General features: G+C 42.1%; 51 protein-coding genes and 1 CRISPR repeat array (1 of these 52 running past the window's edge). Of the genes, 11 read left to right on the top strand and 40 right to left on the bottom strand.

Annotation, left to right across the window (positions count from 1 at the left end):
- Positions 1 to 1,292 carry the end of a bifunctional acetaldehyde-CoA/alcohol dehydrogenase gene (gene adhE / locus WMO37_RS05880; protein WP_436970267.1) on the top strand. Its footprint begins 1,297 nt before the window's first position, so only the last 1,292 of its 2,589 coding nucleotides appear in the window; its start codon lies off the left edge, out of view; its stop codon occupies positions 1,290 to 1,292.
- 59 nt (positions 1,293 to 1,351) lie between these two features.
- Complete coding sequence (locus tag WMO37_RS05875; protein ID WP_436970260.1) at positions 1,352 to 2,113, top strand: phosphotransferase family protein; 762 nt, start codon at positions 1,352 to 1,354, stop codon at positions 2,111 to 2,113.
- Positions 2,114 to 2,201: 88 nt separating this feature from the next.
- On the opposite strand, the gene WMO37_RS05870 is transcribed toward WMO37_RS05875, so the two are convergent.
- The 15 genes from WMO37_RS05870 to WMO37_RS05800 all read right to left on the bottom strand — a co-directional run bounded on the left by WMO37_RS05870 (position 2,202) and on the right by WMO37_RS05800 (position 15,500).
- A complete protein-coding gene (locus WMO37_RS05870) occupies positions 2,202 to 4,277 on the bottom strand; it encodes a heavy metal translocating P-type ATPase (RefSeq protein WP_022431413.1) in 2,076 nt (691 codons plus the stop codon).
- A gap of 42 nt (positions 4,278 to 4,319) precedes the next feature.
- Complete coding sequence (locus tag WMO37_RS05865; protein WP_022431412.1) at positions 4,320 to 4,637, bottom strand: DUF6110 family protein; 318 nt, start codon at positions 4,635 to 4,637, stop codon at positions 4,320 to 4,322.
- A 112-nt stretch (positions 4,638 to 4,749) separates the two neighbouring features.
- Positions 4,750 to 5,121: a heavy-metal-associated domain-containing protein gene (locus WMO37_RS05860; protein ID WP_022431411.1), complete on the bottom strand. Its 372-nt coding sequence runs from the start codon at positions 5,119 to 5,121 to the stop codon at positions 4,750 to 4,752.
- The gene (locus WMO37_RS05855) at positions 5,106 to 5,579 is read right to left on the bottom strand and encodes a transcriptional repressor (RefSeq protein WP_022431410.1); all 474 of its coding nucleotides are present in this window, start codon (positions 5,577 to 5,579) and stop codon (positions 5,106 to 5,108) included. The genes WMO37_RS05860 and WMO37_RS05855 overlap by 16 nt, the downstream gene beginning before the upstream one ends.
- An 82-nt stretch (positions 5,580 to 5,661) precedes the next feature.
- On the bottom strand, positions 5,662 to 6,300 hold the full coding sequence (locus WMO37_RS05850) for a GDSL-type esterase/lipase family protein (RefSeq protein ID WP_022431409.1): 639 nt from the start codon (positions 6,298 to 6,300) through the stop codon (positions 5,662 to 5,664).
- A 51-nt stretch (positions 6,301 to 6,351) separates the two neighbouring features.
- Positions 6,352 to 7,155: a tRNA threonylcarbamoyladenosine dehydratase gene (locus tag WMO37_RS05845; protein WP_349154551.1), complete on the bottom strand. Its 804-nt coding sequence runs from the start codon at positions 7,153 to 7,155 to the stop codon at positions 6,352 to 6,354.
- Positions 7,156 to 7,219: 64 nt separating this feature from the next.
- The gene (locus tag WMO37_RS05840; protein ID WP_349154550.1) at positions 7,220 to 8,878 is read right to left on the bottom strand and encodes an amino acid ABC transporter ATP-binding/permease protein; all 1,659 of its coding nucleotides are present in this window, start codon (positions 8,876 to 8,878) and stop codon (positions 7,220 to 7,222) included.
- Positions 8,879 to 10,609, bottom strand: coding sequence for an ABC transporter ATP-binding protein/permease (locus WMO37_RS05835; RefSeq protein ID WP_349154549.1), 1,731 nt, complete (start codon positions 10,607 to 10,609; stop codon positions 8,879 to 8,881).
- The gene (locus WMO37_RS05830; RefSeq protein ID WP_227090165.1) at positions 10,599 to 10,964 is read right to left on the bottom strand and encodes a nitrous oxide-stimulated promoter family protein; all 366 of its coding nucleotides are present in this window, start codon (positions 10,962 to 10,964) and stop codon (positions 10,599 to 10,601) included. The genes WMO37_RS05835 and WMO37_RS05830 overlap by 11 nt, the downstream gene beginning before the upstream one ends.
- Positions 10,951 to 11,355 (bottom strand): YbaN family protein, encoded by a 405-nt coding sequence (locus WMO37_RS05825; RefSeq protein ID WP_227090164.1) that lies wholly within the window; start codon positions 11,353 to 11,355, stop codon positions 10,951 to 10,953. Before WMO37_RS05825 ends, WMO37_RS05830 begins: the two co-directional genes overlap by 14 nt.
- A 28-nt stretch (positions 11,356 to 11,383) precedes the next feature.
- On the bottom strand, positions 11,384 to 11,518 hold the full coding sequence (locus WMO37_RS05820) for a FeoB-associated Cys-rich membrane protein (RefSeq protein WP_022431403.1): 135 nt from the start codon (positions 11,516 to 11,518) through the stop codon (positions 11,384 to 11,386).
- A gap of 101 nt (positions 11,519 to 11,619) precedes the next feature.
- Positions 11,620 to 14,124, bottom strand: coding sequence for a ferrous iron transport protein B (feoB, locus tag WMO37_RS05815; protein WP_349154548.1), 2,505 nt, complete (start codon positions 14,122 to 14,124; stop codon positions 11,620 to 11,622).
- Between the two features lie 89 nt (positions 14,125 to 14,213).
- Positions 14,214 to 14,438 (bottom strand): FeoA family protein, encoded by a 225-nt coding sequence (locus WMO37_RS05810; RefSeq protein ID WP_022431401.1) that lies wholly within the window; start codon positions 14,436 to 14,438, stop codon positions 14,214 to 14,216.
- Between the two features lie 47 nt (positions 14,439 to 14,485).
- Positions 14,486 to 14,698 carry a FeoA family protein gene (locus WMO37_RS05805; protein WP_022431400.1) on the bottom strand — a complete coding sequence of 71 codons (213 nt, stop codon included), beginning with the start codon at positions 14,696 to 14,698 and terminating at the stop codon, positions 14,486 to 14,488.
- Between the two features lie 208 nt (positions 14,699 to 14,906).
- The gene (locus tag WMO37_RS05800) at positions 14,907 to 15,500 is read right to left on the bottom strand and encodes a sugar diacid recognition domain-containing protein (protein WP_349154637.1); all 594 of its coding nucleotides are present in this window, start codon (positions 15,498 to 15,500) and stop codon (positions 14,907 to 14,909) included.
- A gap of 278 nt (positions 15,501 to 15,778) precedes the next feature.
- On the opposite strand from WMO37_RS05800, the gene WMO37_RS05795 reads away from it, so the two are divergent.
- Together WMO37_RS05795 and WMO37_RS05790 are read left to right on the top strand one after the other, a co-directional pair.
- Positions 15,779 to 16,924 carry a glycerate kinase family protein gene (locus tag WMO37_RS05795; protein ID WP_349154547.1) on the top strand — a complete coding sequence of 382 codons (1,146 nt, stop codon included), beginning with the start codon at positions 15,779 to 15,781 and terminating at the stop codon, positions 16,922 to 16,924.
- A gap of 27 nt (positions 16,925 to 16,951) precedes the next feature.
- Complete coding sequence (locus tag WMO37_RS05790) at positions 16,952 to 17,086, top strand: hypothetical protein (RefSeq protein WP_349154546.1); 135 nt, start codon at positions 16,952 to 16,954, stop codon at positions 17,084 to 17,086.
- 161 nt (positions 17,087 to 17,247) lie between these two features.
- On the opposite strand, the gene WMO37_RS05785 is transcribed toward WMO37_RS05790, so the two are convergent.
- From WMO37_RS05785 to WMO37_RS05775, 3 genes are all read right to left on the bottom strand, one after another.
- Positions 17,248 to 18,678, bottom strand: a complete 1,431-nt coding sequence (locus WMO37_RS05785; RefSeq protein WP_022431397.1) for a methyl-accepting chemotaxis protein — start codon at positions 18,676 to 18,678, stop codon at positions 17,248 to 17,250.
- A gap of 149 nt (positions 18,679 to 18,827) precedes the next feature.
- Positions 18,828 to 20,207, bottom strand: coding sequence for an MFS transporter (locus tag WMO37_RS05780; protein ID WP_022431396.1), 1,380 nt, complete (start codon positions 20,205 to 20,207; stop codon positions 18,828 to 18,830).
- Positions 20,208 to 20,335: 128 nt separating this feature from the next.
- Positions 20,336 to 21,550 (bottom strand): FAD-dependent thymidylate synthase, encoded by a 1,215-nt coding sequence (locus WMO37_RS05775; protein WP_022431395.1) that lies wholly within the window; start codon positions 21,548 to 21,550, stop codon positions 20,336 to 20,338.
- A 280-nt stretch (positions 21,551 to 21,830) separates the two neighbouring features.
- Here WMO37_RS05775 and WMO37_RS05770 point away from each other — a divergent pair, with 280 nt between their 5' ends.
- Entirely contained in the window at positions 21,831 to 23,009 is a 1,179-nt protein-coding gene (locus tag WMO37_RS05770) for an iron-containing alcohol dehydrogenase (protein ID WP_022431394.1), read from the top strand.
- 108 nt (positions 23,010 to 23,117) lie between these two features.
- Here WMO37_RS05770 and WMO37_RS05765 read toward each other — a convergent pair whose 3' ends face one another.
- The 3 genes from WMO37_RS05765 to WMO37_RS05755 all read right to left on the bottom strand — a co-directional run bounded on the left by WMO37_RS05765 (position 23,118) and on the right by WMO37_RS05755 (position 30,532).
- Positions 23,118 to 27,779: a fibronectin type III domain-containing protein gene (locus WMO37_RS05765; protein ID WP_349154545.1), complete on the bottom strand. Its 4,662-nt coding sequence runs from the start codon at positions 27,777 to 27,779 to the stop codon at positions 23,118 to 23,120.
- Positions 27,780 to 28,126: 347 nt separating this feature from the next.
- Positions 28,127 to 29,353, bottom strand: a complete 1,227-nt coding sequence (gene pepT / locus WMO37_RS05760) for a peptidase T (RefSeq protein WP_022431392.1) — start codon at positions 29,351 to 29,353, stop codon at positions 28,127 to 28,129.
- A gap of 30 nt (positions 29,354 to 29,383) precedes the next feature.
- Positions 29,384 to 30,532 carry a DUF4317 domain-containing protein gene (locus tag WMO37_RS05755; RefSeq protein ID WP_022431391.1) on the bottom strand — a complete coding sequence of 383 codons (1,149 nt, stop codon included), beginning with the start codon at positions 30,530 to 30,532 and terminating at the stop codon, positions 29,384 to 29,386.
- A 337-nt stretch (positions 30,533 to 30,869) separates the two neighbouring features.
- Here WMO37_RS05755 and WMO37_RS05750 point away from each other — a divergent pair, with 337 nt between their 5' ends.
- Positions 30,870 to 31,121 (top strand): hypothetical protein, encoded by a 252-nt coding sequence (locus tag WMO37_RS05750; protein WP_022431385.1) that lies wholly within the window; start codon positions 30,870 to 30,872, stop codon positions 31,119 to 31,121.
- A 57-nt stretch (positions 31,122 to 31,178) separates the two neighbouring features.
- Here the strand turns inward: WMO37_RS05750 and WMO37_RS05745 are convergent, their stop codons facing one another.
- Positions 31,179 to 31,523: a hypothetical protein gene (locus WMO37_RS05745; RefSeq protein ID WP_349154544.1), complete on the bottom strand. Its 345-nt coding sequence runs from the start codon at positions 31,521 to 31,523 to the stop codon at positions 31,179 to 31,181.
- Between the two features lie 269 nt (positions 31,524 to 31,792).
- On the opposite strand from WMO37_RS05745, the gene WMO37_RS05740 reads away from it, so the two are divergent.
- Positions 31,793 to 32,086, top strand: coding sequence for a DUF3892 domain-containing protein (locus WMO37_RS05740; RefSeq protein ID WP_349154543.1), 294 nt, complete (start codon positions 31,793 to 31,795; stop codon positions 32,084 to 32,086).
- Positions 32,087 to 32,121: 35 nt separating this feature from the next.
- Here the strand turns inward: WMO37_RS05740 and WMO37_RS05735 are convergent, their stop codons facing one another.
- The 5 genes from WMO37_RS05735 to WMO37_RS05715 all read right to left on the bottom strand — a co-directional run bounded on the left by WMO37_RS05735 (position 32,122) and on the right by WMO37_RS05715 (position 38,658).
- Complete coding sequence (locus tag WMO37_RS05735) at positions 32,122 to 32,760, bottom strand: hypothetical protein (RefSeq protein WP_349154542.1); 639 nt, start codon at positions 32,758 to 32,760, stop codon at positions 32,122 to 32,124.
- Positions 32,744 to 33,898 (bottom strand): PP-loop family protein, encoded by a 1,155-nt coding sequence (locus WMO37_RS05730; protein WP_022431381.1) that lies wholly within the window; start codon positions 33,896 to 33,898, stop codon positions 32,744 to 32,746. Before WMO37_RS05730 ends, WMO37_RS05735 begins: the two co-directional genes overlap by 17 nt.
- A 62-nt stretch (positions 33,899 to 33,960) precedes the next feature.
- A complete protein-coding gene (locus WMO37_RS05725) occupies positions 33,961 to 36,501 on the bottom strand; it encodes a heavy metal translocating P-type ATPase (protein WP_349154541.1) in 2,541 nt (846 codons plus the stop codon).
- A gap of 103 nt (positions 36,502 to 36,604) precedes the next feature.
- Complete coding sequence (locus WMO37_RS05720; protein WP_022431379.1) at positions 36,605 to 36,910, bottom strand: metal-sensing transcriptional repressor; 306 nt, start codon at positions 36,908 to 36,910, stop codon at positions 36,605 to 36,607.
- Positions 36,911 to 37,077: 167 nt separating this feature from the next.
- Positions 37,078 to 38,658 carry an AAA family ATPase gene (locus WMO37_RS05715; RefSeq protein ID WP_349154540.1) on the bottom strand — a complete coding sequence of 527 codons (1,581 nt, stop codon included), beginning with the start codon at positions 38,656 to 38,658 and terminating at the stop codon, positions 37,078 to 37,080.
- Positions 38,659 to 38,978: 320 nt separating this feature from the next.
- Here WMO37_RS05715 and thiS point away from each other — a divergent pair, with 320 nt between their 5' ends.
- The 3 genes from thiS (at position 38,979) to thiH (ending at position 41,314) form a co-directional block, all read left to right on the top strand.
- Positions 38,979 to 39,176, top strand: coding sequence for a sulfur carrier protein ThiS (gene thiS, locus WMO37_RS05710; protein WP_022431378.1), 198 nt, complete (start codon positions 38,979 to 38,981; stop codon positions 39,174 to 39,176).
- A 74-nt stretch (positions 39,177 to 39,250) separates the two neighbouring features.
- Complete coding sequence (locus tag WMO37_RS05705) at positions 39,251 to 40,024, top strand: thiazole synthase (RefSeq protein ID WP_022431377.1); 774 nt, start codon at positions 39,251 to 39,253, stop codon at positions 40,022 to 40,024.
- A gap of 24 nt (positions 40,025 to 40,048) precedes the next feature.
- Positions 40,049 to 41,314 (top strand): 2-iminoacetate synthase ThiH, encoded by a 1,266-nt coding sequence (gene thiH / locus WMO37_RS05700; protein ID WP_022431376.1) that lies wholly within the window; start codon positions 40,049 to 40,051, stop codon positions 41,312 to 41,314.
- Here thiH and WMO37_RS05695 read toward each other — a convergent pair.
- Positions 41,265 to 42,077, bottom strand: coding sequence for a hypothetical protein (locus tag WMO37_RS05695; RefSeq protein ID WP_349154539.1), 813 nt, complete (start codon positions 42,075 to 42,077; stop codon positions 41,265 to 41,267). The two genes, thiH and WMO37_RS05695, sit on opposite strands and share 50 nt — an antisense overlap.
- Positions 42,078 to 42,223: 146 nt before the next feature.
- On the opposite strand from WMO37_RS05695, the gene WMO37_RS05690 reads away from it, so the two are divergent.
- Positions 42,224 to 43,522 carry a M18 family aminopeptidase gene (locus WMO37_RS05690; protein WP_349154538.1) on the top strand — a complete coding sequence of 433 codons (1,299 nt, stop codon included), beginning with the start codon at positions 42,224 to 42,226 and terminating at the stop codon, positions 43,520 to 43,522.
- Between the two features lie 185 nt (positions 43,523 to 43,707).
- Here the strand turns inward: WMO37_RS05690 and WMO37_RS05685 are convergent, their stop codons facing one another.
- From WMO37_RS05685 to cas6, 12 genes are all read right to left on the bottom strand, one after another.
- The gene (locus tag WMO37_RS05685; protein ID WP_227090138.1) at positions 43,708 to 44,499 is read right to left on the bottom strand and encodes an ABC transporter ATP-binding protein; all 792 of its coding nucleotides are present in this window, start codon (positions 44,497 to 44,499) and stop codon (positions 43,708 to 43,710) included.
- Positions 44,489 to 45,478, bottom strand: a complete 990-nt coding sequence (locus WMO37_RS05680) for a FecCD family ABC transporter permease (RefSeq protein ID WP_349154537.1) — start codon at positions 45,476 to 45,478, stop codon at positions 44,489 to 44,491. The genes WMO37_RS05685 and WMO37_RS05680 overlap by 11 nt, the downstream gene beginning before the upstream one ends.
- A 34-nt stretch (positions 45,479 to 45,512) precedes the next feature.
- Positions 45,513 to 46,352 (bottom strand): MarR family transcriptional regulator, encoded by an 840-nt coding sequence (locus tag WMO37_RS05675; protein ID WP_227090136.1) that lies wholly within the window; start codon positions 46,350 to 46,352, stop codon positions 45,513 to 45,515.
- A gap of 459 nt (positions 46,353 to 46,811) precedes the next feature.
- The gene (locus WMO37_RS05670; RefSeq protein WP_022431370.1) at positions 46,812 to 47,201 is read right to left on the bottom strand and encodes a bacteriohemerythrin; all 390 of its coding nucleotides are present in this window, start codon (positions 47,199 to 47,201) and stop codon (positions 46,812 to 46,814) included.
- Between the two features lie 214 nt (positions 47,202 to 47,415).
- A CRISPR array of direct repeats spans positions 47,416 to 48,355; the repeat unit is 30 nt; unit sequence ATTTCAAAACATCCCATGTTAAAGTTAATC.
- A 185-nt stretch (positions 48,356 to 48,540) separates the two neighbouring features.
- Positions 48,541 to 48,831 carry a CRISPR-associated endonuclease Cas2 gene (gene cas2 / locus WMO37_RS05665; RefSeq protein ID WP_022431369.1) on the bottom strand — a complete coding sequence of 97 codons (291 nt, stop codon included), beginning with the start codon at positions 48,829 to 48,831 and terminating at the stop codon, positions 48,541 to 48,543.
- A gap of 13 nt (positions 48,832 to 48,844) precedes the next feature.
- Positions 48,845 to 49,843: a type I-B CRISPR-associated endonuclease Cas1b gene (gene cas1b / locus WMO37_RS05660; protein WP_349154536.1), complete on the bottom strand. Its 999-nt coding sequence runs from the start codon at positions 49,841 to 49,843 to the stop codon at positions 48,845 to 48,847.
- A 23-nt stretch (positions 49,844 to 49,866) separates the two neighbouring features.
- A complete protein-coding gene (gene cas4, locus WMO37_RS05655) occupies positions 49,867 to 50,361 on the bottom strand; it encodes a CRISPR-associated protein Cas4 (RefSeq protein ID WP_349154535.1) in 495 nt (164 codons plus the stop codon).
- A gap of 45 nt (positions 50,362 to 50,406) precedes the next feature.
- The gene (cas3, locus tag WMO37_RS05650; RefSeq protein WP_349154534.1) at positions 50,407 to 52,971 is read right to left on the bottom strand and encodes a CRISPR-associated helicase Cas3'; all 2,565 of its coding nucleotides are present in this window, start codon (positions 52,969 to 52,971) and stop codon (positions 50,407 to 50,409) included.
- A 94-nt stretch (positions 52,972 to 53,065) separates the two neighbouring features.
- Positions 53,066 to 53,848 (bottom strand): type I-B CRISPR-associated protein Cas5b, encoded by a 783-nt coding sequence (gene cas5b / locus WMO37_RS05645; protein WP_349154533.1) that lies wholly within the window; start codon positions 53,846 to 53,848, stop codon positions 53,066 to 53,068.
- Positions 53,835 to 54,806 carry a type I CRISPR-associated protein Cas7 gene (locus tag WMO37_RS05640; protein ID WP_349154532.1) on the bottom strand — a complete coding sequence of 324 codons (972 nt, stop codon included), beginning with the start codon at positions 54,804 to 54,806 and terminating at the stop codon, positions 53,835 to 53,837. Before WMO37_RS05640 ends, cas5b begins: the two co-directional genes overlap by 14 nt.
- 21 nt (positions 54,807 to 54,827) lie before the next feature.
- Positions 54,828 to 56,597: a hypothetical protein gene (locus tag WMO37_RS05635; RefSeq protein ID WP_349154531.1), complete on the bottom strand. Its 1,770-nt coding sequence runs from the start codon at positions 56,595 to 56,597 to the stop codon at positions 54,828 to 54,830.
- 12 nt (positions 56,598 to 56,609) lie between these two features.
- On the bottom strand, positions 56,610 to 57,335 hold the full coding sequence (gene cas6, locus WMO37_RS05630) for a CRISPR-associated endoribonuclease Cas6 (protein ID WP_349154530.1): 726 nt from the start codon (positions 57,333 to 57,335) through the stop codon (positions 56,610 to 56,612).
- Positions 57,336 to 57,671 lie beyond the last annotated feature (336 nt).

Here is a 57,671-nt window from a genome sequence, read left to right as displayed (position 1 = left end):
TAAAGCATCTGATTAACGTAAAAACCGTTGCTGAAAGGAGAGAAAATATGCTTTGGTTCCGTGCCCCTGAAAAGGTGTATTTTAAGAAGGGCTGTCTGCCTGTTGCTTTAAATGAATTAAAAACGGTTATGGGAAAGAAACGCGTCTTTATCGTAACCGACCAGTTCTTATATAAAAACGGCTATACAAAATGTGTCACAGATAAACTCGATGAAATGGGTATTGTGCATACCACATTTTACGATGTAGCCCCGGATCCGACACTTGCCTGCGCACAAGAGGGTGCAAAAGCCATGCGTCTGTTTGAGCCGGACTGCATTATCGCTATCGGCGGCGGTTCTGCTATGGATGCCGGTAAGATTATGTGGGTAATGTATGAACATCCGGAAGCTGATTTCATGGATATGGCAATGCGCTTTATGGATATCCGCAAACGTATTTACACCTTCCCGAAAATGGGCGAAAAGGCTTATTTTATCGCCGTTCCGACATCTTCCGGTACAGGTTCCGAGGTAACACCGTTTGCCGTTATTACAGACCAGGATTCCGGTATCAAATATCCACTTGCAGACTATGAGCTGCTTCCTAAAATGGCAATTATTGATGCCGACATGATGATGAATCAGCCGAAGGGCTTAACTGCCGCTTCCGGTATTGATGCCTTAACACATGCACTGGAAGCTTACGCTTCTATCATGGCAACCGACTACACAGACGGTCTTGCTTTAAAGGCAATGAAAAATATTTTCACTTATCTGCCTGCGGCTTATGAAAACGGTCCGCATGATGCCAAAGCCCGTGAACAGATGGCAACCGCATCTACGATGGCTGGTATGGCATTTGCCAATGCATTTTTAGGGGTATGCCACTCTATGGCACATAAACTGGGTGCTTTCCACCACCTGCCGCACGGTATTGCCAATGCCATTTTAATTACCGATGTCATGCGTTTTAATGCCGCAGAAGTACCGGCAAAAATGGGTACATTTTCACAGTATGCATATCCGCACTGCAAGGAGCGTTACTTAGAATGTGCAAACTTCCTTGGTATTCAGGGCAAGAATGACGATGAAAAATTTGAAAACTTCCTTACCGCTATCGAAGAATTAAAAGCAAAGGTCGGTATTAAAAAGACAATTAAAGATTACGGCGTAGATGAAAAATATTTCTTAGATACATTAGATGACATGGTAGAACAGGCCTTTGATGACCAGTGTACCGGTGCAAATCCTCGTTATCCGCTCATGCGTGAAATCAAGGAAATGTATTTAAAAGCTTACTACGGTAAATAAATCTGCTGCTGATTTGTGATTTGTGACATTATGATATTTGCCGGTATGGCAGAAAGGATATGAATATGAACAACTGCATTTCTAAAAAAGATACCAAAGCCGTTTACAAAGACGGCAATACAGTCCGCAAGGTTTTTGCCCCGGACTACAGCAAAACCGATGTTTTGTATGAAGCGTTAAATACAGCCCGTGTTGAAGACACTGGGCTGGATATTCCAAAGATTTTAAGCATTTCCGTAGAAGACGGTCAGTGGGTTATCACCAGTGAATATGCAAAAGGGGTAACACTGACACAATTAATCAAGGAACACCCTGAAAATATTGACAGCTACGTGCATGCCATGGTAGATTATCAGATTGCTTTTAATAAGCGCTCCAACCCACTGCTGTTAAAGTTAAAGGATAAGCTGGTGCGCCAGATTAATGCGCTGGAACTGGATTCTAACATTAAATATGAGCTGTCTACCCGGCTGGAATCGCTGCCAAAGCACAACAAGCTCTGCCACGGCGACTACTGCCCGGACAATATCCTTGTTGAAACGGACGATGCCGGAAAGATTACCGCTATCACTGCCGTTGACTGGGTTCATGCCACACAGGGCAATGCCAGTGCCGATGTTGCCAACACATATTTAATGTTAAAGCTGGTAGATGAAAGCTTTGCGGAAAAATATCTTGTTGATTTCTGCAAAAAGACCCATACCGACCGCCGCTACGTCCATTCATGGCTTCCAATCGTAGCTGCCGCCCGTATGACAAAACATATTCCTGAAGAAAAAGAACTGTTAGAATCGATGATTGATGTGTGTGATTATCAATAATAACGTGCAGCTACCATAAATGGTGCGCCAAGGCAGGCGCACCGCAAAAAAGCGGTATTCCAAATGCTGGTGGAATACCGCTTTTTTCTTATGAAAGCACATTTTCCATGCTCTTTAAGCTGATTAAAAGCGTTGATGTATTATGTAACATTGCTGATGTTGTCGGCGCAAGCACACCTGCAACACCCAGCACTATCAGACCCGAATTAAAGCCTACTATCGTTCTGTAGTTCTTATGAATCCGTTTCATCAGTCCGTTACTGATTGCCTTTAATGTCACGATTTCATACAGATTATCCGCACCTACCGTTACATCGGCAATCTCCCTTGCAAGCTCTGCACCGTCGCTGATTGCAATCCCTACATCTGCTGCTGACAATGCCGGTGAATCGTTGATACCGTCACCAATCATGACAACCTTCCGTCCTGCCTTCTTTTCCTTTTCTATAAAGGAAGCCTTATCCTCCGGCAGAACTTCTGAATAATATTCATCCACACCGACACGCTTTGCAATCGCACTTGCGGTACGCTCGCTGTCACCGGTCATCATAACAACCTTTGAAATGCCTGCACATTTCAAAGAATTGACAACGGCTGCGGCTTCTTCACGCAGTGGGTCTTCAATGCAGATTACAGCCTCTAAGACGCCTTCAATCGCAAGATAGAGGTGTGAATATTCTGACGGCAGTTCTTCAAAGCGCTGTTCCATTCCTGCCGGAATAATACACTTTTCATCTTCAAAAACAAAGTGATAGCTGCCGATCACTGCCTTTTTATCATTAATGGTTGTAGAAATGCCGTGTGCGACAATATACTGCACCTTAGAGTGCATTTCTTCATGTACCAGATTCTTTTTACGTGCCGCATCAACCACTGCTTTTGCCATAGAATGCGGAAAATGCTCCTCAAGGCATGCCGCAATCCGGAGCAGCTCGTCCGGTGTTTTTCCGTTAAAGGAAACTACATCCACAACAGTCGGCTGTGCTTTAGTAAGCGTACCGGTCTTATCAAAGACAATCGTATCCGCTTCTGCCATTGCTTCCAGATATTTTCCGCCTTTAACGGTAATATCGTAGACACTTGCCTCACGGATTGCAGACAATACGGATATCGGCATAGCAAGCTTTAACGCACATGAAAAGTCTACCATTAAGACAGACAACGCCTTTGTCACATTTCTTGTAAACAGATAAGTGAGTGCCGTTCCGCCGAGTGTATAAGGCACAAGTCTGTCGGCAAGGTGTTCTGCCTTGCTTTCGAGTGAAGATTTTAACTTCTCGGATTCTTCAATCATCGTTACAATCTTTTCAAACTTGCTTGAACCATTGACCTGTTTTACCTGAATCGTCAGCCCGCCTTCCTCAACAACCGTTCCAGCATAAACAGATGCCTGTTCTGCCTTGCGTACCGGCAGGGATTCCCCTGTAAGGGACGCCTGATTGACCATGGCTTCACCACTGCTTACAATACCGTCAAATGGAATGACATTGCCCATATGGACAACCACTTTATCCCCTGCCTGAATATTTTCAGCCGGTACTAAAACTTCCTGTCCGTCACTGACAAGCCATACTTTGCCGATATTTAAAGACATACTTCTTGCAAGGTCTCCCACTGACTTTTTATGTGTCCATTCTTCCAGAATCTCACCGATTCCAAGCAGGAACATCACAGAACCCGCTGTGTCGAAATCGCCGCGGAATATAGACACGCCGATTGCCGTTCCGTCCAGTACCGGCACTTCGATTTTACCGTGTGCCAGACACTTGATGCCTTCCCAGATATAACGGACAGACTTTATCGTGGCAGCCACTGCCCGCACCGGATACGGTAAAAACAGCTTGCTTCCACAGCGGAGTACCACTTTGTTGACAAGCTTGTCCCAGTATTCCTGATTGAGTTCCCTGCCGGAATTCTGTATAAAAACGTCCGGCACATCGACTTTACTGTACGCAAACCGCTGGAATGCCTTAATAATTTCCGCGCGGCCGCCTACATATGTTACCGCAACATCACACGTCCGCTGATATACTTTTACAGATGTAATATACTTGTTCGTACTCAGATAGTATTGCAGCGTATCTGCTTCCTCAAACGTCATGCGTTTTTGTATCAGATGAACATGCAGTCTGCCGCGGATTTCATGTTTGATGACAAACTTCATACTTTTCTCCATTCCGCAGGCATTTTTATTGCCTTCTAAAAATTATTCTGCATCCTCGGCTTCTGCTGCTTCTTCTGTGTCCTCTACGAAATCTGATTCGTCATCAATAACAGCTTCCTTTGCGGCTCTGTCTTCGTTAATCTGCTGTGCTTCCGCATAGATGTCCTCTGCGTGTTCCTGAATGTTTGTAGCAGTCTTCATGACACATTCCTTGGCACGAAGTACGGCTGCTGTACAGTTTGCATACAGTTTTCTTGCATCTTCACTTGCTAAAATCTTAATTCCCGCAGTACCGAATAATACACCTGCTGCAAATAATCCTGTGTGCTTTGTGTCAATTTTCTTGAAGTTCTTTAACATAATAAAATCCTCCTGTTTTGCCGTTTTTTGTTTACCAGCTATTTTAATGCCGTTAAGATAAAATTTCCACTACTTTTTGCCTTATTGAGAAATCTTATCATTATCTCATTCATCAAGCCTCCATCTGCTCAATGCCGGCAACTGTAAATCCGGCTCTTGCTACGGCAGTTCTTAAATCTGTATCCTCAACCGGTCTGTCCAACTGCACAACCGCAATATTCTTTTTCAAATTCACCTGTGCCGATGCACCATCAATCTGATTGATATACTTTTCTACGGTATTTTTACAGTTTTCACAGTGCATGCCTTCAATACTGATAATCTTGGTAGCAATGACTTCACCGGCCAGCTTTTTCTTTTTTTGCTTTGGCTCACTGCCGCCACCGCCACAACAGCCGCCTTCGCCCTTAAAGTGTGCAAAGCTTCCGCGAAATGCAAATAAAACAAGTACCACCAGTACTGCAATAATTATAATTGTTCCCATCTTTTTTCTTCCTCTCTGTCATCCGGCTGACCGGCTACTACACATTTTACTTTCTGTCCCTGTGTATAGCCGCATGCTTCCAGCCCGCACTGGACAATCTGATTCCACGTTGCCATCGACACGGTAATGGTGCTGTTATCTTCTAATTCCACCAGACATACCCCGTCCTGCGCCGGAAGTCCTGACACCTTGTACGTTCCGCGCCGACTGACAGCACCGATTTCCTCAAGCATATTCATCATGCGGTAAACGGTTGCCATTCCGATTTTACTGTCGCGCCGGGCTGCTTTGTAATAAATCTCCTTACAACAGGAACATTCCTCTTTTAAAATAACATCCAGCAGAATCTGCCGCTGCTTTGTAATCCGGCAGCCGCGCTCCCGCAGCTTTTCAATAATATTTTCTTTCCTCATCTGTGTCCGCTGATAGCGTTCCAGACTGTTCTGATTACTCTCCATAAATACCAGCCCTCTTATTGATAATTTTTTTCAATCCTCTATGGGTTAGTATACTCTTATTTGTGTTAGTTGTTAATAACTTTTATTGATTTTTTTTATCAATAATGTTCTTTATTTCGTGCAGTACCGCCTCTGCAAGCCGCTGATGTCCTTCCTCGTCCAAATGCTCTCTGTCGGCGGCTCCCGGCTGTGCATAATCCGCGGCATTTAAAAATGCCAGCCCGTATTTTTCACTGACTTTACGATACTCCTCTGCCAGTCCCTTTGAGACGGCAACAGAATTTTCATTAAACTCCGTATCAAAGCCTTTTTCCCAGACACCCTCTCCCAGATGAATCGGTGAAATCAGTAAAATGGGCGTATCTTTTGCAAACCGCTGTGCCTGCTCTATCAGTTTTTCAACACCTTTTGCTATCACACCGGCAGATGCGCCGTAAACTGTCTTGCAGTCATTTGTGCCGAGCATAATCACAATGCAGTCCAGCAGACGATGGGTTTCAAGCAGTGTCGGAAACAACTGTGTTCCCCGTCTGCCTTCACGGAACGGGTCGTCAAATACCGTTGTCCTGCCGCAAAGTCCTTCCTCTATCACACGGTATTCCTGCAATCCCAGTTTTTCATTTATAATGCTTGTCCAGCGCACACCCCAGCCGTAGCGGTCTGTTGTCGCCGGAACCAGTCCATACGTATTTGAATCTCCAAAACATAAAATCTGCTTCATCGCGCCACCTCTCTTTCCTGCATTTCTCCTGCACTTTTTTTGCCGCATGTCTTATGTAAAACCGGTTCGTTCCCATTTTCCGGAAAATGTTGTCCTGTCACTGCCTGCACACAGGTCTTTGACAACTTCGCCTGCAATAATCAGTCCCGCAACGGACGGAACAAATGCTACACTTCCCGGAATGTCCCTGCGCTCCGTACATTTATGTTTTGCCCCCGGCGGGCAGATACAGTTTGTACGGCAGCTGATGGACATATCTTCAATCGGCCTTGTCGGTTTTTCTTCTGAATAGACAACTTTAAGCTTTTTTACACCACGCTTTTTTAACTCGCGGCGCATGACTTTTGCCAGCGGACAGACCTTTGTCTTATAAATATCTGCCACTTTAAACTGGCTGCCGTCTAACTTGTTGCCCGCACCCATGCTGCTGATAATCGGAATTTGCATTTCCTGTGCCTTCATTACAAGCGCGATTTTTGCCGTCACCGTATCCACGGCATCGACAATGTAATCATATTCATCAAACGGAAATTCCTCTGCATTTTCAGGCAGGAAAAAACACTTGTGAATTCTTACGTCCGCCTGCGGATTAATCTCTGCGATTCTTTCTGCCATCACTTCTGCCTTATATTTTCCGACTGTTTTTCTGGTTGCTATAATCTGTCTGTTTAAATTCGTCAGGCATACTTTATCATCATCAATCAGGTCAAATGCACCGACACCACTTCGTACAAGTGCTTCGACCACATAACCGCCTACGCCTCCGACACCAAACACAGCAACCCGTGACTGTGCCAGCCGCTCCATTGCTTCTTTTCCAAGCAAAAGCTCTGTTCTTGAAAATTGCGTGAGCATCTGTTTATTCTCCTTTATCCTAGTAATCCGATAGGATAAATTCTATAACAGTTTTCCGCTTTTGTCAATTCATTTCAATAACCGTATCGGCAATCGCCATGGTTGACTTTCTGTGGGACACCAAAAGAATCTGCTTTCCCTTCTTTTCCGTGTGCAGACTCTTTAAAATAATGCTTTCGTTCAGACTGTCAATATTGCTGGTTGGCTCGTCTAAGAAGATGACCGGACAGTCATGTAAGAACGCGCGTGCAATGCCGATTCGCTGGCGTTCCCCGCCGGAGAGTGAATCGCCAAGTTCTGAAAGCTTTGTGTCATACCCGTTTGGCAGAGATTCGATAAATTCGTGAATTGCTGCCTTTTTCGCCGCCGCACACACTTCCTCCCTTGTCGCATCTGCCTTTGCCACTTTGATATTATTTTCAATTGTATCCTGAAATAAAAACGTTTCCTGTGTGACATAGGAAATGTGTCTGCGCAGTGCTTCCGTATTGATTTCATTGACATTTTTACCGCCATACGTAATTGCACCGCCGTCTGTTTCGTAAAAACGCATCATCAGCTTTAACAGGGTGGACTTTCCACAGCCGCTCTTTCCTAAAATACCGTAAATACGGTCCGGCTTAAATTCTGCCGAAAAATCCGAAAAGACATGGCGTGTACTGCCGTCCGTTTCGCTGTAAGTAAAGTCGAGATGCTCTGCCGCAATCACACCGTCTGCCGCAGCCGCACCGTCGGTCACATCTTCCACAACCGGTTCTTCCTCTAAAAGATTTAATACACGGTTTCCGCTTGCAAGTGTCTGTGTCAGATTGTTTGAAAGTGCGGATAATGCCGATACCGGTCCGAATGAACCAAGCATTGCAACCGTACAAATCAGTACCGCGTTAAAGGACACTGTTCCGTCCCAGTAAAGGTTCATACTGACTGCAAGCATAGACGCTCCCGCAAGTAAAATCACGGCATCGGTTACAATCCGCTGTACCGCTTCGTTGCTCTTTAAACGGCTGTTGACCTTTTCAAGAGAATCAGTATAGCCCTCAATATTTTTCAGACGTTTTTCCTTTGCCTGATACTGGATAATTTCTTCCATGCCGTAGAGATTGTCAAGCACCGCCGTATTTAATCCGCCATACTGCTTCCGGTACTGTCCGCCCAGCGCACTGCCGAGTTTTCCGTTTACCAGCGGGATACCCGCACCCACGATAACATAAAATACAAAAGCAAGAAGTCCAAGCCGCACGTCAAATCGTCCGATAAAAATGCTCATAAACAGCGATGTAATAATTGCTATCGCAATAGGAGAAATTGTATGCGCATAAAATACTTCAAGTAACTCGATATCGGTTGTGATAATGGAAATCAGATTCCCCTTGTCACTGCCGTCTAACTTTGCCGGTGCGAGCTTTCGCAGTGCCGCAAATACCTGATGACGGATTTCTGCAAGCAGTTTAAATGCAATGTAGTGGTTGCTTGCCTGCTCCGCATACCGCAGGATACCGCGCAGTACCGAAAATACCGCAAGGAGTGTAAATATCACCGAAAGCTTTAATCCGCCGGTTAGTCCAAGCAGTGTTGTCAGTCCGTATGCACCCAAGACGGTAATAAATGTTGCCATCAGATTACCCACACAGCCCATTAATACTGCGAGGCACATTTTAGAAAGCAGGGGACGGATCATGCCAATCAGTCCTGCCATTACCTGTATACCGCTTCTTGATTTCATTTATACCGCCTCCTCTCTGAAATGCTCTAATTCCTGCTGTTTGTTAAACAGCGCCGCATAGGCTTTATTCTGTGCCATAAGCTGTTCGTGGGTTCCGCTTTCTGCGATTTTTCCCTGTTCCATATATAAAATTTTATCTGCTGCGGTCACATTTGCCAGTCTGTGTGAAATCAGAATAACAGACTTTTCACGTGCCAGATCCTGTACAATTTCCATGATTTTATTTTCGCTTTCCACATCGACGTTGGAAGTGGCTTCATCAAAAATGTAAACCGGACTGTCATGCAGTAAAGCGCGGGCCAGTGCCAGACGCTGTTTCTGTCCGCCGGAAAGATTCGCACCCTTTTCCAGAATTTCCATATCCAGTCCGCCGTTTTCTTCAACAAAGCCAAGCAGGTCGACCTGTCCGAGTGCTTCCCGCATTTCCGGTTCGGAAGCAGTTTCACAGCCCATTGCCAGATTTTCGCGCACCGTGCCTTTAAAAATATAGCTGTCATGCGTGATTCTTGTAATCTTTTTCATCAGCCCTTCTGTCGTAAAATCAGACAGCACTTCGCCGCCTAAGGTAATCATGCCGGACTGCGGTCTGTTTTCCTTCATTAACAGGGATGTAATTGTACTTTTTCCACAGCCGGAAGTACCGACCAGTGCCGTTATCCCCCGTTCTTTGGTTGAAAAGCTGACTTCCTTTAATACCTGTTTTTCCGGTGTATATGAAAAACTGATATTTTCAAAACAAATGGTCTGTCCTTCTGTTTCTTTAATACTGCCTTCTTCCGGTTCTTTGGTATCGAGTAGTTTAAAAATCTTATCCGCCGCCGCATTGCCATTCATCGCAATATGGAAAAATGAACCGAGCATACGAAGCGGCAGGAAAAATTCTGCCGAAATCATAATGATAAAGAAACACTCCGTCAGTGTAACTGCACCGTTTTTTAATTTCAAAAGGCTGAGTGCAATACCGAGTGCCGCACCGCCGTATGCCACCAAATCCATGATACTGATGGAATTCAACTGCATAATCAGCACACGCATTGTCACTTTTCTGAACTTTTCGGCTTCCTCATCCATTTTTTTCGCATAGCGTTCATCGGCACTGTATATTTTTAAGGTTGTCAGTCCCTGAAGGCTTTCCAAAAAGGAGTCACCAAGCTCTGTGTATGTTCCCCAGTATTTTGCCAGCATTTTCTTTGCAAATTTCTGCACGGCAATAATGGATACCGGTATCAGCGGTACACAGATTAATAAAACCACCGCAACCGTCCAGTTCATCATGCCGACAATGACAAAAAGTGTCAGCGGCGCTAACATACTGTAGAAAAACTGCGGCACATATTTCCCGAAATAAATCTCTAACTGTTCTACGCCCTCCGTACTAATCTGTACCGCTTCCGCACTGGAGAGATGTTCTCTGTATGAACCCGAAAAACGCATAAGTTTTTCATAGACCATTTTACGGATTCTGGATTTTACATTGCAGGAAGCCGCAAATGAAAGTCTGCTATTGACATAGGTGCTTACCGCACGCACTGCAATAACACATGCCAGCACAATAAAAATCTTCTGCAAATCTGCTGTCTTTGCCGTGCCGTCTGCCGCACTGCTGATGAATCCGGCAAGCGTATACATAAAAAATACATTTGCAATCAGCATGAGCCACTGTGTTGCAACCATACCCGCAACGTATTTCATGTTATCACGAAATTCCTGCATGAGCCGTTTATGAAACATTTTTCTTTTTCCTCTTTTCTTTTATGGTCGTCCGTATGTGCTTTAATGCAAGTACCGGGTGAGAAAATATCATCCGCGGTCCTGCATAACGCATGACTGCACGAATCTGTTCCCGCTGTTCTTTTGCATAACAGTGAACCTTACAGGCACTGCAAAAAGTCTTTGTTTCCATAAATGGGCATTTTTCTGTCCTGAAAAGCGCATATTCCTCCAGTTTTTTGCAGGAATCGCACAATTCTTTTTTATTCCCATCATTGCCGCCGTGATTACCACGGCAGTATATTCCTATCATAACGGACAAAAGCTTTTTTTCTTCTGCCCGTTTCTTTTCCACATCTATTTTATTCGCACTCATTTTCAAGCTCCATGCTATCCTGTTCGTCTACTGTTTTAATCCGGAACAGGAAGTAGTAAAAGTGTCCCGCCGCTACAATCAAAATAATTATTTTTGCAAACAGCGGCGAAAAGTATAAACCAATGGCAAAAATAATCCCCAGTGTTACCAGCAGATTCCGCTTTGCTTTTTTTGTCATCTGCTTTTTATGTACCGCATCCCCGATATACCGCTGATACAGCTTTGTGGACAGCAGCCATGTGTGAAAGCGTTCCGAGCTTTTTGCAAACAGCGCTGCCGAAAGAATTAAAAACGGCGTTGTGGGCAGTACCGGAAGAACTGCACCAACAATGCCGAGTGCAAGGGATAAAAATCCCAGACAAATACAGATTCCATTTACTATTTTTTTCATCTAAGCCTCTTTTCTTTTTAGTTTTCGTTTAATGACAGTGTCCGCCACAACGGCTGCAATCCCCGCCGCACTGCGATTTTCCGTTTTTCTTGTCACGGTGCAGGCTGTATGCCGCACCGCCTGCGATTGCAAGTACAATGATTCCAACAATAACTGTTCCCATAATACACCAATCCTTTCTAATACAAATATAAATTTTTCCATTTGACAAAAAGGGTCTGCATCAGCAGATTGTTGATACAGACCCTTTTCCCTATTCATACATTATTTTGCAAATGCTTTCTTTTTCATATCGACTTTTAATGTATCGCTTTCCTTGTAAGGTCTTACTAACAGATAGATAAAACCGGCTACAAAAAGAAGTGCGATAATCAATCCAACTACGTGGATATTTCCCGTAAATACAGAACCAATCTGATAGATACAGAATGCTACAATATATGCAAGAACTGTCTGATATCCGATTGCAAACCAGAACCACTTTGTGTTGTTCATTTCTCTCTTAATCGCACCCATTGCTGCGAAGCAAGGAGCACAAAGAAGATTGAATACTAAGAAACCGTAAGCGGCAATCGGTACGATACTTGCACCGAGCTGTCCCCAGATTTCTGCACCGTCTTCTGCAACTTCTGCAAAACCAAAGAGGATACCAAATGTTGCTACTACATTTTCCTTTGCAATCAGACCTGTAATAGCTGCTACTGCCATCTTCCAGTTGCCCCATCCAAGTGGTGCAAAGATTGGTGCAATAACACTACCGATTGCTGCAAGGATACTGCTGTCAAGCTGTTCAGCTTCAAGCATACCGAATGAGCCGTCTGCCCATCCAAAGTTCATTAAGAACCATAACACGATTGTTGAAAGAAGAATAATTGTACCTGCCTTCTTGATGAATGACCAGCCTCTTTCCCACATGCTGCGCAGTACATTTTCAACAGTTGGCATATGATATGCCGGTAATTCCATAACGAATGGTGCCGGATCTCCTGCAAACATCTTCGTCTTCTTTAAAATGATACCTGAGCAGATGATTGCGGCAATACCTACAAAGTAAGCGCTCCATGCTACCCAGCCTGCATTGTCAAAGAACGCACCTGCAATTAAAGCAATGATTGGAAGCTTTGCACCGCAAGGAATAAATGTTGTTGTCATAATGGTCATCTTACGGTCTCTGTCGTTTTCAATAGTTCTTGAAGCCATGACACCCGGAACACCGCAGCCGCTGCCGATTAACATTGGAATGAAGGACTTTCCTGAAAGACCAAACTTACGGAAAATTCTATCCATGATAAAGGCAACACGTGCCATATAGCCGCATGATTCCAGAAATGCAAGGAAAATAAATAATACAAGCATCTGTGGTACGAAACCTAATACCGCACCGACACCGGCTACAATACCGTCAAGGATTAATCCTGAAAGCCAGTCAGCACAGCCGATTGCATCCAGTCCGTTACCGATTAATACCGGAATACCAGGTACCCATACACCATAGTCAGCCGGGTCCGGTTCTTCCTGCTCCAAAGCTGTTTCAAATGTTGCTACATTCACATTTACGAGTTCTTCGTCCTCGTCTTCTCCTGCAATGTTAACCTCTGTTGTAAGAGATTTGATTGCACTGTTTGATGTAAATGCCTTGATTGCTGCATCGACATCTGCTTCCTGCGCATCTTCGTCATCATAAACTTCTGTAAATTCTTTTGTGACATCCGGTGCTTTTTCTTCTGCTGCTTCTAAGAAGCCCTTGATTTCAGCATCGTATGGAGCATATTCATCAGCTGCATCGTTGTAAGCAGATGTACCGATTCCGAATAAATGCCAGCCATCGCCGAACACACCGTCATTTGCCCAGTCTGTAGCCCATGAACCGACTGTTGTTACAGAAATATAGTAAACAAGGAACATTACCGCTGCAAAGATTGGAAGGGCTGCCCATCTGTTTGTTACAACCTTATCAATCTTATCGGATACAGAGCCGCCTTCTGATTTCTTGCTCTTTGTACAGCAGTCATGAATGATGGATGAAATGTACTGGTATCTTTCATTGGTAATGATACTTTCCGTATCATCATCAAATTCATCCTCTAACTTCTGTACCTCTGCGGATACATCCGGTACGGACTTCATCATATCTTTAATCTTATCATCTTTTTCGATTAACTTAATGGCAAAGAAACGCTTCTGTTCGTCTGCCACATCGCTTCCGATTTTTGCTTCCACTGCTGAAATCACTGCTTCTACGCTGTCTGCAAATGAATGTGCAATTGTTACAGTTGCTGCTTTCTTTGCTAAATCAACAGCTTTGTCTGCTGCTTCCTTAATGCCTGTTCCCTTTAACGCTGAAATTGCTACAACCGGGCAGCCAAGCTTTTCTGAAAGCTTATCTAAATGAATCTTATCCCCGTTCTTTTCAAGAATATCCATCATGTTGACAGCCATGATGACCGGGATTCCCAGTTCCATTAACTGTGTGGAAAGATACAGGTTTCTTTCAATATTCGTACCATCTACGATATTTAAGATGGCATCCGGTCTTTCCCCAACCAGATAATTTCTTGCCACAACTTCTTCCAGTGTGTATGGAGATAATGAGTAAATACCCGGTAAATCCATGATGGTTACATCGCTGTGTCCCTTTAGTTTTCCTTCTTTTTTCTCTACTGTAACACCAGGCCAGTTACCTACAAACTGATTCGAACCGGTCAGTGCATTAAACAGTGTCGTCTTACCGCAGTTTGGGTTACCTGCAAGTGCAATTTTAATCGACATTTCAATGCTTCCTTTCATATAACTTATTTTTGTTAGCGTTTTCTAACCCCTATGTAAAAAAAATTTCTGTCTATCACCCCGCAAGAAAATTATGCTTCCACTTCAATCATTTCCGCATCGGCTTTTCTTAACGATAGCTCATATCCTCTTACTGTTACTTCTACAGGATCTCCTAAAGGTGCAACCTTGCGTACATACACATCGACACCTTTTGTAATGCCCATATCCATAATCCGTCTTTTTACAGGGCCTTCACCGTGAAGTCTTTTTACCTTCACCGTCTGGCCGCAAGCTGTTTCCTTCAGCGTTTTCATAACTCTGTTCCTTCTTTCCTCATGAAATGTTTTCTATATAAGCATGACTAAACCATAATTTTGTTCGCCATGTCCTTACCGATTGCAACTCTGGAATCTTTTACATTGACTATCATATTGCCATTTATCTCAGATACTACAGTAACTTCCCCACCGGTCACAAATCCAAGATTTTCCAAAAACTTGCGGACTTCTTCCTTTCCGCCAATCTTTCTGATAATATTTGTTTCCCCCGCTTTAACCATTGATAACGGCATCATTGCAGCTCCTTTCTTGTGTATCATAAATAACTTTTGATAGTTCTTTCCTACTTTCGTTAGTATATGCTAACGTTCATTAGAAGTCAAGAACTTTTTGAGAAATTTTCTTAATTACTTGTCCATCGTTTTTATGATTCCGGGATATCTTCCAGCCGCACAGCACTGTATAAGACGACGGCATCGGTAAATTTACGCGGATTGTAGCCGGTCAGCCATACGATGCCGCTCCTGCCATGACCGTGCTGACACTGCCGACACCGATACACAATACCTTTTCATATGTATCTGCCAGTCTTTTTAAAATATGCCTGTTTTTCTCCAGCCGTTCCTTTTCAATAATTAAAATATACTCATTGGGATAATTGTATCTGTAAAAGCTGCAGTTCATCTGTGCAAATGCCTGTGTAATCGCCGACTGTATCATAAACAGATTATTCGGATTGTAGCGCACATTCAGGCGTACAATTACCACCCGGCACAGCGTATCCTCTGATAAGCCGTTTTCTTTAAGCGTATCCGACAAATAGGCTGTATTCATATTTTCCCGGTTTATTAAACAGCGGATTACATAATTCAAACGGTTTTTCTTCTGCGCTCCCAGCGATTCCAGTTCCCGCTCTTTAAGCAAAATATCCGTGATTTTCTGTGCCAGATAGGCATACTTTCTCACTTCCTCAACGGCTCCGCTGATTCCGATAACCGCAATGATTTTTCCGTTATATGTAATCGGGATATTGATGCCCCTTTTTGTGCCGAAAAAACTGTCATCATCTGTTACTTCGATGGTTTCTCCGGCTTTTATATAACCGGTATTGGTCCGTCTGATTTTTCTAATTTTTTACAAATGCAGTGATTCCTAGTCACATTTTAAATGCAGAATTTTTTTATATTCTCTTTAATATTGTTTAACATAACATAAATTTATATTATTTTATACTTCTTTTTGTTCTGTATAACATATCATTTTAAAAAATGCCCTGTTATAATAACATCATCAAAAACACGCGTGATACAAAACACTATGAACAGATGATTCCAAACCAAATGATAAATAAGTTGAAAGATTGTGAGGTTGATTTTATGAAAGCAGTAATTGCAATTGATTCTTTTAAAGGAAGCTTATCTTCCTTTGAAGCGGGAAACAGCGCCGCAGAAGGTATCCGGCGCGTCTATCCCGATGCGCAGATTGAAGTCCGTCCGCTCGCAGACGGCGGCGAGGGAACGGTTGAAGCACTGACACTCGGCTGTGCCGGACAGCTTACAACCGTTACCGTCACCGGACCGCTCGGCAAGCCGGTATCCTGCCAGTACGGCATTGTTGACAGCACTAGGACTGCCATTATTGAAATGTCCGGTGCTGCCGGTATTACACTTGTTCCCGACACGGAGCGCAACCCGCTCTATACAACGACCTACGGTGTCGGCGAAGTCATCCGCGATGCGATTACAAAAGGCTGCCGCCACTTTATTGTGGGTATCGGCGGCAGTGCCACCAATGACGGCGGTGCCGGTATGTTACAGGCCCTCGGTTTCGGACTGCTTGACAAAACCGGCAATCCGGTTCCTTTCGGCGCTATGGGTCTTGAAGTCCTTGATAAAATTACCACCGACAATGTCCTGCCGGAATTAAAAGACTGTACGTTCCGTATTGCCTGTGATGTAACCAATACTCTGTGCGGCGAACAGGGTTGCAGTGCTATTTTCGGTCCGCAGAAAGGCGCTACGCCGGCCATGATTCTGCAAATGGATAAATGGCTGGCTTACTATGCCACACTGGCACGGGAAATTTTCCCGCACGCCAATCCGAAAGCGGCAGGAAGCGGTGCCGCAGGCGGTCTCGGTTTTGCCTTTATGACCTTTTTAAACGGCACGCTTGAATCCGGGATTAAGATTGTTCTTGAAGAAACCCGGTTAAGTGATTATATCAAAGATGCAGATATTGTCGTAACCGGAGAAGGCAGGTTAGACGGTCAGACGGTTATGGGAAAAGCCCCGATTGGTGTCGCAAAGATTGCCAAGCAGTTTGACAAACCGGTACTTGCGTTCTCAGGCTGTGTCACAAAAGATGCCACTGCCTGCAACCGCGAGGGCATTGATGCCTTTTTCCCGGTTTTAAGAAATGTTGTTTCTTTAGAAGATGCCATGAATCCTGCCAACGCCCGTCAGAATATGGCGGACACCGCAGAGCAGGTATTCCGCACAATACGGACATTTTCATCATTATAGAGAAAAATTGGAGCTTTGATTGGGCTCGTGATTGCAATTATTTTAATTATTAAAAAAGTTCACCTTGCATATAGTCTTATTCTCGGTGCGTTAATCGGCGGATTCATCGGCGGCGGCGGACTGACAAGTACGGTTGTATCTATTCTTGTTTACATTTTATAGTTGTAATAAGCACAACACTATGGGCTTCCGTTCAAGCCCCCGCATAAAGATAGCTGAAATACCAAAAGCCGCAGAAGCATATGCCCCTGCGGCTTTCATCTATACAGAACTGTTTATTCTGTCTATACTTTTGCGCCAGATAATTTACTAAATCTGTATTTTTATTCATTAAAATGTTCTTCCAGCTTCTTAGAAGACTCCTTTAAACTGTCAATTGAACCGGAAAGCTTCATGACATAATCCGTCTGATTGACAATATTATTGCCGATTTCCGCAACCATTGAGGCATTTTCTTCTGAAGTTGCAGCTACGGTATCCAGTTCTTCCTGAATATCGTCAAACTGTCTTTTGACCTCACCGATAACATCGTATTCTTCTTTGACAACTACTGTTGCAGATTCTGCGGAGTTGTTAACCGTATCGAGCTTACCGATTAAATCTTCAATCTGTACGGAACTGTTCTTTGCCGCATCAGCACCTGCTGAAATCTTGTCTACCACACCATTGACGGTTTCTGTCAGTGTCAGAATAATTTCTTTGATACTGTCTGCCGATTTTCTACTGTCTTCTGAAAGAACACGGATCTGGTCTGCAACCACCGCAAATCCTTTTCCATGTTCACCGGCTCTGGCGGCTTCGATTGAAGCATTTAAGGACAGGAGATTTGTCTGTCCGGCAATTGCATTAATATCATTTAAAATGCCTGTAATCGTATTCATCTGTTCTAACAACCCTGCCGTGGCATCACTTGCCTGACCGACCGTTTCAGACATTTCAAGCATAGATTTCTGAACTGTCTTTGCTTCTTTATTACCGTCATTTACTGCCTGTGTCACTTCTGCAAAGCTCTGCTCCAGCTGCTGTGCATAGTCATAATTTTTATCAATCTGTTCTTTGGCTGTATTGAGTTTCTCACTAACTGTCTGAATCGCACGGCTTGATTCATCCACAACCTGCTCCATCTGTTCTGCGGATGTCTTAACAGACTGTGCATGGGAAGTCACTTCTTCTACCTGTGTGCCACATTCAACAATTTCCCTGTTCAGATTAAAAGCAATCCGGTTGGCAACTGCTGTATTTTCCTGCACCTGGCAGAGTGCCGCTTCTGCCTGCCTTGTCTTTTTCTCCCCAAATTTTGTCCCAAGATATAAAAGCACTGCACTTGCTGCAAATAAACAAATTTTTGAAATTGCACCAACAAATGCCTCATCAATAATCTTAACATTAATAAACAGACATACAACACATGTCGCCGTAAACGGAATCGCATAATACTTGATAATTTTCTTATCAAAATACCGCGCTGCCATACTTAATGTGATAAAATTTGCCAGAAATGCAATTCTATTACCATTCACCAAGCCTGAATAAATTAATACTGCATAAGACGGGCATAAAACAATGACCAATGCTTTGGCAAAATCGCTGATTTTCAAAAAATTCGCAACAGCTACAATGACCAGCGTTGCTACCAACACACCACAGCCCTTAATAGACTTTGCCGACATTCCATAAGACATAATCGTTGTTACTGACAATGCTAAAACACATGCCAGAATCACCAGCAGATTCGCCTTGTGTACTCTTTCCATAACCTTCTCCTACCTTTTGTATTTTAATTTTCAATTTTAATCCGGTCACACTATTTAAGTAATTCTGATTATACCACATTACCGTGTAAAAGTAAATAATATCAGCAATTGTTCCTGTTTTTATACCAAAACAACGGACTGCCAGTCCCTTACATTCCGCTTCTGTCTCTTCGTTCTTTTAAAATTCGTGCATTCTCTTCCACCTTAGTCTTTCCAAGCGGATATAAAAACCATAAGGACAGTGCAAGTAAAACAAATCCTGCTGCCGGTACAATACACGTAATCGTATAAATGCCGTTTACAACCTTTTCGTCATATGCCGTTGCCGTATTATAGCCAATCACTGACAGCAAAACACCGACAAGCCCTGATGATGCCGCCTGTCCCAACTTTCTTGCAAAGGAGTACACCGCATAAATTGTTCCGTCCTGGCGCTGTCCGGTACGCACCTGTGTATCGTCAATGACATCTGTAATCATCGCCCAGCACACCAGATTAAACATTGCCAGTCCGATATAGGAAATGCCGTAAAAAATAAGCCACACATACACATTTTTTGTATGCACAAAATATACCGCTATCAATGCCGCCGCACCGATAATCGATCCGGCCGCCGACATTTCCCTTTTCCCGACCCGCTCAGCCAGCCGCACCGTAAAGGCAGACAGCACCAGCGTGACCGCTGTTCCGATCAGTGAAGCCAGCGAAAGTCCTTTGACATCACCGAAATAATTCGGATAAATGTATGCACCCATATTGGATAACGACAACTGGGAAAGCAGTAACAGCAATGCACTTACCACAATTCCGATGAGCGCACGATTCTGAATCAGACTGCCAATCAGTCCCATAAATGAGAATTTCTGCTTTGTTGTTTCTGCTTTTACGCGCTCCGTTACCATAAAATAACACAACAGATAACAGATAACTGAACCTACAGAACACCAGAACGCTGCAATGCTCATACGCGTACCGGAAAGCACGGCATTCCCGTTTTCATCGGTGTAATAAACCACTAACGGCAGTACAACACCAATAACCGTTGCCGCAAGCGTAGCGCCGATTGTCCTCCAGTTCGATAGCGCCGTTCTGTCTTTTGGCTCTGCCGAAATTGCCGATGCCATCGAACCATATGGAATATTAATTGCCGTATAAAACACACTGCCCCAGAGCAGATACGTAAAAAACATCCAGATAATCTTAAATGTCATCGGCATTTCTGCAAACCACGAAGCATACATTAAAAATGAAGATACTGCCACCGGTCCGCACATTCTTAATAGCCACGGTGCAAATTTGCCTTTTTTATTTCCGCGGCTTCTATCCGCAATCTGCCCCATCGTCACATCCGTGAACGCATCAAGCAGCCGCGCTGCCATCATCATCGTACCAACGACTACCGCCGATACGCCCATCACATCCGTATAAAATTTTAACAAAAACATAGACGATAATATAAATGCAAAGTCATTGCCAAAATCGCCAAACATATACCCAAGCTTATCCGCCATACCAAATTTTCTTTTCATAAAGCTCCTCCATTTTAACATCACAATTTCAGTATGGCGGATTCTTAAAAAAATATACAAAAAAGCTGTCAGAGAAAATGTTTTACATTTCTGTATCTGACAGCTTTCTATTCTATATTTTTGTATTCCTAAATTGTGCGTGTTAGTGCGCCGTTTTTGCCCCATTTGCAGCCTTCCGTACAGGTAAAGTCCGCAAATCCACAGCGGGCGCATGGTTTCCCGCTTTCTGTGATGTCTTTTAAACGTTTCTTATTGGCAGTGGACAGATTATCTGCATTCTCAACAAATTTCTGTGTGAGCTGTTCTGTAATGCGCATAATTTCAAGCTGCGCCCTGCCGCACATTCTCTCTTTGCTTTTTAATACAAAATCTTCAAACAAGCCCTGTTCCGTAACGGATACAAGTGTTCCCTGCGGATATATTTCCTTAATGCTTCGCATATCCGAAAGCCACTGTTCCTCTAACGGTGTTCCCCGAAGAATTTCCGGTACGTAAAAACCATATTCTTCTGCATCGTCCCCGCTGAAATGAATTTTTACGCGCAGAGTTCTGTGGCGCTGTTCCTGTGCTACCTGTGCAAAGGAAGCAAGGAATTTTGCCGTATAGACATCACCAAAATATTCACGGTTGTCGTTATCGTCCTCCCCGTAAGCCTGTACCGGCATAAAGCGGAAGGCTTCATTTTTATTGTCATGGAAATTCTGTTTTCCGCCGACAACTAAAAGTAACTGCTCCTCTAAGGATTCCAGTTCGTCATGCAGTCTTTTATTAAAGCCGCCGGATAATTTCTCCAGATTTTTCTTCATCTGCTCTGTCCAGTCCAGCACATAGAAAATGTTACGGAACGGCAGGGAATAGACCATTGCAGTCGGACAAAAAACAGAAATCATATATCTTGCATTTTCATAGGCAAGCTTGTCCACTTCCTTTTCATCAAATTTTCCCGGATACACCTCACAAATCCGTTCTAATACCAGTGTATGCCACTTTTCATAGAACTCCCGTTCTTTTTCGGTCTGCGGCTGCATTTTGGTGTATCTTGCACTTTTTTCTGATGTATTGGATACACCGATAGAATTTAACAACATGGCAATGATTTTCGGACATTGGATTTCCATTGTCACCATGCAGTGCTGGAATACCGAATGATGTCCGCGTTCCGCCGTGCCTTCTGCTCTCTTTACCGCACGTTCCACCGGCTGGGTACGAATCGTCTGGTACCCTTCCTTTGCATAGCACGTACCGGCAAACTTGCCGCTTAAAATTGTCAGTTCTGTATTCATCTGCTCAGGAATTACATCATTACATTCCGTCGTTGCAGCAATCGTCTGAATTGTTGTCATATTTTTCTCCTTTTCTTGCGCCCTTTTATCGCAATCCAGCGATGAGCAATTCGCACGGGCGATTTCTCATCTGAATTCATTCAGTTCTGCGATAAAAGCATTTTGTGATGCCCGCAGCACAAAATGCCATGTGAAGCGCCTTAAATTTAAGGGTGCTTCACATTGCTCCATTCTTGAAATTTAAAAAATCTTTCTCTATAATAATACTGAAATCATTCTCATCTGTCATGTATTTTTTATAAATACATACTTATTTTAAAATATTTGGAGGCAGTTATCTATGGAAAATTTTACTTATTATACACCGACAAAGGTTGTTTTCGGCAAAGGCACTGAAAATCAGACCGGTGCGCTGGTTAAAGAACAGCACTGCAAAAAGGTTTTAATTCACTACGGAAGCGGCAGTGTTGTCCGCTCCGGTCTGCTCGACCGCATTAAGACATCCCTTGACGAAGCAGCGGTTTCTTACGTAGAACTGGGCGGCGTTGTTCCAAATCCGCGCCTTTCCCTTGTTTATGAAGGTATTGAACTCTGTAAAAAAGAAAATGTAGATTTTATTCTTGCTGTCGGCGGCGGCAGTGTCATTGACTCTGCGAAAGCCATCGGTTACGGTGTCTACAACGGCGGCGATGTCTGGGATTTTTATGATTTTAAACGTCAGGCAGAAGGCTGTCTTCCAATCGGCGCAGTGCTTACCATTGCTGCTGCCGGAAGTGAAATGAGCGGTTCTTCTGTTATCACCAAAGAAGACGGTCAGATTAAACGCGGCTACAGCAGTAATTTCAGCCGTGCCCGCTTTGCCGTTATGAATCCGGAGCTGACCATGACACTCCCGCCATATCAGACGGCAAGTGGCTGTGTTGACATTTTAATGCACACCATGGAACGCTATTTTAACCAGTGTGACAATATGGAACTGACAGACGGTATCAGTGAATCTTTAATGCGCACCGTTATGAAAAATGCAAAGATTTTAAAAGACGAACCTGCTAATTATGATGCGCGTGCAGAAGTCATGTGGGCCGGCAGTCTTTCCCACAACGGACTGACCGGCTGCGGCACGGACGGCGGTGACTGGGCAACCCATAAAATGGAGCATGAAATCGGCGGTCTGTTTGACGTGGCACACGGTGCCGGACTCGCCGCTTTGTGGGGCAGCTGGGCAAGATTTGTACTGGATGCCCGTCCTGCCCGCTTTGCGCAGTTTGCCACACATGTCTTAGGCGTAACCGCCGGTGCAGATGATACAGAAACCGCTTTGAAGGGCATAGAAGCCATGGAAGACTTTTATCACTCCATCAATATGCCGGTTTCTTTATCCGAACTCGGCGTTACCCCGACACCGGAGCAGATTCGCACTATGGCTGAAAAATGTGACATTTCCACCCACCACAATGCCGGAAAAGTAAAACACCTGTCTGTTGAAGACATGGTTGCTATTTATACAACCGCTTTATAATGCTGTCGGGGCAAAGCCCACAGCTATAAGTTTTAACATCATACAGCAAAAGGCAGGAACACAAGCTATGCGGTGTCCCTGCCTTTTAATTATACAATTTTCTGCTCTTTATTTTTCAAGTTTCTTTTTCTTCATAACAAGGCATCCTGCAAAACCTGCTGCAGCTGCCATCAGAATTACATAGAACCACATTGCAAAAGAATCTCCTGTCTTTACGCCTGTATCTGTATGATCTGATACTGCTCCGCCATTCTGGCTGTTATTCTGATTATTGCTGTTCTGGTCTGCGTTATTCTGTCCACCATTATTCTGGTTATCACCGCTCTGGTTTCCGTTATTCTGTCCACCGTTGTTCTGATTGCCACCATTCTGGTTTCCGTTATTCTGTCCACCGTTGTTCTGATTGCCACCGTTCTGGTTTCCGTTATTCTGTCCACCATTATTCTGGTTGTCATCACCAGTGTTTGAATTGTCATTATCCTTGACTACTGTTTCATCCACAATTACATAATTGCTAAAATGAGCCACTGTAAATGTCATTTTACCATCTGCATAAACTGCATTTACATCTTCCATGCTTCCATCCTCTGCAACATAGAATACTTTTGTTTTTGCAGAGTCATAACCATTTGGAACTGAAATCGTAACTGTAACTGTTCCATCCGGCTGAATGACATTTCCTTCTGTATCCAGCAGTCTGATATCCAGCAGTGAGAACTTCTTATTGTCAAAAGATTTCTTTACTGCATCATATGCATTTCCTTCTCCCAATGCTGTTACTTTCAGCTGGCTTCCTGATGGAATTACACCTGCATCTGCCTTTACTGCAACCGCTATATTTGCACCGGAAGCATCTGTTACAGCAGAATCCGACTCATATCTGGCACTCAGTGTTGTGCTGATGCCCTCTACGGTCCAGTTAAAGCCTGCCATCTTATCATATGTTCCCATAGTCTGTGCGGCTTTCCACCATGTATCGCCTGCCTGAATTGTAAATGTATGGTCTTTTGTTAAATCAAGACCTGTTACTGTATAAGTTGTTTCAGCCGTTGTATAATCGCCGTTTACCGGATTGAAGTCCTTACCTTCCGGTACAACCGGTGTTCCGTCAACATATACACGGTATCCGCCGACTGCGGTGTCATCTGTTGCTGCTGTCCATGTAAGAACAACATCGTTATCCTTTACTTCTGCCGTTACTTTTGCATTTTCTGCGAATACCGGCGCTTTGTAATCATAGCTGCCAAGTGTTGTAATCTGTGCCTGTGGGTACTTGTATTCAACCCCTGCATCTGTAAATGCAACGATTTCAACGGTATTTTCTGTACCCGGTGTCAGTCTGCCAATCTGCTTTGATACGGTTTCTGCCGTTGCAAATTTCGGAATCTGATAGTTATAAACTGTATTGACAAGCTTTCCGTTTGCGTAAATCTTATAACCTCTGATTCTTGCATCACTTGAACTGATTGCTGTCCATGTTCCCTGTGCATGTGTATAAACTGCACTTGCAAGTTCTGATGTCACATTTTCCGGTGCTTCAATATCTGCTGTATCTTTTTCACCGTCTACAGTAACAGTTACTTCGCCGAGTAATGTTTTATTCTGTCCTGTAACACTCATGCTGTTTGCATTGTCACCTTTTTCACTTACATATACTTTAAATGTATAAGTTACACCGGATGATAATCTGTCCATAATGGTTTCTGTTCCTGTAATACCATCTGTAATATCAACCTTTTCACCATCTACATAAGTATCTACACCGTAGAATACTTCTTCTGCTCCATTCTCAACCGCATTCCATGAAAGCTTTACCTGACGTCCGTCAGAAGCCTTGGCGGTCTGTGCCTGTACTGCTGTCTGCGCTGCTGTACCGGCTGTCTTTGTAGCAAATGTAATCTTTAAAATATTTGCTGTTGCGCCGTTTGCATAAATGTAATAGGTCTTTCCAGCCTGTACCTGTGCAGTTAATGTTTCATATTTTGCTGCTGTATCCTTTGCATTGGTATTCTGATAGTCTACAACAACTTTACCATCTGAATCCACTACATAAAATCTCTTGGTTGCAAGCGTCTTCTGGTCAATGCTTAATACGCCGTCTTCTGCAGCTTCATATGTAAGGAAGCATCCTGATACCGGAATGGTTCCCTTAGACTGTGTTTTACCGTCTGAATCCATTGCCTTCGTCTTACCGGACACGACATATTCTGTTCCGACCGGCCATACAGCACCTTCACCTGTTGTATCGGCTTCTGCTACTGTTGCAGTCTTCCAGCCGCCATTTGCATCATTGGCATCTGCATGTGCTGTCAGTCCGTTGGCAGTTGTTGTAGCTGCTGCAATTGCCGCTGCATCCCATGCTGCCTTAACGGTTGTTTCTTCACCTTCTCCACCCGTAGAACCTGAATCCGGTTCTGTAACAGCCGGAACAACTTCTGCCTTTACGGTTGAATCCTTTACAGTAATACCTGACATCATGTTCTGCATCTTATCGGTGCAGTTGTTGACTGAATCCCATGTTGTACCCTGGAATACAATGTCTTTGCAATACTGCATATTATTCCATGTCTTATCCGTCTTTTTATCTACTGCCTTCTTTGCATAAGATACGGTCTTAAAGTTATAGAATACTGAATTTTCACAGCCGATTAATGATTCCCAGCCGTTCTTATTCTTAAAGCCGCCATTTGTTCCGACATTACCAAAGGTAATATCCTGGAAGTATAAGTGGCTGTGTGTATGCCATGGTTTCTGTGGATTGCTGACCGGATCAACATCTGCAAGTACCTGTACGGTATTATACTGTACGCCGTATACGGACACATTGTACGATGCAAAGTTGTAGAATTTTCCGATTTCTGCAAATTCTGTTGTAGATGCACTGTTTGGGTCACTGTAGCTTGTTGTGAGTACCCATGCCTGCTGTGTATCTGCAACTGCGCAGTCACGCATTGTAATGTTGGCAATAAAACCACCGTTCGTCGGTGCAGATTTGAAACGGAATGCCATATCAATGTGGTTCATGACGGTATCTTCAAATAATACGTCCTGAATACCGTTTCCTGTGTGTGAACCTGCTGCCAGACCGCCGTGACCTTCACGAAGGAAGTTATTAAACATCCAGATTTCTGAATTGGTCTGAATATCGCTGTCTCTTGCGCCTTCACCAACAGATGCACCGAAACCTAAGTTATCATCACCTGTATCTGTAAAGTTGTTCCAGCAGATTACATTCTGTGAACAGCCAAATCCAAGTCCGTCACCGTTGTTGCCGTCATAAGAGAATACCTTGACATTTTCTGTTGAAATATTTCTGGAATCCAGAATATTAACAGAGTGGTTTGCCGGATTTTCAACGGTAATGTCACCTACATAAACGTTGCTGACATTTCTCATAATTAACAGGCTGGAACGTGTCGCATAAGCATTGGTAATATCTGCCTTTTCAATACCTGCATTATTTCCCGTTTCTACGTCGATAAATTTATCCTTTCCGTTTTTATCAACCTTACCGTTATCTGCCAGATCTTTTTCAATATAGCCTGACAGCGAATTAATCAGTTCATCGGAATACTTTCTTGAACCGTCTTCGTTTGTGAGGTTGGCAAGATATTTCTTTGCAGAATCGGCAGCCTGGATACCATAGTAATAAACCTTTGTATTACTGCCGCCCATGTATCTTGGCAGACCATAGTTTTCTGTATCTGACGGATCACCTGCCTGCGTATTTACACCGGTATTGGAGGTGTAACCGTCTTCATACATTTTATCGCCTACACCATACTTCCAGCCGTTGCCGTAAAGTGTACCGTTACCGGTAATACGGATATTCTCAAGCGGAGCATTTTCATCGGCACTTGTGGCATTCAGTAAGCCCCAGCCTCTTGTATCGGTGTAGAACGGATACATTAAGAAACCGATTTCAAAATGGTCACTGTTTGGTGATGCCCAGAGTGTACCGTCTAATTCTACTGTAATGTCACTCTTTAACCAAAGTGCACCGGATACAAAGACCTTTCCGTCCTCAGCCTGCGGAATCACAACCTTTCCGCCCGGTGTACAAGCATCAATTGCTGCCTGGATTGCTTTTGTATTCTTTTCTACGAGTGCATTGACTTCATCATTATAAGAAGTGTAACCTTCTGTTGCCACTGCACCATAATCTAAAATGTTAAACTCCTCCGGCTTAACTGTCGTTTTCTGACTGATTTCCTTTGCCGTTCCGAGTTCTTTTCCGTCCTTATCAACTGCAACAACCTTAAAGGTATACTCTGTGTCAGGTGTAAGACCTGTTGCACGATAAGAATGAATATCCACATTTACCATATCTACGTCACTATTGGTTTCATAATATTCATAGAAGGATTTCATATATGTATCTGCCCATTTGGCATTTTCTTCATAATTCTTTCTTGCTGTTCCATCAAGTGTGCCGTTGACGTAAACGTTATAATCTGCTACATTATCATATTTTTCCGGCTTATCCCATACAAGTGCGATGCTTGTATCGTCATATGCCAGTGTTGGAACCTGTAAATTACTGATGTCACTGCTTCCCGTTGTCTTGTCAAATAAAGGGTTCTCCAATTCCTTTGTACCAAAACTATCATCAGAAATCACATTAAAGACTTCACTGTTGACATATTTGTTATGTCCGTCGGTTGTCGGCAGTCCCGCTGCATTTGCTGACAACCCCTGAAAACTGATGGAACCGACTGTCATCGCAGTCGTAAGTCCGACAGCCATCATTTTCTTCAAGCTTCTTCTCATAGCACTCCTTTCTTATCTGCGCCCAGCCACAGATAATCCCAATACATTCTATATTCCACTTAAAAAAATGCTTATGCAAAACCTACATTACAATATTTTCAGGAGTTTTTTGAAATACTTTTGCATAAACATTTTATCTAAGTTCTTTATTAAAGTAACATTTTACAGGCATTTAGTCAATGATACTTTGGTATCGTCTTTTATTTTTGTGTATTTTTGATAAGTTTATGTTCATTTTGTTAAGTTTTCGACATTTTTTTGTGCATTTCGTATGCCAAAACCCGACAAATAAAAAAAAGCAGACAGATTCTTTTCAAATCTGCCTGCGGGCTTTTGGTTCTAAATTCCTATTTTTGTGCCAGCAATATAAGAAGCTGCGTGATTTTTTCCATAGATTCTACACAACAGTATTCATACCGTCCGTGAAAATTGTGACCGCCTGCGCACAGATTCGGACACGGAATGCCCATAAAGGAAAGTCTTGCGCCGTCTGTTCCGCCCCGTATCGGCTGGATATGCGGTTCAATGTCCAGCTTTTTCATACATGTCTTTACATTTTCTATTAAAAACAGATACGGTTCAATTTTTTCTTTCATATTGTAATACTGGTCCGTGATTTCTGCCGCAAAAAACGCTCCACCATGTCTTTCATTCAGTTTACTGCAAATGCTTTCCACCAGCTGCTTTTTCTTTTCAAACTTTTCACGGTCATGGTCACGGATAATATACGATAACTGTGCCGCTTCCACACTGCCGTGCATGTCGGTCAGATGGAAAAAGCCCTCATAGCCGCTTGTACGTTCAGGACATGCCTGCTTTGGCAGTTCACTGTGAAATTCCATTGCCATAACTGCGGCATTTTTCATCTTATCCTTGGCATCTCCCGGATGAACGCTTCTTCCGGTTACATGAATCACTGCCTTCGCCGCATTGAAGTTCTCATATTCCAGCTCGCCGAGTGCCCCGCCGTCAACAGTATAGGCATAGTCTGCACCGAACCGCCCCACATCAAAATGGTCCATGCCGCCGCCCACTTCTTCATCGGGGGTAAATGCAATGGCAATATCCCCGTGTACGATCTCCGGATGGCTGCACAGCTGTTCTGCCATCGTCATAATCTCTGCCACACCGGCTTTATCGTCTGCGCCAAGCAGTGTTGTACCGTCTGTCGTAATCAGCGTTTGTCCGGTATACTGCACAAGCTCCGGAAATTCTTCCACCGATAAGACAATATTTTTGTCTTTATTTAACACGATGTCTTTGCCGTCATACTGACGGATAATCTGCGGTTTTACATCCGCTCCCGATACTTCGGGAGAAGTATCCATATGTGCAATAAATCCAAGCACCGGCACTTTTTCTCCATCTGGCCTGTTGGATAAAATCTTTGCATAGACATAACCGTACTGTTCGTCAATTTCTACCTGCGGCACGCCCATCCGGCGTAATTCCTCCACTAGCATTTTTGCAAGTACCTTCTGCTTTTCTGTACTCGGAAACGTGTCTGAAGCCTCATCGGACTGCGTATCTACTGCCACATATTTTAAAAAACGCTGCGTAACCCGCTCTTTCATTGCTGTATCTGCCCCTTTCTGTCTTTTATATTATTCGTTATACTGCACCTCTCCTGTTTCGGGATTGACTGAAATCCCATTGACTTCCAGATGCTCGTCAATCTGAATGACCAGGTACTGCTTTCCTTCGATTTCCATGGTTTCAACCAGGTCGGTTCTTTCAGGATTGACCTTTACCACAACATCGGGTGTCTTTACCTCAAACTTGCGTGTTTCCGCAATGTTTGCTGCCATCAGCCGTGTATTTTCTCCTATCGCCTGCTCAAAATGTTCCTCAAAATCCTGTAAACGTTCTTCTTTTACACCGCTTTTTTCCAGCAAATCCCGCATCTCGGTCTTATCAATTGTCACCGGTTCAGGATTTCCTTTCTGTTCCTGAATCATCTCATTAAGATTCTCATGAATATTTTTAATTGTTTCATAATTACATTCTTCGCCCAGTGTTTCTTCTACCAGCACCTGAAAATTCTCCTTCTGGCTGCCTGCAGAAAGCGGCACTTCACAGTTTAAAACCTGTGCCAGAAACAGCTGTTCAAACGCATTGGCATCCTTTGAATAATATAACACGCCTTCCCCGTCTTCACTCCTGTTATTAAATGCCGGAAATAAAAATCCGATATCCGGCAAATCCACCATGTGATTTTGCTGCTGGTCATGAAAGGCATGGTCTTCTTCAAAATATCCCAGTCCCGGTTTTGAAAGCGATACATGACAGATACTGCACAGCAGATAACTGTACACCTCATCTGATGCATCTTCCATGTCAATGCCGTCACTGGTCCGTCCCGGCACGTCATACACCTGATTAATCAGCAGAATCAGATAATTTCCCGGATGACTGTATGATTCAATGACTTTATCATAAAATTTTTCAAGCAGGGCATCATCTTTTAATTCGCTGTCGCGCAGCTGATATAAAAAGGTTCTCGCGCCGCCGTCTGCATAGGAATCCATGGTAAAACGCATATCCAAAAGATTCTTGCCCGGTGTTCCCGACAATGTCTTTCTAAAAATATCGAAGTATTTATGTTTTTCTTCCTCCGGCAGATTTAAAAACGTCTGGTTAAACCGTGCCACTTTTTCCTTGTCACCGTTGACATAACAGCCACACAGTCTTAAAATACCACACTCTTCCAATGTATATTGTGATTTAATTTCATTAATCTCTTTTTTAATCATTTTGTACTCCATTCCGATGTATTCTTTTTTACATTTTTTTTAATAATCTCCATTCCACAGGCATTTTAATGCCTGCGGAATCGCGAGCCAAATCTTATTTGGCTCTGCGATAAAAAGCAACTTTGTGATGCTTGCGGCACAAAGTGCTGTGTGAAAAATAAGCGCATCAGCGTTATTTTTCACACTAGCCTGCTTTTTAAAAATCTGCAATGTACTTTTTTTAATACTTTGTAGATTTTATTTGACATTTGGGCATGATAAGTATATAAATAAAAAGTTCTGTTACTTAGAACTTTACGAAATCAGTTCGCTTCTCAACATTGAAGGAGGTAAGGAAATGAACTCAGACAAGAACACTTTAACGTACCATATTCTTTTAAAAACAACAGACAATGCGGTAAAATTCGTAAACACAATTAACACGCTTGACGGTTATTTTGACATTTGTATGGGAAGTTATTTCTTCGATGCAAAATCAATGCTTGGCATTTTAAGTATGGATCCGCGTCGTGTCATGACACTTCGCGTCGTACGAAATGACCACAGCACCGATGAGCTTGAAACATTACTGAGACCATTTTGCGCATAAATATACGTCTGTAAAAAATTTCAGGGGAATCTCTTAAAGTTCCCCTGATTTTTATTTTTAAAACAGTTTATTAAATGTTTCTTCCAGTTTCTCTCCTACGCTGATTACACCGTTTTCCAGCGTTTTTCCGGCATTGATAACCTTTTTATCAATTTCATTTTCCCTGATAAAATTCTCTGTTTTGTGAACCGCTTCTTCCGCTTTTTTATCCAGTTCTTTTTCCTTTGCATAATCATGCACTTTATCTGCTGCATTATTGGCTGCATCTACGGCTTTTCCCACACCACGCAGTACTTTTTCTTTATTAATCAGTCCCATAACTGCCTCACTTTCTGCCTGCAATCTGCATAAAACTTCATATTCAAATTCTAAAAATAGTATACGCAGCTTTGTCCTGCTCATGCAATGATTATACCACTTTCCTTGATTTTCCGATACATTTTTTTCTACTTATAATCGTGAAGAAGTTTCATACACTATTTTTGTAACCTCATCACTTGTTTTATAAAAATGGAGATTAGTGTAAAAAATCACACTGCTGTGCTGATTTTTTACACGGCACTTTGTGCCGCAGGCATCACAAAGCTGCCCTTATCGCAGAGCCGAATCTGACATTTGACTCGCGATTCCTCCGGCATTAAAATGCCTGCGGAATGGAGATTGGTGTGAATATGAATAAAGAAAAAAACGGCAGTATCCTCCCGATAATGGCAATGGACAGCATTTCCGATGCCGGACCGGACGCTTTAAAAATTACCGGACTTGTAAAATCCGGCGGCACCGTGACCGGCTATCAGCTTTCTGACGGACGGATCGTATCAAGGGAATCCGGTGTTGAACTTGCAAAAGAAAACCAAATTCAGGGTGTCGGCGTTGCCCACAACAAAGATACGGAATATTTAAAATCTATCCCTGACGGCACACAAGACAACAATTTAAGCCACCTTCCGACCGTACACGGATAACAAAAAATGCCTTGCGGCTTGTGGCAAGGCATTTTTTACATATTGTTTGTTCTGACGCGTTCTAAAAATGCGGCATCAAATTTTGAATTCAGCTCTTTATTAAAGGAAAGATATTCTTCCTTAATGGCGCTGTCCGCTATTTCATCATTGCTGCTGTATTCCAGACCATCTATAAACAGTGCTGCAATACAGGCGATATCCCGGTACTGCGCATTCTCCAGATACACCGTATAGGTATCCAAGTGGCTTTTTACTTCTGTCGGCTTATGCACAATCGCCGCCGTCTGTCCGTCCTGATATAAACAAAGATAATGCTGGTCCGTTCCCAGTCCGATTTCATACAGCTGATACTCTCTATCGTAAAACTGTATTTTATAATAGTCATATCCCACGGATACAAACAATATCCTTTTCTGACAGACCTCTGCCGTATAAAGACCGCCCACCGGCCGGTTATGCTCTAAAATGCTATACATCAGTTCATTCTTTTCGCCTTCTCTTTCCTGTAAGACCGGCTCAAAGGACAGCGTATACGCATTTTGTCCCGCAAATACGATTTCCGTGGAAATGTGATTCAGCGATGTGCATTTTGCCAGCGTTTCCCCTGTGGCAGTATCTTCGATTTCAAATTCCGGCTCGGCACCAAACTGTGTCTGCTTAATATTTAGAATCATAATCCTCCAAAAATGAATGTTTCTGACCATTTTGTTTATAGGCAACAATAGTATTCAGATTAACATTTTCCACGCTCCGGAAAATGTTCTTTTCAATGTACGGGCTTTTCGCACTTAATTCTTTAATCAGCGCCTTAATTTCCGCACGCTTTGAACCTTTCTCCGTTCCGCCGCAGGAAGCACAGCTTTCCGTAAAGCGGCATGCACACTGGATAAACTGTAAATGATTGTAATCTCTCCAGCGGATAATATCTTCTTCGCGCACCAGATATAACGGACGGATTAACTCCATGCCTTCAAAATTCGTACTGTGCAGCTTTGGCATCATGGTCTGAATCTGTGCCCCGTAGAGCATACCCATTAAAATGGTTTCGATAACATCATCAAAGTGGTGTCCCAGCGCAATCTTGTTACAGCCAAGCTCTTTTGCCTTGCTGTACAGGTAGCCGCGGCGCATACGCGCACACAGATAGCACGGTGACTGTTCCTCTGATGCAACAATATCAAAGATTTCCGATTCAAATACCGTAATCGGCACATTTAAAAACTGTGCATTGTCTAAAATAACCTGATAATTAAACGGATTGTAGCCCGGATTCATTACCAGATATACAACTTCAAAATTCTGCTGTCCGTGGCGCTTTAATTCCTGAAAAAGCTTTGCCATCAGCATAGAATCTTTTCCGCCTGAAATGCAGACTGCAATCTTGTCGCCGTCTTTAATCAGTTCATACTCATTAATCGCCTTTGTAAACGGCCGCCAGATTTCCTTTCGGAACTTCTTTACAATACTGCGTTCCACATCGGCACAGCACTGTTCCTTTAAATCCTCCTGACGCATAACTGTGCGAAGCTTTAACCGCAGATATGCACGGAATCCGTCCTGTATACTGTATACTTCATAGCCTTCTTTTTCAAAATCCTCTGCCAGTGCATCACTTTGCTGTCCTGTATGGCACAGCAGGTAAACAGGTGTCTGATCCTTTGTGAGTTCTTTTATCTGCTGTTTGAGCGTTTCACTGTCCATATGAAGGGCTCCGGGCATCGTTTCCTTGTCAAACGCTTCTTTTTCCCGGATATCTATTACCAGTTTTTTTCTGGTATCCGCTTCGTATTCTTCCATTGTTTTCCGAAACATACTTACTCCTTACATTTGCAATTATCCACTTATCATACCACTGTGCCGGAAATAATTCAATATTACTGTACGGAAATCACCTTGTAATCCTGTGCTTCCACAGCTTCTTTTAATGCTTCATCCGAAACGGCACTTTCTAAGGTAACAACAGCTGTTCCCGCTTCATGGCTGACAACTGCTTCTTTGACTTCCGGAAGGGCTTCGAGTGCCTTCTTTACTCTTGCCTCACAGTGTCCGCACATCATTCCTTCGATTGTTAATGTTTTTTCCATTTTCTTGTCCTCTACTTTCTTTTTTGATTTTATTTTTTTATCTTTTTCTGCATTGTGTACAGAGAAAAGATTTAAGCGTAACGCATTGGTTACTACGCAGAAGCTTGATAAGCTCATTGCCGCAGCACCAAACATCGGATTTAACTTCCAGCCAAAGAACGGAATCCATACGCCCGCCGCCAGCGGAATTCCGATGACATTATAAAAGAATGCCCAAAACAGGTTTTCATGAATGTTTCTAAGCGTTGCACGGCTTAAACGGATTGCCGCCGGAACATCGCTTAAACGGCTTTTCATCAGTACAACATCTGCCGCGTCAATTGCAATATCCGTTCCCGCACCGATTGCAATACCGATATCGGCTCTCGTAAGCGCCGGTGCATCGTTAATGCCGTCACCGACCATTGCAACCCTGCCGTCACGCTTTAAGCGGCTGATAACGCTGTCTTTTCCGTCCGGCAGGACATCTGCGATAACCTCATCTACGCCTGCCTGTGCGCCGATTGCCTTCGCCGTCCGTTCATTGTCGCCTGTCAGCATAACAACACGGATTCCCATGTTCTGTAACTGTCTGACGGCTTCCGGGCTGTCTTCCTTGATAACGTCCGCAACCGCAATGATTCCAAGCAGTTTGTCGTCCTTTGTAAAAAACAGTGGTGTCTTTCCCGCATTTGCAAGCTTTTGTGACTGCTCCTGCATTTCCTGTGAAACCGCGGTGCGGGTACTGATAAATTTGTAATTACCGCCTGACAATACCGCATTTTCATATTCTGCCGTCAGTCCGTTTCCCGGAAGTGCCGTAAAGTTATTCACTTCAAAAATATCTGTCTGCGCTGCTTCGGCATATGCCAGTACTGCCTTTGCCAGCGGATGTTCGCTCTTTTTTTCCAGTGCATACGCAAATGAAATCAGTTCTTTTTCCGTGACACCTTTATTGCAGATAACGTCTGTGACCTTTGGTTCACCGGTTGTAATGGTTCCGGTCTTATCCAGTGCCACAATCTCAATCTTTCCCGCTTCTTCCAAGGATACCGCCGTCTTAAATAAGATACCGTTTTTTGCGCCCATGCCGTTGCCTACCATAATCGCAACCGGCGTTGCCAGTCCTAATGCACACGGACAACTGATAACCAGCACGGAAATTCCTCTTGCCAGTGCAAATCCCACACTCTGTCCCGCAAGCAGCCACACAATGATGGTTACTGCCGCAATCGTAATAACTGCCGGTACAAAGATACCGGATACTTTATCGGCGACCTTTGCAATCGGTGCTTTTGTTGCCGCCGCATCGCTGACCATCTGGATAATCTGTGACAGTACCGTATCTTCCCCGACTCTTGTCGCTTCACATTTTAAATAACCGGACTGGTTGATTGTTGCCGCGGATACCAGATCGCCTGCCGCTTTATCCACAGGAATACTCTCTCCTGTCAGTGCCGATTCATTAACTGCACTGCTGCCTTCCAATACTTTTCCGTCTACCGGAATATTTTCTCCCGGACGTACAATAAAGATGTCGCCTTTCTGTACCTGCTCAATGGAAACTTCCGTTTCCACACCGTCTTTTAACAGCACTGCCGTTTTCGGTGCTAACTTCATCAAACCCTTTAAAGCATCGGTTGTTTTCCCTTTAGAATGGGCTTCAAGCATTTTACCGACCGTAATCAGTGTCAGAATCATTGCTGCCGATTCAAAATAAAATTCGTGCATGTAGTGCATAACACCGTCCATATTGCCATGCACCTGTGCATCAGTCATGGCAAACAGCGCATATGTGCTGTATACAAATGCCGCAGCCGAGCCTAATGCCACGAGCGTATCCATATTCGGTGCTTTGTGAAACAGGCTCTTGAAGCCGCTGATGAAAAACTTCTGGTTAATCACCATCACCGCAATCGTTAAAAGCATCTGAATCAGTCCCATGGCGATATGGTTATCGGCAAGCACCGCCGGAAGCGGCCAGCCCCACATCATATGCCCCATGGAAAAATACATCAGGACAATTAAAAATATCAGCGATGACAGCAGTCTTTTCTTTAAAACGGGGGTTTCCCTGTCTTTTAACAGCTCCTCATCACCAAATGAACTGCCAGCCGCCGAACTGCCGTTTTTGGTGTTTTCTGCCGCTTTGCTTCCCTTTTTGGAAGCGCCGTATCCGGCATCTGTGACGGCTTTTACAATATCCTGTTCCGATGCCGTGCCTTCTACGCCCATTGAATTGGTCAGAAGACTTACGGAACACGATGTTACGCCCGGCACTTTGGATACGGCTTTTTCCACACGCGTACTGCATGCCGCACAACTCATGCCTGTTACTGTATACTGTTCCATTTTATTATTCCCTCCAGTCTTTATGATATCCGGTGGGTAGAAGTAAAAACCTTGCGCCCCGGCACCATTTTATTCGCTTTATTCATGTTATTTATATCTTTTGTTACTTCATTAATTTCTGCAAAACTTTTACAAGCTCGTCTACCGTTTCTTCTTTTCCTGCACGGATATCATCTGTGACACAAGTCTTGATGTGATTGGCAAGCAGCACTTTATTAAAGCTGTTCAGCGCCGCATTGGCTGCGGCTACCTGAATCAGAATATCCGGACAATACGCGTCTTTTTCAACCATACCTTTGATTCCGCGAATCTGTCCTTCAATCCTGTTTAAACGGTTAATTAAATCCCGGTACTCTTTTTCAGAACGTTCCTTATGCTTATGACAACAGCACATTTCTTCTTCCTGCATATTTTCTCCATTTCTACTACAATATATTTGAACTTTATTTTTAATCACATATTATACCCCTGTGGGGTATATGTCAAGTTCATTTTAAAAAAACGCAGAAGTGACAGTTTTCTTGCGTACTATCACTTCTGCGGCTTCTATGTTTTTTATTTTTACAAACTTTTTATTTAGTTGGTGTTCCATTCTTCAATCACGCAGGTGTGATGCTTCTTTTCCTTTCTTTCAGCATCGTAATTAATACCGACCAGTAAAATTTTATCACTATACCCTGTCAATGCCCCGTGATATCTGTTTTCTTTAATCTGCGCAATTGCAGAATCGGCAGATTTGTTGTGCTTTAACTCCACGACCATTGCCGGTCTGTGTCCGGCATTGGCTCTCGGAATAAACACAAAATCCGCAAAGCCTTTCCCTGCCGGCATTTCCCGCACAATGTTGTAATACGCCGGTGCCGTAAAATATGCCATGGTAAGCACACAGCTTAATGAATTTTCATCGTTATATTTAAGGACTGACGTGTAAGTGTCGTGGGCAAGTTCTACGAGTTCTGCCACCTTCTCACTGTCCCCTTTTATCGTTGCCAGTAGTAACCGGTCACACTTTGCAATGGATTCTGCCACCTCTTTCCAGCTTCCGGTACTCAATGCCGCCTGATAAGCTTTCTTTACTTCATAATTCGGTATATAAGCACTTTCTTCTTCCCTGTCATAGCCCAGATATCCTAAATGAATCAATGCCGTCAGTGCTTCGTCCTTTGATGAAACCGTAAAAAGGTCATTTTGGAAGGTTTCGGTATTGACATAAACCTTTCCCCCGGAAAGCATCGTCATCACATCGTCTTTTAAGCCTGCATAATTCATTGTAATAAATGTATTAATAGAGGCAAATGAAGACGTGTTTTTCCAGTATGAATCAAAGTCCTGCTGGGCCAGTGCCATGGACACCGAATTCGGATTGTACATATGCATTCCGTCAATCAGATAGCCGTTGTACCATGCTTTCATGCTTTCAAAATCCATGTCAAACCTTTCACAAAGCACTTTCACTTCATCTTCCGTAAATCCATAATACTGCGTAATCGGCTTTGATTTTAACATCGTATATTCGCTGAAATTATTCAGCGCCGATTCGTCTTTAATTTTCTTAATCGGAAGGATTCCCGTAATGTATGCTAGTGCCAGAAATGCTTTGGATTCTTCCGACTTAAACAAGGAATGAAGAAACTGCAGATATTGGTGAACCAGTTCTTTATCCTCGCTGTTTCGGATAACGCAGTCCCACTCGTCAATGATAATGACAAACGGGGTCTTGGTCTTTTGATATATCATCATTAAATTATAGCTTAAACTGTCTTCGTAATTTAACTCATCTCCAAAGACTTGCTTAAAATCCTTATAAATGTATTCCACGATTTTTTCAGTAATATTTCCCTTGTAAGAATCCCAAAAAGTTGAAATATCCAGATGTATCACATTGTACCGGTTCATATATTTCTTATAATCCGGATTCTGAGCGATCTTGGTATCTTCAAAAAGCTTTTCCGAATCGCTTCCAAGGCTGTAATACGCATCGATCATACCCGCCGCGTGGGATTTGCCGAACCGTCTGGCATGGCTGACGGCAAGACAGTTCCTTGGCGTTCCAATCAGCTCATTCAGATCATTTAACAGCCCGGTTTTATCCACGTATATTTTATAATTTTTATCTTTCGCAAAACTTTCATTCCCCGGATTAAAATATACGCCCATTTACAATGTCACCCCTTTCCATTATAGTTTACTTTATTACCGTTTTTCTATTTGTTAATTAATATTTTAACATATTTTCATTTACAGGTCTATGAACATTCCCGAAACCTATTAAAAATTTCCCAAAAAAAATTGACAAATTCATTTTTTATGCTATGATAACAGACAGAGTGTTCGTCAGTAAGACCGCACGAAGGGGTACACCACCGCGGGTGTAGCTTTCCTTTCGTGCGGTCTTTTTTTATTTTATAACAAGACTTTTACCCGGATATGCCGGACACATCAGCGGGTTATCAAATCTACAGACAGGAGGGTTTTCCATGATTCAGATTAACGGAAACGAAGCCATGCAGGCAGACGGCATGAGCATTGCAGATTATCTGCAGTCCGAAGGATATGTGCTGTCCCACATTGCCGTTGAGCGGAACGAAGTGATTGTCAGCAAAAAAGATTATACCGATACACGGATTCAGGACGGCGATGTTATCGAAATCGTGCAGTTTATGGGCGGCGGCTGATAAACATTTTCACAACACGGCTAAATTCTAAATTAAAATAGAGCAGTCAGACTGCTCGGAAACGGAGAAAAATTATGATTGAAAATGATACATTTACATTGGGAGGACATACCTTTTCTTCCCGCTTTATCTTAGGTTCCGGTAAATACAATCTGGATTTAATCCGCGCAGCCGTATCCGATGCCGGTGCGCAGATTATCACGCTGGCTGTCAGACGTGCCAATACCAAAGACAGCGAAAATATTCTGGACTATATCCCGGAGGGTGTCACACTGCTTCCGAATACGTCCGGTGCCAGAAATGCCGACGAGGCTGTCCGCATTGCGCGCCTTGCACGGGAAATGGGCTGCGGTGATTTTGTCAAAATCGAAATTATGCACGACTCTAAATACCTGCTTCCTGACAACTACGAAACGATTAAGGCAACTGAAATTCTTGCAAAGGAAGGCTTTATCGTTATGCCGTATATGTACCCTGACTTAAATGCCGCCAGAGATTTAGTCAATGCAGGCGCCGCTTCCATCATGCCGCTTGCCTCTCCGATTGGCTCTAATAAGGGACTTGCAACCAAAGAATTTATTCAGATTTTAATTGATGAAATTGACCTCCCGGTTATCGTAGATGCCGGTATCGGAAAGCCTTCACAGGCATGTGAAGCTATGGAAATGGGTGCCGCCGCTATCATGGCAAATACCGCGATTGCAACTGCCGGAAATATTCCTGAAATGGCAAAAGCTTTCGGTCTTGCAATTGAAGCCGGACGGCGTGCCTACCTTTCCGGTCTTGGACGTGTATTAAATAAAGGCGGCGAAGCTTCCGATCCGCTGACCGGATTTTTACATAACTAATTTTTAGAAAAGAGGTCTTATTTTATGGACACCAATCAAAAGGAAAATGATTTTATTATTCAGAACGGCAAATTAAGTCCTGCCGCTTTAAAACGAAAAACAGAACTGGAAAATAATCCGGCTTCCCGTACAGACCACATGGCATATCTGCCGGACATGGAGCAGATTTCCTCCGATATCCGTGATAAGGTGCTTGCTGCCATGAACGCTTATGAGCCGGACAAATACACGGCGCGCGATGTCTTAGCTGCACTTTCCCACGACCGCTGCAGCATTGAGGACTTTAAGGCACTGCTCTCCCCTGCCGCAGAACCGTTTCTGGAAAAAATGGCACAGCGCGCCGAGCGTGAAACGCGTAACCACTTCGGTAATTCTACCTACATTTTCACACCGCTGTATATTGCAAATTACTGTGAAAATTACTGTGTTTACTGCGGTTTTAACTGCTATAACGATATTCACAGAAAACAGCTTTCCATGGAAGAAATTGAGCATGAAATGAAGGTTATCGCCGATTCCGGCATTGAAGAAATTCTGATGCTGACGGGTGAGAGCAAATCAAAGAGCAGCATTACCTATATCGGCGATGCCTGCCGTCTTGCCAAAAAATATTTCAGAAATGTGGGTCTTGAAATTTATCCGTGCAATACAAAGGATTACGCTTATCTGCATGAATGTGGTGCAGACTATGTGACTGTTTTTCAGGAAACTTATAATGCCGACAAATATGAAACGCTTCATCTCATGGGACACAAACGTGTCTTCCCATACCGCTTTGAAGCACAGGAGCGTGCTTTAATGGGCGGTATGCGCGGTGTCGGATTTTCCGCTCTGTTAGGTCTGTCTGACTTCCGTAAGGATGCGCTTGCCACGGCACTGCACGTATATTATCTCCAACGCAAATATCCGCATGCGGAAATGTCTTTGTCGTGTCCGCGGTTACGACCGATTATTAATAATGAAAAAATTAATCCGCTGGATGTACATGAAAAACAGCTCTGTCAAGTTTTATGTGCATACCGCATTTTCCTGCCGTTTGCCGGAATTACCGTATCATCAAGGGAATCCGCTTCTTTTAGAAACGGTATTATTAAGATTGCCTGCACCAAGGTATCTGCCGGTGTCAGCACCGGTATCGGCGACCATGAAGCCAAATATGAAGGCAGTGAAGAAAAAGACTGCGGTGACGAGCAATTTGAAATTGCCGACACCCGCAGCTTAAAACAAATGTATGACGATATTAAACAGCAGGGTTTGTGGCCTGTCTTAAATGATTATCTGTATGTGTAGTACCTACGGATACACCGGTACTTTCCGACAGGAAAGCATTTTTCCAATCTTCCTGTATATCATCTGTTTCGTCTGCCGGTTCGGCAGACGAAACTTTTTTAGTCTGTTTTTTCTTTTCGGCATCTTCCTTTGTTTCGGGAAGTTCCTGATAATCCGATGTTTTCTTAAACTCCTTTAAAACATCATCATATGCGGCATACAGCATCTGCTTTGCCGGGTCATCATCACTGATATGAAACATCGCTTCACTGTAAACGTCCTGCACTTCCTCTTTTGAATGACAGTGCTTGATTCGCTCCTCCAGTGCCTGCCGCTGAATCTGCACCCGCTCCACATACGGATACAATGCCGGATAATGAATTTTGATATAACGCATTTCCTCAGCCGACAGCTTCTTGCCGGAATACACTTTATTCATTACTTTTCTGTCATAAGAGCTTTTTTGTGCATCTGTCATACCCGAAGTCGGATCTAGCATATCCTTAATTTTTTCTGTTATCGCACTGACCTGTTCATAAGCACATTTTTTTAACTGCAAACCGGCAACCCATCTGGCACTTTCCGCATCCGTAACTCCGGTCTGTCCTGTGGAAACGGTCGTCTTTTTCTTTGTTCCTGCGCTTTCTTCGGTACTTTCTACACCTGACACCTCTGTATTCTGTGTATTTTGTGCCTTGTTTCCTGCCTCTGTATTTTCTGTCTGCATCTGCACGTTGGTTTCCTGTGTATCGGTGTTTAAAACTTTAAACTGTATTGTCTGCATGGCTTTCTCCTCTTTTTTGTAAACTGCTGTTTCTGATTCTCACTTTTATATAAAAAGTATCGGCGGAAATGACGATTTTCTTGAGTTTTTACGGCAAAAGCCTTATACTTTGAAAAAACAGCTTACACAGCAGAATGGAGTTTTTTATGGATACTCAGATTCAACAAACCTTTGAACAGTTAAAACAGACCATTTCCGTTTCCACTTCCCCGTTCCATACCGCAAAAGAAGCCATGCGCAGGCTTAATGAAGCTGGCTTTGTAACACTGGACTGGGACAGCACATGGGAACTGGTTCCGGGCGGAAAATATGCCGTCTGCCCGTTTGGCACAACGGTTTTCGGCTTTCAAATCGGCACAGACCTTTCCGATACCCCGGTATGGAAGCTTTCCTCTTCACATATTGACAATCCGGGATTTCGTATCAAATACAATCCTGTCGTTTCCTCTAAAAACGGCTGCCGCTTAAATACAGAAGTATACGGCGGTGCAATTTACAGTACATGGCTTGACCGTCCGCTCTCAATTGCCGGACGGATTGCGTTAAAAAATCCACAATCTGCACACCCGCGCCTGAAACTGGTGGATTTTAAACGTCCTGTGGCAGTTTTGCCAAATCTTGCCATTCATTTAAACCGTACCATGAATGACGGTGTCGCCCTCAATGCACAGACCGATTTACTTCCAATCTGCGGCATGGACGAACACATGGACACCGATACATTTCTTCAGATTCTTGCCAATGAAACCGGCGAAAAACCGGAAGATATTTTATGCTTTGATTTGTCCGTGTACCACTATGCGGAACCGGTGCGCACCGGATTTTCCGGTGATATGTTTATGGCACCGCGCATTGACAACATTTCTTCGGTGCAGGCATGCCTGACCGGACTGATTGAAGCTAATCCGTCAGACGGTATTTCCGTGGCGGTTCTGTTTGACCATGAAGAAATCGGAAGCCGCAGTAAAAACGGTGCCAACGGCAATCTCCTTTCCTATACTTTGGAGCGTATCTGCAATGCCCTTAATATTTCAAGAGAAAACTTTTTGCAAAGCCTTGTACACAGTTATTATCTTTCTTTGGACGTTGCGCACGCGATACACCCGGCGCACCCTGAAAAATCGGATATTACATCTGCCATGCCGTTAAACCGCGGCTTTGCCATTAAGGCCTCCGCAAAACACGCATATTGCAGTGATGACGATATGACCGGCGTGATTTTACAGCTTGCCGCCCGTCATCATATTGCCTGCCAGCAAAATCATATGCGCAATGACTATCCGGGCGGCAGTACCGTCGGCCCAATGGTCGCTGCAAATCTTCCGATGTGCAGTGCCGATATCGGTATTCCAATTTATGCAATGCACTCTGCCATGGAAACTGCGGGAATGAAAGACCAGTATGACTTAGAAGCTTTTATGAAAGCATTTTATAAGGAATTGTAATGATTATAATTTACTTTTTGATATGTTTTGGGACTTTCTACATGATAATAAAACACTGTTATCGCAAAAGCAATTACAAAATGTCTTTGCGGTAACAGTCTTTATCTTATTATTTATCATATCATTTATAATATTATTCACGATGACAGACTGTCATCGTAGATAAAAGATTTAAAATATAAAATTTACACAGGAAGAATAAACCTTTTTCCGTCTATATCCGATACTTTTAACGTGACGTCATACACTTTTTGTATGAGTTCACCCGTAAGTATCTGCTGGGGACTTCCCTGTGCAATACATTTTCCGGCTTTTAACGCAACAATTTCATCGCTGTAATACAACGACTGATTGACATCATGGAGTACCATAATAATCGTAAACCCATATTCTTCATTTAACCTGCGAATCAGCCGCAGAATCTGAAGCTGATAGCGGATATCCAGATACGTTGTCGGCTCGTCCAACAGCAGAACCTTTGCATCCTGCGCCAGTGCCATTGCAATCCACACACGCTGTTTCTGTCCGCCGGAAAGCTGACTGACCGTCTTATCCTTGTGCTTTGTGGTATTGGTAATTTCAAGCGCCCATTCAATCCGCTCCATATCCTTTGCTTTGTCAAACGGAACGCCCATTTTGTGATACGGAATCCGTCCGTAAGATACCAGCTTTTCCACAGTTAAATCCGGCGGCGCCGTATTATACTGATGTACCACGGCAACCGACTGTGCAAACTGCTTCTGCCGGATTTGTGCAATATCCTCACCCTGTAATAAAATCTTTCCACCTGCCGGCTTTAAATTTTTCGTCATCAACTGGAGCAGCGTAGATTTTCCACAGCCGTTTGGTCCAATCATCGTTGTGACAATGCCTTCATGAAATGACAGATTCAGGTTGTTAAGCACCTCATGTTTATCATAGGCAAATGACAGATTTTCTATTTCAAATACGTTCTTTTTCTCTTTATTATTTTGCATATCCCTGCTTTGACCTCCTAAGCAACAAGATAAAAAACGGTCCGCCCACAACAGACATAATCACGGAAGCACTGATTTCATACGGTGCGGTAATCGTTCTTCCGACTGTATCCGCAAGAAGCAGTACGATCGCACCAAGCAGGGCTGAATACGGCACGAGCGTTTTGTGGCTGCTGCCCACCAGCAGTCTTGCAATATGCGGAACAATTAACCCCAAAAAGCTGATTGCCCCGATAACAGCTGTTGAAATCGCGGCAAGCAGTACCGCAATCACGGAAATCACCATACGGCTTTTTGCCACGGATACGCCGATAGAACGCGCCGTCTTATCCTCTAATGCCAGCAAATCGCACTGTCCCGAAACAACCACTGCGGCAATCAGTCCAACCACCACATAGCCGATTAACGTTTTAAAATCTGTCCACGTTTTCATCGTGATATTGGCATTGACAATGCTTGCCGCTCCGGAATAACTGCTGCCCGTACCTGAATTAAATGCACTCATCAGTCCCGTAAACATTGCATTGACCGCCACACCGACTAAGATAATGCGAAGCGGCGATAAACCGTCCTTCCACGACAGCACATATACCAGAAAAAATGCGGCAAGACCGCCTAAAAATGCCGCCGCCGGTGTGAAAAAGTACAATGACGGACAAAATGCCGTAAGCAGTACTGCCGTAAGGCTCGCACCCGAACTGACACCGATAATGCCGGGGTCTGCCAGCGGATTTTTCATGACGGCCTGCAAAAGCACACCGGATACTGCTGTTGCCGCGCCGCCCGCCATTGCAATAAAGATTCTCGGAAAACGCAAATCATAAATCGTTGCGACATTTTCATCATACGCGACAAACAGCCCGCTAAATAACTGTTTTGCAGACACCTTCAGACTTCCCGTATTTGCCGCCCACAAAAACAAAAGCAAGAGTACTCCTGCCGTCAAAATATAAGACAACACTATTTTTTTCTTTTCCATTTTTTTCTCTACTTTCCGCTGTATTTCCAGCATTTTAAAATAACAGTGTAAATATTGCCGTACTCTCCGGCATGTGCATAATCCCCACGGAGCAGGTCATTTTCAGACACACACTTCCGTGAAAAATCCTGCCGGAATCGCTTCCGATATTGACAAATTCAAGCACACTTGCCGGAAATGAAATCAAATCGCCGTTTCGCTGTGCTTCACAAAATTTTGACCCGTCAAAATATTTCAGACATTTAATCTTTCCGCTCATTTTTCTGCCCGTCATCGCGGAATATTTCTCGACCCGCTGTGCCTTTAACAAAATCATGCCCCTGCCGTCCGTGACCGACAGCGTACAGGGATGTATAAAGCCTTCGTTGGACATGGAAATGTTGCTGCCGTTTTTCACGGTTTCCCTGTATATAATAAACGGAAGCAGATATTGACCGTCCCGCAGTCCGTTGCACAAAATCGTGCCGTCAAACCGCTCATATGTACGGAGCAGATGCTTCATGCGGTACTGTTCTTCCATACTGCGAATCACTTCAAAAGTTTCATCCGAGCAGTACATGGATAAATACAGTGCGTCATTACATGCCTGCGCCTCTGTCACGCCTTCATAAATCAGATGATTTGTTGCAATGTCCATCCGCTCCGCGTATTTACGCGCCGTCTGTTCACCCAGCTTTTCAAGCCGCGGATGTCTTGAATCCGTGCGATTCAAATAACCGTCCTTCTCCAGCGCCGTAAATACCCGGCTCACCGTATATTTTTCTACACCGAGTGTCTTAGACAGATTGGTTACATTGCAGTTTTCCGGTGACATTTTTAATAAACTGACTAAGATTCGTATTTTTAAAAATTCTATCGAATCCAACTTTCCCACTTCCCCTCTGATTGATTATTTACTAATTTACTGATTTGCTGATTAATTAATTCGTTGATTCACTTACTTGCTGTTTATTGTTTGTTATTTGTTAGTTATTGTTTTCTGGTTGCTCGTGTCTTGTTTGCCGTCGCTACTCTCTGTTAGTTGTCGCTAATTCATGGGCAAAAAAAATTTATTACCTTTAGACTTTATATTTGTCGTCTTTTTATTTTGGTTAGCTTTGGCTAACTTCTATAGTATAAATGTCTGGGTTTGAACTGTCAATGTGCGTTTTGATAACTTTTCTCATTATGTTTTAATAGCTTTTTTATTCTGCATTTTGAGGATGGACTCTGAACAGTTACTTTAACATTAAAAATTGCCACACAAGCACTGTTTTTGTCTTTTACGACATTGACAACGCTTATGCGGCAGTTTCAGAGTTATAATTTGCAATATTCTATTATATGCTCTGTTTTATTCTGCAATTTTCTTGTCTGTTTCCAGAATATGATGTACCAGCCAGTCTGTTAAGAATGTAAGTACTTCCTGAATGACTTCCTCAGAATTTTCATCTAAATGTTCTAAATCCAGTTCATCTAACTTCTGACAGAACTGGTCATGCTGTACCTTCTGCATGAACATTCCCTTGTAATTAATGCTTTTCATATATTCTTCTTCATGCTGGAAATGAATCTTTGTATAATCTCTCAATTCATTTAAAATCTTAGCGATGTGGTCATATTTATCCGGTATAAATTCATTTTTATATAATTCATACGCTTCATCTGCGATTTCAAAAAGCTTTTTATGCTCTTCATCAATCTGGGCAATTCCTGTATAATATTCCGGTTTCATCTCGTACATTGTCTTTTCCTCCAATTCCGGCAGCTAGCAGGCTATTGATGTATTTTATGAATTTATACAGCCCGTCTTTACCTGCCTCTTGATGTTTTTATTACAATAACATAAATAGCTGGTGATGTCGAATGGTTTTTGGGGAAATATGTGAATAAGCTGTTTTTTTATTGCTACATTTCATCAAATAGCGGTTTATTCCTTGTGTTTGGGACGTTCTTGGATTTTGATACATCTCATGTTAAAGTTTATCTGTACAGTTCACCGTTGTTGAGCAGTCTTGCGACAAATTTCAAAACATCCCATGTTAAAGTTTATCTGTTTGGTCTCTTTTTCATTCGCTTTTTTAAAATATTTCAAAACATCCCATGTTAAAGTTTATCGGTCATACGCTGCGTTGGTTTCATCCTTCATTGCACCATTTCAAAACATCCCATGTTAAAATTTATCCTTGCCCTGCTCTCCGCAGTGCCTTATTTACTTTATTTCAAAACATCCCATGTTAAAGTTAATCCAATAACGGATATATCTGTTGAAAAAGTTGTGGTTAATTTCAAAACATCCCATGTTAAAGTTAATCTAACTCATACGCCTTGATACTGTCCAGCTGCTTGAATTTCAAAACATCCCATGTTAAAGTTAATCCCGTTCTGATATGCTTCTGTGTATCCTTTTTCATATTTCAAAACATCCCATGTTAAAGTTAATCATTCTCATCAAATGTATACCGTTCTTCCTGTCTGATTTCAAAACATCCCATGTTAAAGTTAATCATTCGCCGCTGTCATCGCCACCCTGATTATCTTCATTTCAAAACATCCCATGTTAAAGTTAATCAAACAGCGCTATGCTATCAGGTGCGTCATCATGATATTTCAAAACATCCCATGTTAAAGTTAATCTTGGCACGTCCTCACCTCCTATTCATCAAATGCCGATTTCAAAACATCCCATGTTAAAGTTAATCAAATAGCGCCCGTGCTGTCAATCCCCGTGCTGTAATTTCAAAACATCCCATGTTAAAGTTAATCATTCCACGTCGTCACGGTCTAAACCGCCGTTCATAAATTTCAAAACATCCCATGTTAAAGTTAATCCCGCTATTTTCAAGGACTTTTCAGCCCTAAAATGTTATTTCAAAACATCCCATGTTAAAGTTAATCCAACGTATTTCCTGCATTCCATACAATACACTATACCAGATTCCCCAGTATTTATCAACGTTTTTAAAATTTTTACCAGCCACCGCGCCATTTGCCAAAAAAATTTACAAAATCACCGCAATGCCACTGTTTTTGCGGATTCACGCAATTTTGCACTGATAGGCGGCTGGTAAATTTTCATTGTATTACAAAATCAACTGCTCACCATTTTCCCTATCCTTCTTTCCAAGCACCTCCTCGCCAAACACATTTTCATTAAACAGCTTAATAATACAGATAAAATCCTCGTCTTCCTGTATCACCTTCTTTAAATCCGTCTTCAACCCGATAAGCTTTGAAGGTGTAATCTCTCCACGAAAAACAGAATTTTGATAATGCGATAAATATTTTTTGCAAATTTTAAAGACCTTCTGCACCCGCTTTTCATTGACATCATAAAATACAAATGCGTAATTATAGTTCAATTTCTTTGCCATATACCCTCACTTCCTACCGATTATCCTTCAGCGAAAACGGAATAAATTCCTGCCCTTCTAATATATACTTAATCAATTTGTAGCAGTCCAGCTTTAATGCTGTCCGGTAAGTTACCTTTCGTTTCAGCCGGTCATGCACAAATACCGATTCCATGCGCGCTTCAAATGCTTCAATAAATATTTTTCGTCCTTCTTCATTCAACAAGCAATAATTGACTTTTTTGTCAAAATGCTTTTCAACCTGCAATTTCCGGTTATTTACTAAATCAAATATCGTCCGGTACACAATGACCGGCTTAAAAACCTCACTCATATCAAGGCTTAATGAAAAACGCCCCTCCGACGGCTCATGTAAAAAACTGATACGCTGGTCTAAATGCGTCTGATAAATCGCTGAAATCGTCTTTGCATACAATAGCGTATTTCCATAAGAAATCAACGCATTAATTGGATTATCCGGCGGTCTTTTCACCCGCTTATTCATCACAAAATCCTCCGGCAGAAAATACTGGAATGTCCCATAAAAACGCAGCCAAACTTCGCCCTCTGCCGCCATAATTTCTTTTACATTTTGCGCATTTTCCACTTTCACATAAAATTCCCTGCGAATCCAGTCTAAAACTTCCTTGACTTCCTTTTTATCATGCTTATAATAATGATACAGCACCTCGTAAATGTTCCTGCCAATTCCGCATACAATCGCTTTGGCAATTACTTCTCTGGAATTGTCATATGCCTGTACCTGTTTCACTATCAGTCTTCCGCTGTTATACTGATTTTTCGGATAAAATGTACCACTGTACCCTTCATAATAATTGAAAAAATGTACGATAACGTGATTCTGTGACAAAAAATCCAACAGCTTTGTATTTACCGTGACTTCGTTCATACAGTAAATTTCTTTCGTATTCTCGATTGGAATGTAAACATTTTTTCCGTCTTTCCGGAAACACAATGAATTGTCTTTCCTCGTCAGTTCTCCCATGGACATAATATATCTTGTACTTCCCATAATCCACCCACTTTCCGTATTCGTCAGATATAACAATACTCATAATAAGCACATTTTTTACACTTTGATTCATTTAAAACCGGCGGTATCGTATCCTGTTCCAGCAAATCCTCTATCTTGTCCACATACGTATTTAATTGTTTTTCGATTTCCGGTGTTAATTCTAAAATAAGCGTTTTAGAATCTTTTTTATTCTTTTCGACAAATTGCAGTCTGCCCTTCCGTACGATTCCTTTTATCTTTAAAACGTACAAATAATAGTAAAGCTGCCACTTGGCGGCTTCTTCGTCTGCATCCGATTTCTTGATTTCCGTCAGATATTCCGCCGTCAGCTTGTCTAATTTAATATTTTCAATCGCGATTTCCGAGTTGGAACTCCCCACCGCCTTTTCCTCATGAATTGCTTTGCCAATCCTCACATTTTCACTGTTATCCTCCAGATTCACCCGATTTCCATGCAGATAACACTGCCGCTTACAGTGAAAATAGTAATTCATCAGCGTTCCATTTACCTTCATATGAACCCCCGTTCTTACAAAATTTTATCTGTAAAATAATACGGACTACACAAATAAATTTCCCTGCGAATAAAATTTATCGGTATTTAATCTGCCATTTTCAAAATACTGCTCTGCATCTTCAATCAGATACAACTCACCGATTCTGTCATTATAATCCAGGCTATTGTCAATTTTTATCTGATAAATAAAATAACTCATCTTACTTTTCACCTCTGATAACAATATCTGTTTTTTCGCATAATTCATTGTCATATCGCTTAACAATTCCCTGTACCGCTCCCACACCTGCTTTCCGTCAATGATTTCTCCGGTATCTGTCGTAATTTCCCGTGCAAAATAGACCGACATCTTCCAGTCATCATTCTTATCAATTAATTTCATCTTTTGAGAAATCCATACAAAATCCAGCTTTTTGACATTATCCACAAAAGCTTCTATTCCATTTTCATTCTTTCTGTCATTGCGGTATTTTCTTATTCCTTTTAAAATATAATCATAATATTTGCCAAAATTCTTATCTGCAAGCAGTTGTTTCATCTCATCTTTTCTTAATGTATACGCTGTATCAACACGATAATCCTCCTTATAAATACCACTTTCATTATCCATATCGAAAAAATAGACAACACCTTTTCTTTTAAAATTCCGGTTAATTCGCCCGATGAACTGCTCCTCGCTGTCCAATTTGCTGATATCCTTATAGCCAATGTCCATATCAATATCTATGCCGGCTTCAACAACCTGCGTTGCCACCAGTATTACCGCCTTATCTTTGTCTGCTGTATCCATTTCCCTTAAAATGCGTTTTCTGTCAATCTGATTGTCGTCCCCCGTCATGCAGAATATCTGTAAATCCTCCCGTCCGGACTCCGTCAGCATATGGTAAAACTTCTCCGCACTTGTTTTCGTGATAAATTCCATAAGAAGCTTTCTTCCCTTTTGCGCCTGTCCCAGAACATGCGCATATAGTTCTTTCATTTCAGTCTTTCTATCCGGATAAAGCAATTCATACGACAATGCCACTCTTTTCTTAAAACGTGCGTCCTGAAAATATTTTTCCGGATTTTTAATCAGATTTACAACCTTTTCATGATTTCCGGTAAGCATATCCAGCTTCGGCAGTGTCGCCGACATAATAATAATTTTCATATTCAGCAGCCTGCTATAACACTGCAAGAACATCATAATTTCTGTCCAAAGCACATTTTTATAACTCTGAATCTCATCCAGCACCACAACACTGCCTGCCAGTTGATAAAAACTGATTGCCGCTTCTCTTTCACACCCAAACATGATTTGAAACAAATTGACATGCGTTGTTAAAATAAACGGATAATTTAAAAACTGCCTGTCCAACAGTGCCTTTTGATAAAATTTCTCATTTTCTTCTTTATCGAGATTTTCCCAGAATTTTCTTGTTCCGTTTAGCGGAATCGGTGTAATGGAATTAATGACCGCAATACTTTTAAAAATATCTGTCTGCCCGTATATTTTTTCAAGCGTATCGTAATTCTGCTCGACCAGCGTATTAAACGGATAAACATAAAAAATCTTATTGATATTTTTGTCCAATAATTTCAGACTGCAATTCATTGCCAGATTCGACTTCCCTGACCCGGTCGGTGCTTCGGCGAAAGCGACATTTGCATCTTTATTTTCAAGCAATGTCTGCTCTGCCTCATAAAACATGCGATTCCGCAAAATATTAATATCCTTTTTATCATCAACACAGCTCTCCGGATTAAATCTGCGAATCTGTTTTACCCGCTCCGACTGCTCATACTGTGTGACAAACTCTGTATTTTCAATCGTTCCGAACGCACTCATTTGTATGCCGTTGTCATATTCCGATGTCGCATAATAATCACAGGATACCAGCACCGAAAATAAAAATCTTATATACGCATACAATCCCAACTGCAAGGACTGCTTCTCTGAAAAGCTGTCATATTTCCTTTTATTCTGCATCGGCATATTCACCGAATGTAAACCCTTTTTACAAAACGGTCCATGATATACTTCCGTAAAATCACCTTGATTCATACACGAAAAAATATCTGCTAATTGCCGGTTTGGCTGAAATTCTTCCAGAAACTCTTCAAACCTCGACAGATTTCCATGGTGTCTTGATATTACATAAGCATTTACCAGCATGAATACATGAATCATATTCTTTTCATCTTTTGATAACAGACTTTCCTGTATCTTCTCATAAAAATAGTCAAAATAAATTGCCGCAGACAGTATAGAATGTTTTGTTCCGTCCAGACAATCTATTGCTGTCCATTTTTTTAATGTATTTTTCATTTTTATACTTTGAAATCGTGGGTTAATTTTCCCGCAATCATGAAAAATAATGACGTTTACTATCAGACTGTAAAACAATTTTATCCCCTCATCGGAAAGCTCCGGTGCCAATTCTTTTTGAAAATTTTCAAATACTGCCTTAAAATTTTTATGTTCCCACAGCTCTTCAAAATAATGATAACACCTGTCCACATGTTCTTTTAAAATCTCCGGATTTTTCCCATTGCCCCGGTCACAATGTGCATAAAATAACTCCGGTTTTACAATGATATCCTCAATAGGTATGATATATTCCTTCATCTTTTTCTCCTCAATTCCATAAAACATTTCATAAAAACGCATAAAACCATAGCCGGAGTCCAATATCTAATGTCTTTCCGGCTATGGTTTCACTTTAATAAAATGCTATATGATATGTCCTGCCGTCAATATCATCAACCGCATAAATTTTTTTCTGTATTTCTGAAACGGCAAGATTTGTGAGTACAAACCGTTCGTATTCATACATATTAAATGCTAAATCCAGTCGTACCGGCAGTGCTTCCTCATACTTATATGGATTGTCCTGTTCAAAATCGTCTAAATCAACCACGGCATCTCCCCGTACAAAAAAGCTGTCGATTTTTTTCGGCGTTTCCACCTCTGTTGCATCAATCATACTTGCTTCGGTAATGTCTGCCGGGTGGTCATTGCTTCCAAGATACGGCATATAGACACACTTTCTGCCAATAATACTATCCGCAACAGCCTCTGCGACTTCACTGTCCAGCATAATATATACATACCATTTGGGATTTTCAAGCCACTGCTGTCGAACAATCAGATTTCCGCCTTTTTCCATAGACGCATATCCCACCGAATTATTAAATGCAATGATTTTCTGCGGAAAACTCCCCTTTTCACAGCATGGAATAACCGCCATTTTTAATTCCTTTAACTGCTCATAAAATTCAGGATACTCCGGTGCTTCCATCTTCTTTTTCTGCACGATATGGGCATATCCCGAATATCCCATAACCGTTCCCAAAAGTCCCAGCAGAGCAACACGGTGAATGTGACCATATGTGAAATAGTAATACTTATTCACTTCCGGCTTTTTAAAAAAAGCCTGCTTTCCGCTGAGCGTAAATCTTAAAACCTTCATCTGCTCCACACCTTTCAGCCTACTGCTTTTCAATCTCTTTTCCGGTGAAGATATCAAAATACTTCACGCCCTCAATATCACTGGCAATTTCCGTTGTGTGCGGATTATAATGAATTTCAGCAGATAACACTCTGTCTTTTACATCATGAAGCAGTTCTTTTACATTCACCTGAATTGTATTCTTTTCTGCTCCCTTTATAAATGTCACATACTTATCCAGATTCGGCAGGTACAGTGTCGGTTCTGTTTCGATAAACAAACCGAATTCATTTTCACAGCCGACTTTGGAATTTGTTGCAAAGCTGGTTGTTCCCTTTAATGCTGCTTCTTTAAACTTCTGATAATCTTCCTCTGTGTAACCTTCGGTTACTCCAAGCTGCTCAAAATTGTCATATACTTTCGGATTAATCACAAACGGATAGAAATAGTGTGCTTCATCACTGACAATCTTTGTTCCCAATGTGGAATTTTTGGCATCTTTTCCCTCTTTATTCTTTTCTGCCGCTTTTGGGTCTTTAAACGGCGATAAAATATTCTGTTCCTGTGTTTCAGAGCCGTTATACAGATTAAATCCCTGACCAATCTGAACAGCACCTGTAATAGAAATATTAGCATCTGCTTCTGCAAAGGTTGAACCAAAATTTTTCACATCAATCGCCGAAAATAAATTTTTTAATATTACTTTGATATCCTTGTCTTTTTTCATATCTTCTACGCCAAAAATATACTCATAACGTTCTTTCAATGTACGCGGCACAAGAAAAACCGCTCCGTTTTTATCTGGTTTTGAAACTGTAAATGACTTTATATTTAAAACCTTTTCTCCCGCTTCTTCCCACATCTTTTTCATCGGAAATTTTAATGCCTTATCACTGCCGAAAAACTGTCCCTTAGTTGTTGTCTTTGGAAAACCAGAAAAATCTGCATTCCAGTTTGCCATTACCGATGAAATTCCTAATACCCCATAAACTCTTTTATTCATTTTACTCATTATCCATACCCCTTTTCCTGCTTACTGTTCTTCTTTTTCTTTTTTGGTATACACTAAATTACCGTCTACAAATCCCGCTGACAAAAAATAATGATTTACTTCTTTTCCTGTCATATCATACTGTATAACATGACCATACAGATTCTTTATTCTAAAATCGGTATCATTAATTGCATAACTGTATTTTTTAAACATTTGCAATACAGTTCTTTTAATCATTTCATTGCTTGTTGTCTGCAACAGCGGATTAATAAAAGATAAGTTTTTATTTGCAGATTTACTTAAACTTAAATAAGTATTCATTAACTGACCAACTGCATAGCAGTATTCGTCTGCGCTTTCAAAATCCCATTCTTCTTTTTCATCAATATGTGCCTTTAACAAATCTCTTACCTTTGACATATTTTCTTCATACCTCCCGTCATTATTAAAATAATCCATCATAGATATCCACAAATTCAACTGATGTGTCGCTTTTGTTCTGTTTCCCTGTATTATTGAATGAACAATTAACCGCCATGACATATTATCAATTGTCTGCGCTATTCCCCATGCCTTGCCCTGTCCGAACCAGCTAAAAAACTGTTCCCGGTACTTCAACAATTCCTGTTTTAAAACATTATCATGAAATGATAAATCTTCTGGATTAGTAAAGTAATTGTACTTTAACCGCTTTGAAAAAAATACGTCATCAACCAGTACTTCTACCTGCCACAGCTTATTTTTCCGTCCATAACCCTGTTCAAAGTTCTCCATGGCTTTATCCTGTATTTTCAGGACTTCTTTCATCGTAAACGGTCTGTCCAAATCCGGCTTATAACCAGTTATCCTGCCCATATAGTGAATTTCAAGTTCCTTGCCTGTCTGTATCCTTAGATAAATACCGGTTTCAATTATTGGTGCCTGTTCACTGTCACCGCAGGCAGTTGTCTTATTTTCATCTAAATCAATATAAATGTTGGTTTTGCCCTTTGCCGCCTGCCCTGACAAATAATCAAAAAAATACATCTGCATCATTGCATCATCTAATTCAAGCAGATATGGTACAGTTGTTTTTCTGGTCTTATTTTCAAGAAACGGCTTCTTGGCATTCAGACTCATATTATTACTTGGTAGTCCCTTGATACTATTTTCCGCCTGCTGATTATAATCATTTTTATTGAAAATATTCGGCTCGATATACCGCAATCCTTCTCTTTTTATATTCTCTTTGGACTGTTCTACATCATTTCCAATAAAAAATATTTTAAAGTAATCCTTCTTTGACGTATCAATATGCAAGGTCTCAATACAATTTTTCAGTTCTGCCTTTACCCAGTTTTCGATTCTTTCTGCCTGTTTTACATCAACTTTACCAAGTTTCTCCTCCACCAGTTCATACAATGAACGGTCTTTTGGTTTACTGTATTTCTTTTCCGGATTTTTCAAAACCTCATAATAACCGCTAATGCTTTCTGCTGTCAGTTTCTTTTCCAGACTTTCTTTTTTGACAAAAAACGCATAGAAATTATTGGAATGAATCTGCTTTGTAGAATCAACCGGTTTATTCATCTCTATCAATTTACTGTAATAATCTAAAAATGAAATCAACTGATATTCCGAGGTTTCCTGTCCCTGTACTTTCCCTGTTTTTCTATCGGTTTTTATTTCAATAGGGTTTCCCACAGAAAAATTGTCATCAATATTAATAAAAAGATAGGTACCGTCTTTTGGAACATAATTATCCAGAACCCACTGTTCCGAGTATTGCTTAAAATTCTCCCGGAACACTTCCATACATTCCTGTAACATCAAATCCCCCCTTTACAAATATCTGTAATTTGCAAAACCGCAGCCACGCGCATTCATTTCTCCCAGACCAGTTCCCAGTGCCATATAAAGCAATGCCTGCGCCTGTTCATTTTCCGCCGCCTGCAAACAAACCTTATCCCCCAGCAGTTTTCTGCCTTTATACGGAACGGCTATCGGTTTATGGTTTTTCAACTCAATCTGCCGGTATAAATCAAAATCTTCGTTCATTTTTTCACCGGTCAGCCGGTTATACTTCTTTATCAGATTACTTTTCAGCCGTTCCTCATACTGCTCAAATGAAATACACTTCTTCCAGTAACCTTTTGCCTGTCTGTCCGATCCGGTACCGTCACACTTTATAACAACCGGTGTAATTGAAAATATCTGTGAAATAAATTTTTGAGGGATAATCGTGATTTTTACTGTAAGACCTTTTATCTGATGATTGTAATGATTTGCCAGATAATCTGCAAAATACTGTGCCAGCTTGTCACTGACAGTTCTGACTCTTACGGTATATACCTTCCCCTCTTTATAAATACCGTCTTTTTCCAGCGGATACGGCTGGTCGAAGCAATACTGCTTATAACAGTTTGTTTCATGCAATTCCAACAATGATTCATTTTTTGCCAGACAGCTGTCAATATAATTGGCAAAAACCGCATACGTCTGCTCCTGTGAAATGTCCTGCAAAAGATAAATCTTGAGCCGCATTTCATATACTTTTAACTGATTCATATACTCGCCTTTCTTTTTGCAAACACCATGTGTTATTATTTATATATTATTTGTGTTGTTATAATAACAATTACCACACTTTCTGACATTTGTCAACAAAATGCCTAAATTTACTATACATTTTTACACAAATTATTTATGATGACATTTTTATATAAATTTTAACTATATAAGATAAAGTTTTACAACAAACTTATACAACAAAAAAGCTGTTATGTACCGAAACACAACAGCCTGTATATTTTAAATATTTATATTCCTGTTCCTTCAAAACTGCACATTAAAATTCTTTTTCATCCGATTATCCTCTGGATAACTCTCGTTCTATCCGTTTCT

The organism is Lachnospira intestinalis, assembly GCF_040095895.1.
Classification (GTDB): domain Bacteria; phylum Bacillota; class Clostridia; order Lachnospirales; family Lachnospiraceae; genus Lachnospira; species Lachnospira intestinalis.
The sequence above is the reverse complement of the archived record's forward strand: the minus strand, read 5'-3'. Positions and strand labels throughout refer to the sequence as shown.

Coding starts and splice junctions, on each gene's coding strand:
- WMO37_RS05875 (WP_436970260.1), top strand. CDS start 1,352: ATGAATATGAACAACTGCATTTCTAAAAAAGATACCAAAGCCGTTTAC.
- WMO37_RS05870 (WP_022431413.1), bottom strand. CDS start 4,277: ATGAAGTTTGTCATCAAACATGAAATCCGCGGCAGACTGCATGTTCAT.
- WMO37_RS05865 (WP_022431412.1), bottom strand. CDS start 4,637: ATGTTAAAGAACTTCAAGAAAATTGACACAAAGCACACAGGATTATTT.
- WMO37_RS05860 (WP_022431411.1), bottom strand. CDS start 5,121: ATGGGAACAATTATAATTATTGCAGTACTGGTGGTACTTGTTTTATTT.
- WMO37_RS05855 (WP_022431410.1), bottom strand. CDS start 5,579: ATGGAGAGTAATCAGAACAGTCTGGAACGCTATCAGCGGACACAGATG.
- WMO37_RS05850 (WP_022431409.1), bottom strand. CDS start 6,300: ATGAAGCAGATTTTATGTTTTGGAGATTCAAATACGTATGGACTGGTT.
- WMO37_RS05845 (WP_349154551.1), bottom strand. CDS start 7,155: ATGCTCACGCAATTTTCAAGAACAGAGCTTTTGCTTGGAAAAGAAGCA.
- WMO37_RS05840 (WP_349154550.1), bottom strand. CDS start 8,878: ATGAAATCAAGAAGCGGTATACAGGTAATGGCAGGACTGATTGGCATG.
- WMO37_RS05835 (WP_349154549.1), bottom strand. CDS start 10,609: ATGTTTCATAAACGGCTCATGCAGGAATTTCGTGATAACATGAAATAC.
- WMO37_RS05830 (WP_227090165.1), bottom strand. CDS start 10,964: ATGAGTGCGAATAAAATAGATGTGGAAAAGAAACGGGCAGAAGAAAAA.
- WMO37_RS05825 (WP_227090164.1), bottom strand. CDS start 11,355: ATGAAAAAAATAGTAAATGGAATCTGTATTTGTCTGGGATTTTTATCC.
- WMO37_RS05820 (WP_022431403.1), bottom strand. CDS start 11,518: ATGGGAACAGTTATTGTTGGAATCATTGTACTTGCAATCGCAGGCGGT.
- feoB (WP_349154548.1), bottom strand. CDS start 14,124: ATGTCGATTAAAATTGCACTTGCAGGTAACCCAAACTGCGGTAAGACG.
- WMO37_RS05810 (WP_022431401.1), bottom strand. CDS start 14,438: ATGAAAACGCTGAAGGAAACAGCTTGCGGCCAGACGGTGAAGGTAAAA.
- WMO37_RS05805 (WP_022431400.1), bottom strand. CDS start 14,698: ATGATGCCGTTATCAATGGTTAAAGCGGGGGAAACAAATATTATCAGA.
- WMO37_RS05795 (WP_349154547.1), top strand. CDS start 15,779: ATGAAAGCAGTAATTGCAATTGATTCTTTTAAAGGAAGCTTATCTTCC.
- WMO37_RS05785 (WP_022431397.1), bottom strand. CDS start 18,678: ATGGAAAGAGTACACAAGGCGAATCTGCTGGTGATTCTGGCATGTGTT.
- WMO37_RS05780 (WP_022431396.1), bottom strand. CDS start 20,207: ATGAAAAGAAAATTTGGTATGGCGGATAAGCTTGGGTATATGTTTGGC.
- WMO37_RS05775 (WP_022431395.1), bottom strand. CDS start 21,550: ATGACAACAATTCAGACGATTGCTGCAACGACGGAATGTAATGATGTA.
- WMO37_RS05770 (WP_022431394.1), top strand. CDS start 21,831: ATGGAAAATTTTACTTATTATACACCGACAAAGGTTGTTTTCGGCAAA.
- WMO37_RS05765 (WP_349154545.1), bottom strand. CDS start 27,779: ATGAGAAGAAGCTTGAAGAAAATGATGGCTGTCGGACTTACGACTGCG.
- pepT (WP_022431392.1), bottom strand. CDS start 29,353: ATGAAAGAGCGGGTTACGCAGCGTTTTTTAAAATATGTGGCAGTAGAT.
- WMO37_RS05755 (WP_022431391.1), bottom strand. CDS start 30,532: ATGATTAAAAAAGAGATTAATGAAATTAAATCACAATATACATTGGAA.
- WMO37_RS05750 (WP_022431385.1), top strand. CDS start 30,870: ATGAACTCAGACAAGAACACTTTAACGTACCATATTCTTTTAAAAACA.
- WMO37_RS05745 (WP_349154544.1), bottom strand. CDS start 31,523: ATGAGCAGGACAAAGCTGCGTATACTATTTTTAGAATTTGAATATGAA.
- WMO37_RS05740 (WP_349154543.1), top strand. CDS start 31,793: ATGAATAAAGAAAAAAACGGCAGTATCCTCCCGATAATGGCAATGGAC.
- WMO37_RS05735 (WP_349154542.1), bottom strand. CDS start 32,760: ATGATTCTAAATATTAAGCAGACACAGTTTGGTGCCGAGCCGGAATTT.
- WMO37_RS05730 (WP_022431381.1), bottom strand. CDS start 33,898: ATGTTTCGGAAAACAATGGAAGAATACGAAGCGGATACCAGAAAAAAA.
- WMO37_RS05725 (WP_349154541.1), bottom strand. CDS start 36,501: ATGGAACAGTATACAGTAACAGGCATGAGTTGTGCGGCATGCAGTACG.
- WMO37_RS05720 (WP_022431379.1), bottom strand. CDS start 36,910: ATGCAGGAAGAAGAAATGTGCTGTTGTCATAAGCATAAGGAACGTTCT.
- WMO37_RS05715 (WP_349154540.1), bottom strand. CDS start 38,658: ATGGGCGTATATTTTAATCCGGGGAATGAAAGTTTTGCGAAAGATAAA.
- thiS (WP_022431378.1), top strand. CDS start 38,979: ATGATTCAGATTAACGGAAACGAAGCCATGCAGGCAGACGGCATGAGC.
- WMO37_RS05705 (WP_022431377.1), top strand. CDS start 39,251: ATGATTGAAAATGATACATTTACATTGGGAGGACATACCTTTTCTTCC.
- thiH (WP_022431376.1), top strand. CDS start 40,049: ATGGACACCAATCAAAAGGAAAATGATTTTATTATTCAGAACGGCAAA.
- WMO37_RS05695 (WP_349154539.1), bottom strand. CDS start 42,077: ATGCAGACAATACAGTTTAAAGTTTTAAACACCGATACACAGGAAACC.
- WMO37_RS05690 (WP_349154538.1), top strand. CDS start 42,224: ATGGATACTCAGATTCAACAAACCTTTGAACAGTTAAAACAGACCATT.
- WMO37_RS05685 (WP_227090138.1), bottom strand. CDS start 44,499: ATGCAAAATAATAAAGAGAAAAAGAACGTATTTGAAATAGAAAATCTG.
- WMO37_RS05680 (WP_349154537.1), bottom strand. CDS start 45,478: ATGGAAAAGAAAAAAATAGTGTTGTCTTATATTTTGACGGCAGGAGTA.
- WMO37_RS05670 (WP_022431370.1), bottom strand. CDS start 47,201: ATGTACGAGATGAAACCGGAATATTATACAGGAATTGCCCAGATTGAT.
- cas2 (WP_022431369.1), bottom strand. CDS start 48,831: ATGGCAAAGAAATTGAACTATAATTACGCATTTGTATTTTATGATGTC.
- cas1b (WP_349154536.1), bottom strand. CDS start 49,843: ATGGGAAGTACAAGATATATTATGTCCATGGGAGAACTGACGAGGAAA.
- cas4 (WP_349154535.1), bottom strand. CDS start 50,361: ATGAAGGTAAATGGAACGCTGATGAATTACTATTTTCACTGTAAGCGG.
- cas3 (WP_349154534.1), bottom strand. CDS start 52,971: ATGAAGGAATATATCATACCTATTGAGGATATCATTGTAAAACCGGAG.
- WMO37_RS05640 (WP_349154532.1), bottom strand. CDS start 54,806: ATGAGTAAAATGAATAAAAGAGTTTATGGGGTATTAGGAATTTCATCG.
- WMO37_RS05635 (WP_349154531.1), bottom strand. CDS start 56,597: ATGTTACAGGAATGTATGGAAGTGTTCCGGGAGAATTTTAAGCAATAC.
- cas6 (WP_349154530.1), bottom strand. CDS start 57,335: ATGAATCAGTTAAAAGTATATGAAATGCGGCTCAAGATTTATCTTTTG.